Source organism: Algoriphagus winogradskyi, assembly GCF_900182815.1.
Lineage (GTDB): Bacteria > Bacteroidota > Bacteroidia > Cytophagales > Cyclobacteriaceae > Algoriphagus > Algoriphagus winogradskyi.
This window is the reverse complement of record NZ_FXUA01000003.1, coordinates 519,043-576,713: the sequence shown is the minus strand read 5'-3', so window position 1 is coordinate 576,713 and position 57,671 is coordinate 519,043. Positions and strand designations below refer to the sequence as shown.

51 protein-coding genes (1 of these 51 running past the window's edge) are annotated in these 57,671 nt (G+C 39.3%); 21 read left to right on the top strand and 30 right to left on the bottom strand.

The annotated features are described in order from the left end of the window. Positions 1-666, top strand: partial view of a type IX secretion system plug protein gene (locus QOL76_RS10895; RefSeq protein ID WP_283412990.1) — the 3' portion only. Its footprint begins 612 nt before the window's first position; 666 of the gene's 1,278 nt are visible here — the last part of the coding sequence; its start codon lies beyond the left edge, outside the window; it ends in the stop codon at positions 664-666. Between the two features lie 36 nt (positions 667-702). Here the strand turns inward: QOL76_RS10895 and cas6 are convergent, their stop codons facing one another. From cas6 to QOL76_RS10870, 5 genes are all read right to left on the bottom strand, one after another. Beyond that, positions 703-1,593: a CRISPR-associated endoribonuclease Cas6 gene (gene cas6, locus QOL76_RS10890; protein ID WP_283412989.1), complete on the bottom strand. Its 891-nt coding sequence runs from the start codon at positions 1,591-1,593 to the stop codon at positions 703-705. A 97-nt stretch (positions 1,594-1,690) separates the two neighbouring features. Further along, positions 1,691-2,788 (bottom strand): redox-regulated ATPase YchF, encoded by a 1,098-nt coding sequence (gene ychF, locus QOL76_RS10885; RefSeq protein WP_283412988.1) that lies wholly within the window; start codon positions 2,786-2,788, stop codon positions 1,691-1,693. Between the two features lie 7 nt (positions 2,789-2,795). After that, complete coding sequence (locus QOL76_RS10880; protein WP_283412987.1) at positions 2,796-3,881, bottom strand: AI-2E family transporter; 1,086 nt, start codon at positions 3,879-3,881, stop codon at positions 2,796-2,798. Positions 3,882-3,970: 89 nt separating this feature from the next. Then, entirely contained in the window at positions 3,971-4,294 is a 324-nt protein-coding gene (locus tag QOL76_RS10875) for a DUF3276 family protein (protein WP_091694169.1), read from the bottom strand. Positions 4,295-4,453: 159 nt separating this feature from the next. Further along, the gene (locus QOL76_RS10870) at positions 4,454-4,801 is read right to left on the bottom strand and encodes a 4Fe-4S binding protein (protein ID WP_283412986.1); all 348 of its coding nucleotides are present in this window, start codon (positions 4,799-4,801) and stop codon (positions 4,454-4,456) included. Between the two features lie 139 nt (positions 4,802-4,940). On the opposite strand from QOL76_RS10870, the gene QOL76_RS10865 reads away from it, so the two are divergent. Continuing rightward, the gene (locus QOL76_RS10865; RefSeq protein WP_283412985.1) at positions 4,941-5,945 is read left to right on the top strand and encodes an acyl-CoA reductase; all 1,005 of its coding nucleotides are present in this window, start codon (positions 4,941-4,943) and stop codon (positions 5,943-5,945) included. Here the strand turns inward: QOL76_RS10865 and QOL76_RS10860 are convergent. Then, on the bottom strand, positions 5,940-7,715 hold the full coding sequence (locus QOL76_RS10860) for a sensor histidine kinase (RefSeq protein WP_283412984.1): 1,776 nt from the start codon (positions 7,713-7,715) through the stop codon (positions 5,940-5,942). The two genes, QOL76_RS10865 and QOL76_RS10860, sit on opposite strands and share 6 nt — an antisense overlap. A 297-nt stretch (positions 7,716-8,012) precedes the next feature. On the opposite strand from QOL76_RS10860, the gene QOL76_RS10855 reads away from it, so the two are divergent. Together QOL76_RS10855 and QOL76_RS10850 are read left to right on the top strand one after the other, a co-directional pair. Next, on the top strand, positions 8,013-10,274 hold the full coding sequence (locus QOL76_RS10855) for an aconitate hydratase (protein ID WP_283412983.1): 2,262 nt from the start codon (positions 8,013-8,015) through the stop codon (positions 10,272-10,274). Positions 10,275-10,557: 283 nt separating this feature from the next. Further along, complete coding sequence (locus tag QOL76_RS10850; protein ID WP_283412982.1) at positions 10,558-12,798, top strand: ATP-binding protein; 2,241 nt, start codon at positions 10,558-10,560, stop codon at positions 12,796-12,798. On the opposite strand, the gene QOL76_RS10845 is transcribed toward QOL76_RS10850, so the two are convergent. The 8 genes from QOL76_RS10845 to QOL76_RS10810 form a co-directional block, all read right to left on the bottom strand. Then, positions 12,786-13,721 (bottom strand): tetratricopeptide repeat protein, encoded by a 936-nt coding sequence (locus QOL76_RS10845; protein ID WP_283412981.1) that lies wholly within the window; start codon positions 13,719-13,721, stop codon positions 12,786-12,788. The genes QOL76_RS10850 and QOL76_RS10845 overlap by 13 nt on opposite strands. Further along, positions 13,705-14,802: an AI-2E family transporter gene (locus QOL76_RS10840; protein WP_283412980.1), complete on the bottom strand. Its 1,098-nt coding sequence runs from the start codon at positions 14,800-14,802 to the stop codon at positions 13,705-13,707. The genes QOL76_RS10845 and QOL76_RS10840 overlap by 17 nt, the downstream gene beginning before the upstream one ends. 245 nt (positions 14,803-15,047) lie before the next feature. After that, on the bottom strand, positions 15,048-17,084 hold the full coding sequence (locus tag QOL76_RS10835) for a M3 family metallopeptidase (protein ID WP_283412979.1): 2,037 nt from the start codon (positions 17,082-17,084) through the stop codon (positions 15,048-15,050). A 22-nt stretch (positions 17,085-17,106) separates the two neighbouring features. Further along, complete coding sequence (locus QOL76_RS10830; protein ID WP_283412978.1) at positions 17,107-18,483, bottom strand: tetratricopeptide repeat-containing protein; 1,377 nt, start codon at positions 18,481-18,483, stop codon at positions 17,107-17,109. 116 nt (positions 18,484-18,599) lie between these two features. Beyond that, positions 18,600-21,026, bottom strand: a complete 2,427-nt coding sequence (locus tag QOL76_RS10825; RefSeq protein WP_283412977.1) for a zinc-dependent metalloprotease — start codon at positions 21,024-21,026, stop codon at positions 18,600-18,602. 65 nt (positions 21,027-21,091) lie between these two features. Beyond that, complete coding sequence (locus QOL76_RS10820; protein ID WP_283412976.1) at positions 21,092-23,194, bottom strand: ComEA family DNA-binding protein; 2,103 nt, start codon at positions 23,192-23,194, stop codon at positions 21,092-21,094. Beyond that, on the bottom strand, positions 23,194-24,012 hold the full coding sequence (locus QOL76_RS10815) for a PorV/PorQ family protein (protein ID WP_283412975.1): 819 nt from the start codon (positions 24,010-24,012) through the stop codon (positions 23,194-23,196). Before QOL76_RS10815 ends, QOL76_RS10820 begins: the two co-directional genes overlap by 1 nt. An 82-nt stretch (positions 24,013-24,094) precedes the next feature. Beyond that, complete coding sequence (locus QOL76_RS10810) at positions 24,095-25,519, bottom strand: POTRA domain-containing protein (RefSeq protein ID WP_283412974.1); 1,425 nt, start codon at positions 25,517-25,519, stop codon at positions 24,095-24,097. A gap of 102 nt (positions 25,520-25,621) precedes the next feature. Between QOL76_RS10810 and yidD the strand changes: the two genes are divergently transcribed. Beyond that, positions 25,622-25,846 carry a membrane protein insertion efficiency factor YidD gene (gene yidD / locus QOL76_RS10805; RefSeq protein WP_283412973.1) on the top strand — a complete coding sequence of 75 codons (225 nt, stop codon included), beginning with the start codon at positions 25,622-25,624 and terminating at the stop codon, positions 25,844-25,846. On the opposite strand, the gene QOL76_RS10800 is transcribed toward yidD, so the two are convergent. From QOL76_RS10800 to QOL76_RS10780, 5 genes are read right to left on the bottom strand one after another with little or no spacing between them, the layout of a single operon-like run. Beyond that, positions 25,843-26,946: a prolipoprotein diacylglyceryl transferase gene (locus QOL76_RS10800; RefSeq protein ID WP_283412972.1), complete on the bottom strand. Its 1,104-nt coding sequence runs from the start codon at positions 26,944-26,946 to the stop codon at positions 25,843-25,845. The genes yidD and QOL76_RS10800 overlap by 4 nt on opposite strands. 10 nt (positions 26,947-26,956) lie before the next feature. Next, positions 26,957-28,795 carry an NAD(+) synthase gene (nadE, locus tag QOL76_RS10795; RefSeq protein WP_283412971.1) on the bottom strand — a complete coding sequence of 613 codons (1,839 nt, stop codon included), beginning with the start codon at positions 28,793-28,795 and terminating at the stop codon, positions 26,957-26,959. A gap of 32 nt (positions 28,796-28,827) precedes the next feature. Further along, positions 28,828-29,568 (bottom strand): ribonuclease III, encoded by a 741-nt coding sequence (gene rnc / locus QOL76_RS10790; protein WP_283412970.1) that lies wholly within the window; start codon positions 29,566-29,568, stop codon positions 28,828-28,830. 8 nt (positions 29,569-29,576) lie between these two features. After that, positions 29,577-30,827 carry a beta-ketoacyl-ACP synthase II gene (gene fabF / locus QOL76_RS10785; protein WP_283412969.1) on the bottom strand — a complete coding sequence of 417 codons (1,251 nt, stop codon included), beginning with the start codon at positions 30,825-30,827 and terminating at the stop codon, positions 29,577-29,579. A gap of 19 nt (positions 30,828-30,846) precedes the next feature. Then, complete coding sequence (locus tag QOL76_RS10780; RefSeq protein ID WP_057940051.1) at positions 30,847-31,083, bottom strand: acyl carrier protein; 237 nt, start codon at positions 31,081-31,083, stop codon at positions 30,847-30,849. A gap of 152 nt (positions 31,084-31,235) precedes the next feature. Here QOL76_RS10780 and QOL76_RS10775 point away from each other — a divergent pair, with 152 nt between their 5' ends. Both QOL76_RS10775 and pyk read left to right on the top strand, forming a co-directional pair. Next, entirely contained in the window at positions 31,236-31,664 is a 429-nt protein-coding gene (locus QOL76_RS10775) for an IPExxxVDY family protein (RefSeq protein WP_283412968.1), read from the top strand. Positions 31,665-31,671: 7 nt separating this feature from the next. Then, positions 31,672-33,096 (top strand): pyruvate kinase, encoded by a 1,425-nt coding sequence (gene pyk, locus QOL76_RS10770; protein ID WP_283412967.1) that lies wholly within the window; start codon positions 31,672-31,674, stop codon positions 33,094-33,096. 167 nt (positions 33,097-33,263) lie between these two features. Here pyk and QOL76_RS10765 read toward each other — a convergent pair whose 3' ends face one another. Genes QOL76_RS10765 through QOL76_RS10745 form a run of 5 tightly spaced genes read right to left on the bottom strand, consistent with a single transcriptional unit; the run spans position 33,264 to position 37,003 of the window. Next, positions 33,264-34,844, bottom strand: coding sequence for an NFACT RNA binding domain-containing protein (locus tag QOL76_RS10765; protein WP_283412966.1), 1,581 nt, complete (start codon positions 34,842-34,844; stop codon positions 33,264-33,266). Further along, positions 34,844-35,608 carry an MBL fold metallo-hydrolase gene (locus QOL76_RS10760; protein WP_283412965.1) on the bottom strand — a complete coding sequence of 255 codons (765 nt, stop codon included), beginning with the start codon at positions 35,606-35,608 and terminating at the stop codon, positions 34,844-34,846. Before QOL76_RS10760 ends, QOL76_RS10765 begins: the two co-directional genes overlap by 1 nt. Beyond that, entirely contained in the window at positions 35,605-35,883 is a 279-nt protein-coding gene (locus QOL76_RS10755; RefSeq protein WP_283412964.1) for a hypothetical protein, read from the bottom strand. The genes QOL76_RS10760 and QOL76_RS10755 overlap by 4 nt, the downstream gene beginning before the upstream one ends. A 2-nt stretch (positions 35,884-35,885) precedes the next feature. After that, positions 35,886-36,263, bottom strand: coding sequence for a response regulator (locus QOL76_RS10750; protein WP_283412963.1), 378 nt, complete (start codon positions 36,261-36,263; stop codon positions 35,886-35,888). Continuing rightward, the gene (locus QOL76_RS10745) at positions 36,260-37,003 is read right to left on the bottom strand and encodes a response regulator (protein WP_283412962.1); all 744 of its coding nucleotides are present in this window, start codon (positions 37,001-37,003) and stop codon (positions 36,260-36,262) included. The genes QOL76_RS10750 and QOL76_RS10745 overlap by 4 nt, the downstream gene beginning before the upstream one ends. A gap of 46 nt (positions 37,004-37,049) precedes the next feature. On the opposite strand from QOL76_RS10745, the gene miaA reads away from it, so the two are divergent. Next, on the top strand, positions 37,050-37,958 hold the full coding sequence (gene miaA, locus QOL76_RS10740) for a tRNA (adenosine(37)-N6)-dimethylallyltransferase MiaA (protein WP_377919206.1): 909 nt from the start codon (positions 37,050-37,052) through the stop codon (positions 37,956-37,958). Here miaA and QOL76_RS10735 read toward each other — a convergent pair. Both QOL76_RS10735 and pfkA read right to left on the bottom strand, forming a co-directional pair. Continuing rightward, positions 37,946-38,281 carry a hypothetical protein gene (locus tag QOL76_RS10735; RefSeq protein ID WP_283412961.1) on the bottom strand — a complete coding sequence of 112 codons (336 nt, stop codon included), beginning with the start codon at positions 38,279-38,281 and terminating at the stop codon, positions 37,946-37,948. The two genes, miaA and QOL76_RS10735, sit on opposite strands and share 13 nt — an antisense overlap. 1 nt (position 38,282) lies before the next feature. Further along, positions 38,283-39,257, bottom strand: a complete 975-nt coding sequence (pfkA, locus tag QOL76_RS10730) for a 6-phosphofructokinase (protein ID WP_283412960.1) — start codon at positions 39,255-39,257, stop codon at positions 38,283-38,285. Between the two features lie 228 nt (positions 39,258-39,485). On the opposite strand from pfkA, the gene QOL76_RS10725 reads away from it, so the two are divergent. The 3 genes from QOL76_RS10725 (at position 39,486) to QOL76_RS10715 (ending at position 44,840) form a co-directional block, all read left to right on the top strand. Beyond that, complete coding sequence (locus tag QOL76_RS10725; protein WP_283412959.1) at positions 39,486-40,376, top strand: aldo/keto reductase; 891 nt, start codon at positions 39,486-39,488, stop codon at positions 40,374-40,376. A 77-nt stretch (positions 40,377-40,453) separates the two neighbouring features. Continuing rightward, positions 40,454-42,640, top strand: a complete 2,187-nt coding sequence (locus tag QOL76_RS10720) for an acylase (RefSeq protein ID WP_283412958.1) — start codon at positions 40,454-40,456, stop codon at positions 42,638-42,640. Between the two features lie 208 nt (positions 42,641-42,848). Then, on the top strand, positions 42,849-44,840 hold the full coding sequence (locus QOL76_RS10715; RefSeq protein WP_283412957.1) for a M1 family metallopeptidase: 1,992 nt from the start codon (positions 42,849-42,851) through the stop codon (positions 44,838-44,840). 867 nt (positions 44,841-45,707) lie between these two features. On the opposite strand, the gene QOL76_RS10710 is transcribed toward QOL76_RS10715, so the two are convergent. Together QOL76_RS10710 and QOL76_RS10705 are read right to left on the bottom strand one after the other, a co-directional pair. Beyond that, the gene (locus QOL76_RS10710; protein WP_283412956.1) at positions 45,708-48,017 is read right to left on the bottom strand and encodes a GH92 family glycosyl hydrolase; all 2,310 of its coding nucleotides are present in this window, start codon (positions 48,015-48,017) and stop codon (positions 45,708-45,710) included. 177 nt (positions 48,018-48,194) lie between these two features. Further along, on the bottom strand, positions 48,195-48,566 hold the full coding sequence (locus QOL76_RS10705; protein WP_283412955.1) for a single-stranded DNA-binding protein: 372 nt from the start codon (positions 48,564-48,566) through the stop codon (positions 48,195-48,197). Between the two features lie 248 nt (positions 48,567-48,814). Between QOL76_RS10705 and QOL76_RS10700 the strand changes: the two genes are divergently transcribed. The 6 genes from QOL76_RS10700 to QOL76_RS10675 all read left to right on the top strand — a co-directional run bounded on the left by QOL76_RS10700 (position 48,815) and on the right by QOL76_RS10675 (position 52,339). Next, entirely contained in the window at positions 48,815-49,768 is a 954-nt protein-coding gene (locus tag QOL76_RS10700; RefSeq protein WP_283412954.1) for a hypothetical protein, read from the top strand. A gap of 153 nt (positions 49,769-49,921) precedes the next feature. Further along, positions 49,922-50,467: a hypothetical protein gene (locus QOL76_RS10695; RefSeq protein WP_283412953.1), complete on the top strand. Its 546-nt coding sequence runs from the start codon at positions 49,922-49,924 to the stop codon at positions 50,465-50,467. A 137-nt stretch (positions 50,468-50,604) separates the two neighbouring features. Beyond that, positions 50,605-51,066: a hypothetical protein gene (locus QOL76_RS10690; protein WP_283412952.1), complete on the top strand. Its 462-nt coding sequence runs from the start codon at positions 50,605-50,607 to the stop codon at positions 51,064-51,066. A 3-nt stretch (positions 51,067-51,069) separates the two neighbouring features. Further along, positions 51,070-51,396, top strand: a complete 327-nt coding sequence (locus QOL76_RS10685; RefSeq protein WP_283412951.1) for a hypothetical protein — start codon at positions 51,070-51,072, stop codon at positions 51,394-51,396. A 166-nt stretch (positions 51,397-51,562) separates the two neighbouring features. Then, on the top strand, positions 51,563-52,024 hold the full coding sequence (locus QOL76_RS10680) for a hypothetical protein (RefSeq protein ID WP_283412950.1): 462 nt from the start codon (positions 51,563-51,565) through the stop codon (positions 52,022-52,024). A gap of 48 nt (positions 52,025-52,072) precedes the next feature. After that, positions 52,073-52,339: a hypothetical protein gene (locus tag QOL76_RS10675; protein WP_283412949.1), complete on the top strand. Its 267-nt coding sequence runs from the start codon at positions 52,073-52,075 to the stop codon at positions 52,337-52,339. Between the two features lie 154 nt (positions 52,340-52,493). Here the strand turns inward: QOL76_RS10675 and QOL76_RS10670 are convergent, their stop codons facing one another. After that, the gene (locus tag QOL76_RS10670; RefSeq protein WP_283412948.1) at positions 52,494-52,691 is read right to left on the bottom strand and encodes a single-stranded DNA-binding protein; all 198 of its coding nucleotides are present in this window, start codon (positions 52,689-52,691) and stop codon (positions 52,494-52,496) included. A 281-nt stretch (positions 52,692-52,972) separates the two neighbouring features. On the opposite strand from QOL76_RS10670, the gene QOL76_RS10665 reads away from it, so the two are divergent. Together QOL76_RS10665 and QOL76_RS10660 are read left to right on the top strand one after the other, a co-directional pair. Next, the gene (locus QOL76_RS10665) at positions 52,973-54,421 is read left to right on the top strand and encodes an MBOAT family O-acyltransferase (RefSeq protein ID WP_283412947.1); all 1,449 of its coding nucleotides are present in this window, start codon (positions 52,973-52,975) and stop codon (positions 54,419-54,421) included. Positions 54,422-54,424: 3 nt separating this feature from the next. Next, positions 54,425-55,471: an alginate O-acetyltransferase AlgX-related protein gene (locus QOL76_RS10660; protein ID WP_283412946.1), complete on the top strand. Its 1,047-nt coding sequence runs from the start codon at positions 54,425-54,427 to the stop codon at positions 55,469-55,471. A 156-nt stretch (positions 55,472-55,627) separates the two neighbouring features. Here QOL76_RS10660 and QOL76_RS10655 read toward each other — a convergent pair whose 3' ends face one another. Beyond that, positions 55,628-55,999 (bottom strand): single-stranded DNA-binding protein, encoded by a 372-nt coding sequence (locus QOL76_RS10655; RefSeq protein WP_283412945.1) that lies wholly within the window; start codon positions 55,997-55,999, stop codon positions 55,628-55,630. A gap of 261 nt (positions 56,000-56,260) precedes the next feature. On the opposite strand from QOL76_RS10655, the gene QOL76_RS10650 reads away from it, so the two are divergent. Next, on the top strand, positions 56,261-56,908 hold the full coding sequence (locus QOL76_RS10650; protein ID WP_283412944.1) for a DMP19 family protein: 648 nt from the start codon (positions 56,261-56,263) through the stop codon (positions 56,906-56,908). A gap of 210 nt (positions 56,909-57,118) precedes the next feature. Next, a complete protein-coding gene (locus tag QOL76_RS10645; protein ID WP_283412943.1) occupies positions 57,119-57,637 on the top strand; it encodes a hypothetical protein in 519 nt (172 codons plus the stop codon). Positions 57,638-57,671 lie beyond the last annotated feature (34 nt).

The following is a 57,671-nucleotide window of genomic DNA, read 5'->3' as shown; positions in this document are numbered from 1 at the left end:
ATTCGCCAAAATCAACGATGGGACAATGCGAAATTTTTGGCTAAGCCAACCTTTATGAATGAGAGTTCCAAAGTTTTGAGGTACGAGTCATTTGACGGAGGGAATACTTTTGATGCGGGTAATGAATTCCGCTTCGTTGACTTGAGATTCATCAGGGCTAATGGGGTAAACATAGCTAATATGCGAGTAGAGCCGGATGTGATTTTTGCAGACGGAAATATCAATAAGCCTCGTCCAGAAACTGCATACTCTCAGTATTTGGATCTGAATGGCCAATATATAATTGAAACGAAAGATCGACCGGGCGGAAATCCTGAAATAGAAAGTGAATACATGCTGATGACTTTTAGATTGGCTATCGCTGAAGATTCTGACCCAGTTTACTTATTAGGTTCACTGACAAATTGGGGAAAAGCGCCTGAAGCAAAAATGGAATGGGATCCAAAAATGAGTGTTTACACTACCTCCCTTTTAGTGAAACAAGGATGGTATGATTACCAATATGCCTATTTGAGAAATGGAGCATTTGACACAAAGCCCTTTGAAGGCAGTTATTTTGAAACTGAAAATGAATATGAAGTATTGGTTTATTTTAGAAACTTAGGGTCACGTTACGATCAGCTGGTGGGCTATATTTATCTACACCCAAATCGCCGCAGGCTCTAAAAGAAAAATCCCTTCCGAAATACGGAAGGGATTTTTTTATGATTCTTCAGAAGTTGATTCTTTGTCTTCATCTGCAGGTGGTGCGACATTCTCGCGAACGCGCTCACTTGGCTTGTAAGGCACAAAACCTTCTCTTTTGAATTTGTATGTTGTAGTTCTCGGACCAGCTGGATGATTAGCCAAATCTAGCATTCCAAAACCTTTGTGAGTAAACGCTCCTAGACCACATTTGAACACGAAGTCCTGAACTTCAGGAGCAGCATATAAGGTGATTGGAAGCGTGTATCCTCTCACTTCATATTTTACATCCATGTCGTAAACGGCATAGATTCTAGCAAATTTCTTCTGAGCTTCCTTAAGTTTATTCACATAAACCATATCAGGAACTACCTGGAATTTGTAGAAGGTTTCCATTTGCTCAGGAGTGTACCAGCCAGATCTTTCCATTCTGGTAAGCGTAGATTCGTAAAGTAAATCGGAGAACTCATCGCTATCCGGACTAATGAAGCGCTTACCTGCTTCCTCGTTGAAGGCAGGAGTGATCAATACCAATGGGGAAATACAAACAAACTTGTTTGATGTCTCCAAAACTGGTTCAACTTCAATTTCAGTGTACTCAGGGACCATAATTAGGTTGCCAAGTTCGATTTTTGGGGTGGCAAAAACCTGCTCTAGCAGATAGTCCATGAAGTCTTCACTTTGTGAAGATAATACTAGGGTTACTAAACTGGAATAGTAGTGCAATCCACTTCTACTTACTTTAGTCTGGCCTTTCAGACCGGAGAAATTGAAGTAGTTATAGTTGTAAAACTCTTCTCTTCCACCTTTCACAATAAGTCCTTTAAGGAATTGTGCCAGAATATACTGGTGGTGAAAAGGCAGGTAAGAACCCTTGTTTTTTAGGGAAAATATTAGTCTAACTCTCACGGTAAATTAAAAATAAAATGAGACAATAAATAAGATAAAATTGTAACGTATTGGGTGAATAAGCAATTACAAAATTATCAATTTTTTTGAGAATATGTTACACATTGAACCTAAAATGCATAATGTCACCATCTTGAACTACGTATTCTTTGCCCTCGATAGCTATTTTTCCATTTTCTCTACATGCTGCTTCAGTCTTGAATTTCTGATATTCAGGTAATTTGATCACTTCAGCTTTGATGAACCCTCTTTCAAAATCTGTATGAATTACTCCAGCTGCTGCAGGAGCTTTCCAACCTTTTTTGATGGTCCAGGCTCTGACCTCTTGTACACCAGCTGTGAAATAAGTGATCAGGTCTAATAATGAGTACGCACCACTGATTAATTTGTTTAATCCGCTTTCTTCCAAACCGTATTCACCCAAGAACATTTCCTTCTCTTCCGGGTCATCAAATTCTGCGATTTGAGCTTCTATTGCCGCACATAGGATGATTACTTCCGCATTTTCATCTTTCACTTCTTCCTTCAGCTTATCTACATACTGGTTGCCCGCCTGCAAACTTTCTTCATCTACATTCGCCACATAGATCACAGGTTTGATAGTAAGCAAATGTAAATCCCGAACTGCTTCCAAGTCCTCTTTTTCTACATCGACAGATCTAGCATTCTTGCCATTGGTAAGTGCTTGTTTGAATTGCAAAAGAGTTTCCAATTCTTTTTTTGCTTTTGCATCACCAGCTTTAGCTACTTTTTCTGTTTTCTGGATTTTCTTATCTACTGATTCCAAATCTTTCAATTGAAGCTCAGTATCAATTACTTCCTTATCAAATATCGGGTCTACTCCTCCAGCTACGTGGACGATGTTTTCATCGTCAAAGCATCTTATTACGTGAATAATAGCATCGACTTCGCGTATATTTGCAAGAAATTTGTTCCCCAGACCTTCTCCTTTGCTGGCACCTTTTACAAGCCCAGCAATATCGACGAATTCAATCACTGTAGGAAGAACTCTGTTTGGATTCACAAGTTCTTCAAGGATTTGCAGTCTTTTGTCTGGAACAGTAACAACACCCACATTCGGCTCAATCGTGCAAAAAGGGAAGTTTGCTGCCTCAGCTTTCGCACTCGAAAGCGCATTAAACAGAGTGGATTTCCCAACGTTTGGAAGTCCAACAATGCCACATTGTAATGCCATTAATTAATTATTTTATTTGAAATATTCTGTATGATTTATACCCTTTATAGAACTCTAAAATAAACACTCTAAAGATCGTATAAACCGGTATAGCAAAAATCATCCCGACTACTCCGGCGATTTTTGCCCCGGCAAAGATAACAACAAATATTTCAAGGGGATGTGCTTTTACAGATTTAGAAAATATCAATGGCTGCAGAAATATGTTGTCAGTAATCTGAACGAGGCCAAAGACTGAAAGGATCTTGATTATTAGGTAATTTAATTCGGTGTTTGTTTCAAAAGTTCCTGAAGAAATCCCCACAATAATACCGAATAACGCACCTAATAGTGGACCTGCGTAGGGAATGAGATTTGCTACAGCTGCAAATAGAGCGATAGTCAACGCATACTCCACACCCATAATGGTGAGCCCAAAACTAGCTAATGAGAAAATGGCCAGCATTTGCAATAATAGCCCTGAAAGGTAATTTGATAACAGCTTTTCTACTTTTGTGAATGTCGCTACTGAAAGTTCAAAATAAGGGTTTGGAATCAAATTCAATAGATTTCTACGCAGTAAGCCATTTTCCAGAAGAAGGAAAAAACTGATAAAGGCAATAGCCATCGTGCCAATAAAAAGACTACTTGTAGTATTTATTACGCCGCCAATAAATGAAGTGAAGTCAAATTCTTTGATCATTTCTATCATACTTGTCTTCAAGCTGCCAAATAAGTAGCCGGGTTGACCTTCCAATAATTCGTGCCTCAAAAGAAAACCTTCCACTCTACCCACCGGAAGCTGGACTTGCTCATAAATGCCGTCCAAATCTAGTTCACTGAGGATGATTATTTGGTTATTAATAAGTGGGAAAAATAGAAAGCTTAGTAATACTATTAAAAGAATTATCGCTGAGTAGGATAAGAGAATAGCTGACCATCTAGGAATATGCTGTCCTAAGAGGTGGAAATCATTTAATTGATTAGTTAATGGTCGCAGGAGTGCTGCTAGTATCAAGGAAATGATCAGGTAAAGCGTGATGTTTGAGAAATACCAACCAAACAGCAAGAATACCGCAATGGATAAAATGAGATAAATGAAAAATCGCTGCATATTCTGAAATAAGAAAAGGAGACAAATCTGCCTCCTCTAATATACCATTTCTCTATATTGAAACTATAAAACTGATGAATCCAGTCAATTTATTCCCACTTCAGTTCATCATTATATTCAGACTCTTCTTTCTCATACTGCTCGAAATCTACATCTGGAAGAAGGTCATTTTTAACGTAATCAACAGATTCATTTAGTGCTTCCACGAATTTGAAGAAATCTTCTTTATAGAGAAAGATCTTATGCTTTTCATACGTAAAATTTTCTCCGTTTACCTTTCTCTTACTTTCAGTAATAGTCAAGTAATAATCATTTGAGCGAGTAGATTTAACGTCGAAAAAATACGTTCTTTTGCCCGCTTTTACTTTTTTGGAGAAAATCTCCTCTCTGTCATAGCCTCTTTGATCGTCCACAATTCTTTATGTTATAAGTATAAGGTTGTTTAAAATTCAATCCAAGATAAAACATTTAGAACTGAGTTTTCAAGCCAGACCTTCTTTATTTTATCCAATAAGTAGGATAATTAGGTTAAAACCCTCTGAAGTTTAAAGAATATTTTGGTGTGAATCTGCTTATTCGCCGTGCATCAAGGCTTTTTTAGCCAATAAAGCCTCCTCGGTTTCGCGGTGGTCAGGGTCGTCTACGCAGCAATCTACAGGACATACCGCCGCACACTGTGGCTCTTCGTGAAAGCCATTGCACTCGGTGCATTTATCTGTAACAATGTAGTAGAATTCGTCTGAAACCGGCTCTTGTTTTTCATTTGCATCTATTACAGTACCGTCTTCTAATGTCACTTCATTTAAAGTAGTACCGCCTCCCCAAGTCCACTCTACGCCACCTTCATAGATCGCAGTGTTTGGGCATTCTGGTTCGCATGCACCACAGTTGATGCATTCGTCGGTAATCATTATAGCCATAACTTCAATTATTTAAAGTCCAAAAGTAATAACCTTAAAACTGTAAGGCAATAAAAAAGTTGTCACACTAACTAATTTAATTCAATTCTACGGTTGCTTCTTTGCAAAAAGGCTAAATTTGCCTCTTTAAATCTATATTATGAAGCCAGCTGAACGTATATCTGCATTTGTCAAACTAGGAGAAGCTATAGTCAACTTAAGCCTCGAAGAGAAGGATGAGCTGCTGTGGAGAGCTGAGAATAATAATAACTGGTTTACAAAAGAATCCATGGAGTCAGCCCTTGAGGGAATTGCTTTTATGCTCGCACCTGAAAAGTTAGACGCATGGCTTTCTATCTATGAGTTGAAGGAGATTGAAAATCCAAAATCAATTGGCTTAATGCTGGCGGGAAACATTCCTGGAGTGGGGTTTCATGACCTAATGTGTGTGATTCTTTCAGGTCATCTAGCTGTTATTAAGTTAAGTTCCTCTGATGAAATATTCATGAAATGGCTCTTGAAAAAGCTATTTGAAATTGAGGCTAGATTTGAGTTGCAAGTTCGCATAGAAGAAATGCTAAAGGGAATGGATGCTTATATCGCAACTGGCAGTGATAATTCATCTCGCTATTTCAATTACTATTTTGGGAAATATCCACATGTTATCCGTCAGAACAGAACCTCTGTAGCTGTTTTGAAAGGGAGTGAAACCACTGAGGATTACGTCAATTTAGGAAAGGATATTTTTCAATATTATGGACTAGGCTGCAGAAACGTTTCAAAAATCTATGTAAAATCTATAGATCAACTCCAAGATTTGCTTGGAGCATTGGAGATTTATGCATCGGTTGGGACGCATCACAAGTACCATAACAATTATGATTACAACAAATCTATATATCTAGTCAATCTGGAAGATCATCTTGATAATGGATTTTTGCTCCTCAAGGAAAGTGAGGATTTGGTATCTCCCATAGCAGTTCTTTTTTACGAAGTTTATTCAAATGAGGAGCAATTGGCGAAAAAATTGGATGGATTGAAAGAAAAAATTCAATGTGTAGTAGGCAATGGAAATGGTCTTGTGCCTTTTGGTGATGCGCAAACTCCTGAGCCATGGGAGTACGCTGATGAGGTAGATACAATGGCTTTTCTTTTGTCATTATAAGAGTTTATCCTCTTGACTTTTGGGGAGTTTGATGCAGAATTTGGTGCCCTTTCCTTGCTGTGAAGAAACTTCGACTGACCCATGATTTTTTTGAATATATTCCTTTACTAAAATAAGGCCGAGCCCAGTTCCAGACTCATTGTTTTCTCCTACTGTAGTAAAGGATATTCCTTCATTTATTTTCGCAAGATTTTCGGAGGAAATTCCTTTTCCGTAATCTTCAATGCAAATCTTTACTAAGCCTAATTCATCGTGAGTGGAGATTTTGATTTTTCCTCCTTTCTTGGAAAACTTAATTGAGTTACTCATTATGTTTCTGAGTGCTAATTCAATCATGTTTTTATCTGCGATGACCTTTGCGTTTGCGTTGGCTTTTATTTCAATTTCTATATGCTTTTCATTAGCTATTCGTTCCAAAATACTCTTTTGCTGCTCCAGGATTTTATGAATATCAAATTCCTGGGGCTTTACCATTTCACCTCCTTTTAGCTGAGAGCTAGACCAAGCTAAAAGATTTTCTAATAGCATTGCAACCTGTTCCATGTTTCTGGAAACTTCTGGCAGCATACTCATAAATTCATCTTGTGCGACCATTCCTGAATTAGTCAGGTGGATCAGTTCCTTGATACCGAAAATTGGTCCTTTAAGATCATGCGAAATAATACTGAAATATTTGTCCTTTAATTCATTTAGTTGCTGAAGTTCTTGCTTTTGGGTTTTTAAAGTTTGGTTGATGGATTTTTGTTCTGTAATGTCATCAAAAAGTAATACTAAGCCACTATTTACTGTTTTCTTGTCTAAAAGTGGAATGGCTTCTATTTTGAAGACTTTCATATTTTTATTGGATCCGGTCGTGGTCTCGATGATATTGGCCTCCCCTTCGTTGATCAATTTGAGGATATCGAGACTATTTTCGAAAATCTCCTCCGCTTTTAGGGCAATTTTCGCCTTGCTTCCTATTTCAGGAAAGGTTAAGAAAGCTGGGTTGAAATCTACAATTTGGGTTTGGGAATCTAAGACCAAAACACCTTTTGTAATGGCCTCAATCACTTTGGTACGAGCAATCGGTTTCAAGCTGAAAAGTTGGTGTTTTAGGATAGCAAATCCCAAAACTAAGTAGGTGACCAAAAATGCATAAGGAGTTAAATCTATAACTTCAAATGGTCTGAATAGGTGGGTTTGGTAAACAAGATTAAATATCAGCGGAAAAATTCCTGCTAATAACATGAGTCTAGTTTGAGTTTTGAAAAGCTGATCAGAAAATCGGAATCTTCTCCAGATTATCAAGCTTCCAAGTAAATATACAATGTAAGTATAAATTAAATTGACAATGTACCATGGCCCTATTTCGATGTTGGCTATCGAGAGCGCGCCAGATTCAATAATCGTAATTGATTTATAGAAGAGGCGATGCGACTCATTGGTCAGTACCATGACATAAGTCAGGATAGGAATCAACAGGATTAAGACTAGCAAAATGCGATAATATTTTGTCCTAAAACTGGTGTAAATCAAGCTAAAAATTAGCCAAAAGGCACCTAAAAATGAGATTCCTAAGTATTCAAGTTTAATAAAAATCAATATGGCTTCCCGAGTAGACACGCTAAGTTCGAGACCATAGAAAAAACCCCAAATAGACGCGCAAAGCATGGTAAGTGCAATCCACCTCGTAGATCCTTCTACCTTGACGGAGATATAAATTGACAGTGCTCCTACAAGTAATCCGGAAATAATAAGCGTTACTGAAAATGGATTGAGAATAAACTCCATTCAAATATTTAGTTGTTGACGCAAAGTAAATATTATCTGACTATAATTATAGCTGAGATTTATTTCCTTTTCGAAATCTATCCTTCTGTTTTTCGAAATTTCATCCTTCTATTTACTATTTGACTTAAAATTAAGCAATACTATTAAAGTACTATGATTTAAAGCAAAGCTAAAATGGTTTTAAATAAGGAAAAGGATACTTTACACTGGGTAAATGGTTACAGATTATTGGGCTAACTTCCTATATTTGCAGTCGTTAAAATCGAAACTTTTACCAAACAAAAAAATCCCTATACAATGGCTTTTGATATTGAAATGATCAAAAAGGTGTATGCCAGATACCCTGAGCGTATCGAAGCAGCTCGTAAGGCTGTGGGGCGTCCACTTACTTTGACTGAAAAGATTCTTTATGCACACCTAAGCGAAGGTGCCGCTTCACAGGCATATGACCGTGGTGTTTCTTATGTTGATTTTCAACCAGATAGGGTTGCAATGCAAGATGCTACAGCACAGATGGCTTTGCTGCAGTTTATGCAAGCTGGCAAAAGTCAAGTAGCAGTGCCTTCTACTGTACACTGTGATCACTTGATCCAGGCTGAAGTAGGTGCAGTTCAGGATTTGACCAAAGCAAAAGACAAAAACAAGGAAGTTTATGATTTCTTGGCTTCTGTTTCTAATAAATATGGTCTTGGTTTCTGGAAACCAGGAGCAGGTATTATTCACCAGGTAGTTTTAGAAAATTATGCATTTCCCGGTGGAATGATGATAGGTACGGATTCTCATACGCCTAATGCTGGTGGTCTAGGAATGGTAGCTATCGGTGTCGGGGGAGCAGATGCATGTGATGTAATGGCAGGACTTCCTTGGGAACTGAAATTCCCTAAGTTGATCGGAGTAAAACTTACCGGTAAACTTTCTGGCTGGACTTCGGCCAAAGATGTGATTTTGAAAGTAGCTGGAATTCTAACTGTAAAAGGTGGAACCGGAGCAATCGTTGAATATTTTGGGGATGGCGCTAAGTCACTTTCTGCTACTGGAAAAGGCACTATCTGTAACATGGGGGCTGAGATCGGGGCAACTACTTCAATCTTTGGATACGATGAAAAGTCAGCTGCTTACTTAGCATCAACAGAAAGAGCTGATGTCGCTGAATTGGCAAATGGAATCGCTGAACACCTTACTGGTGATGACGAGGTTTATGCTAATCCTGCTACTTACTTCGACGAAGTAATCGAGATCAACCTTTCTGAATTGGAGCCTCATGTGAATGGACCATTCACTCCTGATTTGGCTTGGCCTATTTCTAAATTTGCTGCTGCTGTGAAAGAAAACGGCTGGCCAGCAAAATTGGAAGTTGGTTTGATCGGCTCGTGTACGAACTCTTCTTACGAGGATATTTCAAGAGCTGCATCACTTGCTCAGCAAGCAGTAGATAAAAAGCTTGTTGCTAAATCTGAATATACAATCACTCCAGGGTCTGAGCAGGTGAGATTCACCGTTGATAGAGATGGTTTCTTGGATACTTTCGGTCAAATGGGCGGAGTAGTTCTTGCAAATGCTTGTGGACCTTGTATCGGACAGTGGGCTCGTCATGGAGCTGAGAAACAAGAGAAAAATTCTATTATCACATCCTTCAACAGAAACTTTGCAAAGCGTGCGGATGGAAATCCAAACACTCACTCTTTCGTAGCGTCTCCTGAGATCGTGACCGCATTGGCAATCGCGGGAGATTTGACATTCAATCCTATGACAGATAGTCTAGTGAATGAAGAGGGGGTGTCTGTGATGTTGGATGAGCCAAGCGGACTTGAGCTACCTACTAAAGGTTTTGCAGTGGAAGATGCTGGTTACCAGCAGCCAGCAGAAGATGGATCTAATGTCACGGTTGTTGTGAGTCCAACTTCAGATCGTCTTCAATTGCTTGATTCCTTTAAGCCATGGGAAGGTACAGATCTGAAAGGTCTAAAACTCCTCATCAAAGCAAAAGGAAAGTGTACAACAGATCATATTTCTATGGCTGGACCATGGTTGAGATACAGAGGTCACTTAGATAATATCTCCAATAACATGCTTATTGGGGCTGTTAATGCTTACACTGATGCTACTAACTCCGTGAAGAATCAGTTGACTGGAGTATATGGTGAAGTTCCAGCAACGCAGAGAGATTATAAAGCAAATGGAATCGGTTCTATCGTTGTAGGTGACGAAAACTATGGAGAAGGTTCTTCTAGAGAGCATGCGGCAATGGAACCTAGATTCCTTGGTGTACGAGCTATCTTGGTGAAATCTTTCGCGAGAATTCACGAAACTAACTTGAAGAAGCAAGGTATGTTAGGATTGACGTTTGCTAATCCAGCTGACTATGACTTGGTTCAGGAAAATGATTCTATAGATATTCTTGGCCTGACTACTTTTGCTCCAGGTAAGCAATTGCAAGTAGTGCTAAACCATTCAGATGGGTCTTCTGATACTATCCAAGTAAATCATACTTACAATGAAGGACAGATAGAATGGTTTAAAGCCGGATCAGCACTAAACCTGATCAAAGCCAAAGCCTAATAATATTCGCTAATAATTTCAAAGCCGTAACAGAATTGTTACGGCTTTTTTTTGTCTAACTAATTCTAGTAAATCTAATTTTTGGATTAAACTAAGCAGTACTTGTAAAGAGTAGTGATTTATCTAGTTGGCCGATCCTTAAAATAATGTCAAATAAATGTATTTATAAATCAAATAGTTTGCTACGAAATACAAATTGCTGTATGTTTACGTCATAATTAGTCATCCCAACGAATTATGGTTTTATCAAGATCATAGCTCAAGCTAAGTAAGCACCATTTCAATGCAGGAAAGAGGAATTAACAGTACATTCAAGAAACTTATTTACGAGTCATCCGAGATGGTGTTTCTTGCCGATGATACCTTCCCTTATCCTATTTTTTATACCAATAAAGCTTTTGAAGATCAAATTGGGGCAAATTTGACAGATAGGAGTCTCGTTGGGTTGGGGTTGGACATTAGTAGTTTTATTTTCAAAGAAACCTTAGAACTAAGTCATGATGGAAATGAGTATAATTTCCAGATTGAACTTCCCCAGGATAGCTCAACAAACTATTTTCTTTTTTATAAAGGCGAACAAGTTAGGAAACAAGGCTTACCCACTACTCAAGAATTTCAACAGTTTTTACTAGAATCTCCAGATCCTCAATTAGTGCTTAAGCCAAGTGGAGAGGTATTTCTTTCAAATACCGAAGCGATGAGCCTTTTTGGATATTCTGGTGAAAAAAAAATACATCATTTAAGTGAGGTGCAAGGGTTGTTTGATGATCCTCTTCAATGGGGGAATTGGTTGAGTAGTGCAGTATCTGACCATAAAATTCATCGTTTTTATACCATCCTTACTATTTCCTCCGGTTCTCCACTGAACCTTGAAATTGCCTCAAAGCAGCTTAAAGTGGACGGGATTCAGTATGTTTTGCTATCATTTAAAAATATTTCTGAAAAAGTTCTATTGGAGAAGAATCTGGAGGACAGTAGCAATTTCTTGATTAACCTAACTGAACAAGTTCCAGGTGGATTGTATCAATTGGTGATGGATTCAGACGGGAAAATGAATTTTTCATTTTTATCCAAAGGGATAGCACAGGTATTAGGCTTAAAAGCAGAGGAGCTTGAGAATTTTTCAGATATTTCTATGGCAATTTCTCGTGTTCATCCAGTTGACCTGCCTCAGGTCATCATGAGTTCAATTGCTTCAGCTAAAAAAGTTGAACCATGGCAATGTCAATTCAGAGTAAAGGCTGATCCTAAATCTGAAGATTATCGCTGGATTCTGGGAGCTGCCAGACCACAAGTTCTCGAGAATGGAGATATGGTTTGGTATGGATATTTGACAGATATCAGTAGTCAGAAGGAGTTTGAATCAACCTTGGACGAATCAAGGAAGGCAGCCGAAAAGGCTAATCAGATCAAATCTGATTTCCTTTCCATGATTAGTCATGAACTTCGTACGCCATTGAATGCAATTTCAGGTTCTACATATTCCTTAATTCATGATCATCCGCAAGTCCATCAAAAATCCGAGTTAGATACGATCAATTTTGCAGTGGATAATCTGATCATTATGATCAATGATCTGCTGGATTTTCAGAAAATAGAAGCAGGTAAACTAACAATAGAAAAAGCACCTTTCCATCTCAGTTCCTTTGTCAATCAAATAATCAAAGGCTTGACATTTCATGCTAGAGACAGTAAAAATAAATTGGAAGTCAAGCTTTCCGAAGGGTTGGATATCACGGTGTCTGGAGATAAAACCCGGCTTTCTCAAATCTTAAATAATCTTATTACTAATGCCCTCAAATTCACAAATGAAGGAGAAGTAAAGGTTAATGTTAGTTTGACCGAAAGAAGAAATGGTAAAGCAAGAGTATACTTTGAAGTTAGTGATAACGGGATAGGTATAGCGCCTGAACATCAGGATAAAATATTTGATGATTTCGATCAAGTAAGGCCAACCTTTAGTACAAAATATGGCGGAACTGGCCTAGGGCTTTCTATCACAAGGAAGCTATTGAATCTGATGGGAGGAGAAATTGGGCTTGATTCTGTAATAAACGAAGGAAGTAAATTCTACTTTGAATTAGAATTCGAGATTTCGGAAATGCAGCTGGAGAAACCTACACTTACTAAGGGATATGGCTACCAAAATTCATCCCTTCATTTATTAATGGCTGAGGATAATGATGTGAATGCATTAGTTCTTGGTAAAATTATTAATAAGTGGGGCTTCACCTACGAGCGAGTAACAAATGGCTTAGAAGCGGTTAATGCTGTAAAGCATACCAATTTTGATTGCATTTTGATGGATATTCAAATGCCTGAAATGGACGGTTTTGATGCAACCTTAGCGATCAAAAAAATCTCCGAAGCACCAGTCATAGCACTTACTGCGGCTGCTAAGCTTGAAATAAAAGACAGAATAAAAGAGTGTGATTTTGACGGTTTTGTAGCTAAGCCTATTGATGCTTCAGAGCTGCAGAAAATTATTCAAGAAGTTATTTTTGAGCGAAATCAGAGCGCCTGAGCCTTCTCTAAATATTCTTCCACCAAGTCCATATCTGGATAATTTTGGCTCAATTCCACTAAATACTGCAAGGCAGAAACTTTGTCTCCTTCCATTACATAGTAGATCCCTTTATTTCTGAAAGCAAAAGGATTGGTTGGATCCATTTGTATACTTTGGTTAATCAGGTTCAAACCTTCTTCTTTTTGATCTAGAAACAGGAGATATAGCCCTTTGTTATTGTAGAAATAAGGTTGACTCTTATCGAGAGAAATCGCTTTTTCCACAGCATCCAATGCTCCTGCATAATTTTGTTCATCAAAAAGGATCATTGATTGCAAATTATGAAGATTGGGTTCTAAGGGATTGACCGTTGTGGCTTTGCTTAAAATCTTTTTGGCAGCTTCAAAATCTTTCTGGTAATATAGGATTGTTGCCTGGTTTACGAGCAAGTCCGAGTTTTCGGGATTGAGTTTCGATGCCTCTCCAAATGCCGCTAGTGCCTCCGGGAAATTGGTTAGTTTTTCTTCAACTAAGCCAGTTAAAAAGTAGCTTCTCCAATTTTTATTGTCAAGAGAGATTAGCTGCTTGGCATCTTCTCTAGCGTTATAAAACTCGCCATTGTCGAGGTAGCTTAAGCCTCTTTGGAAAATAGCATCATAATATCCAGGTTTAAATTTGATTGCTAAACTGAGATCCTGAATACTTGCTGTCAATTGATTTAGCTGAATATGGGCAAGTGCCTTATTGTAATAAGCTTCAGCATAAGTAGAATCCATTTCAAGCGCTTCTGCATAGAATTCCATGGCTCCTTTAGGGTCATTTTCTTCCATTTTCTCATTCCCTTTTAGCAGAAATCTACCTTTTTTGCTCTCGTCTGAATCACAGGAAAGTGTTGTTCCTATCGTAATAAGAAGCAAAAGTGTTTTAAGCGTTGTTTTCATCTTCTATCTCTTCTATTTTTTCTTCATCCTTTTCCTCACCAAGTAAAAGTGCAAATGGCCGTGTGGACTCACTTAAATCAAATATTTCACGTAATATGGCCATTGCTGGAATAACCAAAATCATTCCTGCCACTCCCCAAATTGTACCACCGATTATCAGCCCAAGAAAAGTGATGAATGCATTTAAGTTGACATTCCCTCCCACAATTTTTGGTGTCAGAAAATTACCTTCTATCATCTGAATTATTTGATAACTGACAAGAACACCTGCAGGGTAAAACAAACTGTCTTTAGTAAGAAAGGAATAAATCATCGGTAGCATGGCACCGAAGAAAGGCCCTACATAGGGGATAATATTCAATATAGCACCTAGTGTACCGAAGAACACAGCGTGCTTAATTCCGAGTAAAGAAAATGCGGTGATATTAAGTATGGCCAGAATTCCCATCACTTTGACCACGCCTACTATGTAATTTAAAATCACTTTCCGTAAGCTGACAATGCGCATTTTAACCAATTCAGGATCTTTATCTCGATAGATGTGAATGATCACGTTGGTCAGATGATTCCGGTATAGTAGAAAGAAGAACATGAAAACAGGGATCAAAACCAGTCCGGTAAGTGATCCGACAGCGTTCATGGCAAAGTCCCCTATGCTAGAACTGTTTTTGGTCAGCACGTTTTTTAGGTAATCAGTATTTGCTTTTTCGCTCAATTCTGGATCTACGGAAAATGTTTCTACGGACCATTGATCTATATCCTCAGCATAATCCGTGAGTCGTCCAGAGACATCATCAAAATCCTTGGTGAAACTCGCCACATTCCCGATAATAAAGGTCAGTAGACCACCGACTATGGCAATCATTACTAATAGTGATGTGATGCATGAGAGCGTCCTAGGGACTTTTTTAGACTCAAGCCACATAGAAAGTGGTGTAAACAAAATCGCAAAGAACCCGCCCATGAATAAAGGGACTAGCAAGCTTTTTCCTACAATCAAAAAGAAAACTAATACAATAATGAAAATCATTACTGATAGCGCCCGAAGGTATGTAGGTAGTTTTTTACTTGAAATTTCCATCAAGGGTTGGATTTTGAAATTAATATATAGGTATATCCGCTTTTCTACCACTCAGGCGGCAAAAGCAATGTAAGATATGTTAAACTTAATAATTGAGGCTACTTCGGTCTTCGGTCACTTGTGCTGAGCGTTGCCAAAGGTTCGATCTCCCTATCTATTAAGCAAAGAATCTAATGTGACGCGCATCATTGCGGATAATCATATTAAAATATCTTTACAACATATGTTGAAGTAAAGAAAGCAAATTATTCTGAAATCAATCCTGCCCTTTTCAACAAGGCATCTTGTTTTGGTTCTCTTCCACGGAATCTCTTGTAGAGAACAGACGGATGCTCACTACCTCCGGCAGACAATATGTTTTTTACAAAAGAATCTGCCGTAGCCTTGTCAAATACACCTTTCTCCTGAAACAATTCAAACGCATCTGCATCAAGTACTTCTGCCCATTTGTAGCTATAATACCCAGAAGAATATCCGCCTTGGAAAATGTGAGAAAATGATGTGCTCATCAAAGTTCCTGGCACCTTAGGAAGTAAGTCGGTAGGCTTCATCACTTGTTCCTCAAAGTCTCGAATGCTTGTGATCTCACTCGGATCCTTACTATGATAGGCCATGTCTAGAAGTCCAAAGCTAATTTGCCTTAACGTCTGATAGCCCTGCTGGAAGTTTGAAGCCTTTTTGATTTTCTCAATTAGATCTTCTGGGATCTTTTCTCCAGTTTCATAATGCTTCGCAAATTGGTCCAAACATTCTTTTTCATAACACCAGTTTTCGAAAATCTGAGAAGGTAATTCTACAAAGTCCCAAAATACACTCGTACCGGAAAGCGATTCATAGCTTCCTTTGGCCATCATGCCGTGAAGCGCATGTCCAAATTCATGGAAAAGGGTAGTCACTTCATTGAATGTCAATAAACTAGGTTTTGACTTAGTTGGTTTGGTAAAGTTGCAGACAATAGAAACATGTGGACGAATATCCTGACCCTCCTTTATACTTTGTCCCTTATAGCTAGTCATCCAAGCGCCGTTTCTTTTACCTGGACGTGGGAAGAAGTCTGCATAAAAGACCGAAAGGTATTTTCCTTCCTTGTCTGTCACTTCATAAGCTGTAACGTCTTTATGGTAAACTGGTATGTCGGTTCTCGGGGTGAACGTTATTCCAAAAAGTTTCTCGGCAGTTTGAAATACCCCTTCAATTACTTTCTCTAATTGGAAATATGGTCTTAAAAGCTCATCATCAAGTGAGTATTTTTCTTTTTTCAAAAGCTCGGAATAATAGGCGAAATCCCATTTCTTCAACTCTTCAAGGCCATCAAGTTCCTTGGCAAAAGCTTCCAACTCTTTAATTTCTGCTTTGCCTTTAGGTTTGGCTTTTTCCAATAATGAATCCAAAAATGAAATGACTTGACTTGGGCTTTTTGCCATTCGCTCCTCTAGTACGAAATCAGCATGGCTTTTATAACCTAAAAGTACAGCTCTATCATGTCGAAGCTTCAAGATTTTCTTTATGATTTCCTGATTATCCAGTTCATCGCCTTTGGCACATTTCGTCCCATTTGCCATAAAGAGCGTTTCTCGTAAAGCTCTGTTTTTTGCATAGGTCATTGCAGGGATATAGCTTGGATAGTCCAGCGTAAATGCCCATTTGCCAGCCTCGCCTTTTTCTTCAGCTATTTGTGCAGCAGCCTCCTTGATTCCTTCTGGCAGACCTTCCAGATCAGATTCCAGATCTACTATATGAACATATTTGTTTGTCTCAGCCAGTACGTTTTCACCAAACTTCAAGGAGTTTTGAGCTAATTCCTGATCAATTTTTCTTAATTGATCAGCTTTTTCTCCCTTTAGCTTAGCACCATTTCTCACGAAGGATTTATAAGTTTTATCTAGCAAAGTCACTTGCTCAGGAGATAATTTCAACCCGTCCTTTTGCTCAAAAACCTGTGCTACGCGCTGAAAAAGTGCTTGATCAAGTAAAATATCGTTACCATGTTCGGTTAGAAGTGGAGAGATTTCCCGAGCTAAGGATTGAATTTCTTCATTGGTTTCAGCAGAATTTAGGTTGAAAAATATACCAGCAATAATACCCAGACGCTTACCGGAGCCATCAAGAGCTTCAATCGTATTTTCAAAGGTTGGTAATGCTTCCGCTTTAATCTTTGAAATATCTTCTTTTGCTTCAGCGATTGCTGATTTTATAGCTGGGAGAAAGTGTTTTGGAGTGATTTGATCAAAAGGAGCGGTATCAAATGGGGTGGCAAAAGTTGCCAATAAAGGGTTATTCATAAATCTAAAATAGTTTGGCTATCTAAACAGGGGCTTTCCAAGAAGGTTCCATAAAATGACCTGCTTTGGTCAATCCTACAGCTAATTTACCTATTTGCTCGGTAAAGCTTTCCCACATCCAAGTAGGATGAGGGATATTTTTTGCAAGCTCTTTGTTTTTCTGATAGTTTTCAAATTGGCCTAGTCCAAAATAGGCCTCGGCCCGGTTTACAGATATCCAGAATTTTTGAGTATTGTAGTAATCTTGTAATTCTTGGGATTCTTTGGTGTTTGCATTCAAATTTACCGCATCATTTTGTTCTTTTGCTAATACTATTGGCCAATCGCGATCACATAGATAGAGAATTCTAGACCAGGTTCTTTTCGCCATCACCAAGTCAGTGATTTTTTCATTTTTGCTTGTAGCAAGTCCAGAATTTGCTCTGTAGACATAAGTAAGAGCTAGATTTATTCCATTGTATCTATTATTTAAAGTGTAATAACTCCTCAAAAAGTATAGGAGAGCCTCATCTAAGTGGTTTTCGCCTTCTCCATTTTCATATAATTTCTTTTCAATTGCACCAGCCAAGGATACGGTTTCTGGGTCGTTAGTATGAGCTAAATTGATTGATTGAAGAAGCCTCATTGATTCATATAGGGAACTGATTAAGTCAGGTTTGGCGGCCTTATAAGTTGTAAATGCCAATCTATGTGTCAAATACGTGTCTGGCTGTGAATTATTCATGTTGGCCAGGACTATTGCAGTTTGAAAGAGGAGTTTTGCTTTATCAAAATCTTTTTGCTCGATCAAATCTTCCGCATCTTGGATAATCTTGGATAATGCCTTTCCTGTTTCATTAGGTTGAATATCAGGGTTTTTTACCTTTTCAACAGTTTCATCCAATGCTTCTTTTATTTTAGGAGGAATCAAAGAATTTAAATAGGTGTAAACGGGACTATCGGACTCTTCTTTGTTGATTACAGCATCTATTTGCTTTCCCAGTCCTTCTTTAAACCGTTCCGCCTCTTCAATATCAATGGCATCACCGAGATGGTTGTAGCTGTTAATTAGGATGTGATTTAAATCAAAAGGATAAGCAAGTTTATCTTCAGCAACGACAATTGTGGTATATGGACGCAAAGCATGCCTGATCCCGAGTTCATAGATTGCATTACTGTTGGCGGTAGAAAGATCAGCAATGACTAAGTCTGCCATTAAGAGCTCCTTGTACATTTGCACATCTATGGAGCCGGAGTGTAAAATTTCATCTGCCCTCACACATTCAATCCCTTTGGATTCAACTACAGGTTTGATAAGGTATTTATAGGACTTATTTAGATCTAGCTTTCTCCCACTTACATAATCGGTTTTGGTACCAAAACCCATCACAACAAAACACCTCTTTTTAGATTCTCCCATAAAAATATCAGTTTTAAAATTCCAATATAATCTTTATCTATCTCGTGTTCAATGCCTTATTGCAATAAAAGCCGACATGATGTCGGCTTTTATAGGAAATTTGTTTCATGGGAAAATTAGTATTCAAAATCACAACTCATTTCTGACATACCAATAGGAGAGCCATCTGGAGCTTTCAAGGTTTGTTGAGTAATAAGTTCTTCCGGTAGGTCTAGAAATGCAGTTATTTTTTCGGCTAAGTAAGCTTGGTGCTGGGCTCTAGGATTTGCCCCTAATAATAGCCGACCATTAGCAGTAAGCTCCCTTAACCTCCCTCTGGCGATTGCTCTGATGGTATTGGAGACATCCGCATTTTTAGCTAATACAATCAAATGATCTACATATTTTGCTTGAGTCATTAGGATTATCTCAAGGTTAATGTCTTCGGCTGTGTAGTTATTGAAAACCTGCTTCTCAATACTTGTCAACATATCGTTAAGCCCAAAAAGATTACTTTGCTGTAAATGTTGTAGATAAACGCGGTTTACTCTAGCTCCATCTAGCAAGAAAGAAAATGTCAAATCAACGATGGTTTCTGCTGGAGCAATAGGATCGAAGATTGGGCTCACTCGTGAAACGAACGTCTCTCTATTTCTTCCATAACCAAACGGTCTAGGAGGGATTAATTTCAAAATATGATCCGGCACCCGAAGCTGCTCTGGGGAAATATTGACTAGTAGAGCTTCCAGAGCCTCTTTTTGCTGCGCAGAATTTACCCAACCATGAGTTGGCTGGTTGTCGCCTTTCACCTTGTATCGATAGTCCACACCACCCAGAAGCTTACTTGTGGCTTCAATCTGGAATCTGTGCATCAAATAAAGAGGCACGAATACTTCCTCCAAAAGTGCTGTAGGCTGACCTTCAGGAATGGCATTTAAGCCAAAGCTTTTCATACGATTTTCTCTCAATTTCAGCATTCTCATTAATTCGTCAGAAGCAGATGAACCGTTGTCCCAAAGGTGCGAGGTTGGGTGTGCTCCACTTGGATTCCGGGAGTCGGAATCTGTGATGAATTGATGCCCAGCCTCATAGGTGTCTTCTAATGTTTTCTTAAGAAATGTAGCTTCATCCTGACCTGCAGGAGTGACAGCATACCCATATTTAATAGCCCACTTATCCCAATCGCCGATTTTGTCATCATAAGCATTGCTCAGATCCAGCTCTCCATTTGCTGTCTCAGTAATCAATGGATAAGGATAATCCATTACGGAAGAGCGATTGTCAGCGGAAGTAGCATAGCTGTGTGCCAAACCGATTGTGTGGCCGATCTCATGAGCAGACAGCTGCTTTAATCTGGCAACGGCAAGCTCTAGCATTTCAGGATTGGCTGGAGCCCCATCTTCAAATGGCTGCAAAAGTCCTTGTGCAATCAAATAATCCTGTCTCACTCGCAGTGAACCAAGTGAAACATGACCCTTTAAAATCTCTCCAGTACGTGGGTCACGTACACTGGCTCCGTAGGACCAGCCCCGCGTGGATCGGTGAACCCACTGAATTACATTGTATCGAACATCCATTAAGTCCATGCCTTCCGGTGCTAGTTCCACTCGAAATGCATCGATAAACCCTGCTGCCTCGAAGGCTTGATTCCACCAGTTTCCTCCTTCTATCAATGCTGACGCTACCGGCTCAGGAGTGCCGCGATCAAGGTAATAGACAATTGGCTCTACAGCCTCAGACTTTGCAGCAGTTGGGTCCTTCTTTTCCAGCCGGTGCCTTGCTATGAATTTTTTCATAATAGGCTCGGAGATCGGTGTAGTGAAATCCATGTAAGAAATGCTTCCAAAGCCAGCTCTAGGGTCAAATTCACGCGGCTGATAGTTATCATCAGGAAGCTCAATAAATGAGTGTCGCTGCCGCACTGTTACTGCATCAGGACTCGGAGTCACAGACCTTAGGTTGCTACCAGTGGCTTGTCCAGTTAGTGTAATTGTCATTTCCACCTCGGTATTTTGAGGGAAATTTTTTGTCATTGGATAGTACAACCCAGATCTGCTAGCATCTGGACGGAAAGAGCCCTGGCGACTTCTGCTCAAGGTTTCTGCTACCCCATGCGTGTCTTGCAGGTAGAAATTTGTAGCATCGACGATCAGCTTGTCTCCATCTTTCTGAGCGATCTCAAATCCCCATATTATAGATTCTGCAAAGGCATCTCTAATGGATTGCACCTCGGCAGGGTTGTCAGAATAAGCTCTGAAATCATAGTTCTTGTGAACCATAAAAAGTTTATTTCCAGACTTTCTGAATTCGACAATCCTAGTGTCTCCTAGTTGACCACGATCCAGCCCGATATCGTTAGAGCCAATACCGGCTGTCAGGGAGTTTACATATAGGAATTCCCATTCAAGTTTGTCAATTTCAAGATAGATTTTACCTTTTTCTTCATCTATATAAAAAGGAATGAATCCGTCTTTTTTTGTCATTTTGCTCAAATCTAGGCTCTGAGCAAAACCAAGATTCAATGAAAAGACGGTAATTAGAATAAATAGTAGATGTTTTTTCATACAGGTGGTAGTTTGTGTTCAAATTATTAAAAATGCAGATTCTTCTTAATACCATTGATGGAAATTTAGCGATGGAGCATGTGGCGAATCAGTAATGTGGTTTCAGTTTGTCTTGATCCATCGATTTCCTGAAGCCCCGAACTGATCGTCTCCCGGTCAGTATATGCTGTTCTGGAGATTCTAAAATAGGCTGTAATCTGCGAGTTGATTTGATATTGAGCTACTAAATAAGTGCGCATACCTTGACCGGAAAAAGCTGGGATTGAGAAAGTCCACAATACATTGTTTTCAAAGGCATAAAGTCTGGTGTCATAGTCATCAGTATCGAATAAAGCTACTCTTCCAGTCAGTCTGAATTTGTTAAAGCTGTATTGAGCATCTTGAAGAATCATAAACCCAGAGGATTTTTGACCATTAAAATTCACCCGGCTAAAAAGGATTCTTGATCGAAAAAAGAAGGCTTTGCTGACTTGATATTCCAAGCTGAGAAGGCCATTTATTTTATTTAATGGTCGGATCTGGTAGGGGAGCGAAGGTTCCCCAGAATCTGACAAATTTCGATCTTTTTGTTCTTCTCTGATTTGGAAGAAAGCTGTGAGGTTGCGGTTCGGTTGGAAACTAATTCTTGCGAGCCATTCGTAGCCTTTGGAAGGAGCATATACACGATATCTCAACCACGGGAATCTGAAGTAGTCGTAATAGGCATTGATTTTCCATTTGGAAATTGGCTTGATTTGGATTCCTAAGTAAACTCCTTGCTCATTGACTGGTCGGGTACTTTCAGCAAATGCATTTGCATAAAAACTATGGAAATTTGAGTCGTATTTTCTCCATAATATTGAGAAGTCCACCTGCTTACTTAAGCTGGAAATAAATCCAATTACGTTTCCTCTTCCACCGGATTGAGAAACTGCAGATTCACCAAAAAGAAAAAAGTTTTTCCAGTTATAGCTCAGGTAGAGACTACCAACGCTATTGCTCCTTCCCGCAAAATCAAATTGATTATATAGCGTAGGTTCTTTAATCCAAGGGTGGTTGAACCGTGTAAATAGGTAGTTTGAGCCAAGCTGCAACTTTCCAGTGGTGGATGTATATTGAATGTTGCCACCAAGGCTTAATTCCCGAAATTGATTTTTGGTACTGAGCTCGCTGGATGTCCGGTGCAGACCACTTTGGTTGAAAGAATTGATGGTTAAATCCTCGGAACTGAGCGTATCTAGAGAGCTTGCTGCTCGGCCATCCCGTGGAGCATAGGACGAGATCAGGCTACTTTGCCAGTTTTTGTGTTGGTAGGTTAATCCAGCACCTCGAAAGAATCCAAATTCTAATGCTGCGGTATAAGGTAAGATCCCCACGCTACTCCTGCGTACTGTCGGTACAGTTTCTGCACCTTTTCCCAATGAGTAGCCGGCTCCAAAAACTAGGCCTTGACCAAATTGAGCTTGAAAATCCCCCAATGCGATAGTTTTCCATTTGCCTACATAATATTTGGTGAAGTGAAAAGAGAAAAAATTAAAGCCAATTCGCGCTGTTTTGGTATCCCAAGTGAATGATTCTCCGGGATCTTTGTCCAATGTAAAACCCAAGCTAAAATCTCGTGTGTGCTGAATCCTAAATCTCAGATATAATTCATTGGGATCCCCCAAATATCGGGATGAAATCTTTCCAGTAGAGCTGGTATCTGCCGGAGTAAATCCTTTGCGGGTTTCCCAAGTCCTACGATGCCGTACTAAGAAATAGGATTGCTCTTCATTCAAAACTCGTTTCCAAAAGCCTTGAGTCTGATTTGAAGTTCCTGTTGCCATAGTTAAGAATGGAAGAATTTGCTCTATTGTTTTTAGATCGAATCCCTGAATTGCTTGAAGTTCATAGAGTGATACCAATGGCCCGAATTTGTCTCTATAGGCAATCAAATTGCTGATTTGGTTGGGGTCAAGTAAATAGCTAGAGGCTAAGACTTCAGCGTTCGCACGGTTGATATCCATCGGGTTCAAATAAAGCTGCAATAGCACGTCATATATAGATTCGTAGTCTAGGTCTTCATCTTGAACCGGGAATAGTCGCTCTATAAATGACTCCAAATCTATCTCTTTGTGCGGTGGCTGCTGAGCTTTTGCTTCAAAGAAAAGTAAACTTGTGATACCTAAGAATAGAATGGCGGCCTTCATTAGTTTTTAAAAGCAAAAGCCAAACTCAAATGATTTGTACTTCCCAAAGCCTGGTTTTGACCAAAAGCATAATCCAATTTCATCCTGTTGGATTTCAGGCCCAAACCAAAAAATAGTCTGCTTGGATGGCTGTTGATCCCAGTTCTGAGAAATATCCAATCTCTGATTCCATATTCAATGCCGGCTTTTAGGATTGGCTTGATCTGAATATCTTTTTCTATTTCCAGTTGAATTTGAAGTTGTGAGATAGGGGTGTAGGATATTCCTAAACTCACGCCAGTTGGAAGCCTTGTTTCCGAGTCTTTTGAGAGTTTGGATCGGCTGAGATTTGAAATGCTCGCCCCAACAGAAAAGTTAGGACTTAGGTCAGCCATACCACCCAAACTAAAAATTAAGCTGCTACCCGATCCAAATCCTTCAATTTGAGTTTGAAACCATTCTAATTTTCCTCCCACACTTACAATTCCTAATTGATTTGCAAAAGCTAAACCAAGAGATTGTTGATTGAATAGCTTTCCACCATATCTGGAAAGCCCAAACCCTAAAGTTCCAGATTTGATTTTCCAAGCACCAACGAGATCTACGGAGCTGAGTTCTTTCAAACCAAATCTGCTATCGTATCCAGCTGAAACTACTGAAGTTTCCAATTTTGCCAGTCCTCCAGGGTTATTGAAATAGCTCCATGTATCCATTCCATGTACACGAAGGTTACCCATGCCCTGGCTTCTAGCACCATGCACTTGTGTGAGCGGGTCTGTTTGCGCTTTTGCAAAAAAAGTCAGACAAAACAGGAAGCAGAAAAAAATCCTTTGCTTCATAAATAGATTGAAAAAAGCCTTAACTAATTTAGTTAAAAACTTGATAATCAATTCATGTCCTTAGTTTTTTTTTACGCTGGAACTAGAAGGGGGTAGAAAAGTTAAAAAAGAAGTTGCCTTCTCCGCTATTGTTCAGAGAGTATTCAAACCGAAATACAGAATCGTAAAAGCCAATAAGATCAATTCCTGTCCCATACCCCATGAGGTATTTATTCGCCAGTCTAGCGTTTTCAGGAATATTGTTTCTATCCTTCACAAAGCCATGATCAAAATTCGCACTAAGGTAGAGTCGGATAGGGATGGTATTGAATTGCTCCAATGGTATCATATTCGAAATGTCAATTTCCCAATCAATGAATTTCCATCGAAAGCTGTTTTTGTGGACATACAGCTGTTGTCCTTCGATTACATTTAGTTCATATCCCCTAACGAAGTTTGGGTTATATCCTATCCCTCTCACTAAAGTATAGGGTTGGTTTGTACTTAGAAACCAATCAGCTGTCAATCCAGTATTAAAATGAAACTTGTCCGAAATTTTGAAATACTTATTGGCTGTTAGGTTTACTTCCACTTCGTCAAGCTCCTCGGTGTATATTATGCCGTATTTGGTAATGGATAGCTCCAGTAATTCCCCGTCTGTAGCATAAGAAACATTATCTCTTCGATCATGTCGAAAGGTATAGGTAGCAAATAAATAGCGTAGTTTATTGTCAGCAGACTGGAAATAGTTTGGGTTTTCTATCAAAACATCATCGCTGACCCAGGTGCCGCTATACCCCAAAGTAAGGAAGTGGTAGTTGTAATAACTTCTTCTATAGGTATACCTTAGTGCTGCGGCGAAGCTTTTTTTAATAATGTCTTCGTTTTCATTGCTATAGAAAACTTGCTTATTGAAGGCAGACCTAATTGGGATGGTTTTATTCTCCTTAAATGTAAGCTGAGCAGCAAGTCCATGCTTTTGATTCTTATCTATATAGGGTTTGCTGTATTGCAGATCTAAGGCTTTGGTAAAGCCAAGTTGACCCGCAAATTTCATTTTTTCATTTCTCCCACCCACATTGCTATGACTTAGTCTAAGGCCATAATTTACCCTTGAGAAATCCCGGTTTTGATTAGTCCACCATTCGGAAAAGTTTCTGTCCGCAAGTTGAAAAATAACTTGAGGAAGTATATACCAACGTTCTTTGACCGTAATGAGGATTTCAGCCTCGTCATCTCCTGTCAAGAGTGGAGTGATTTCTACTGAGGTGAAAAGTCTGAGGTTATATATTTTCTTTTGATCGGCAATGAGGATTTCCAAAAAAGTATTCCAATCATAATAGAAGTCTGTAATAAAATCTAACTCTCTGAGGATTACACTTTTCTTCGTTTTTTCATTTCCTACTATGAAAATGTTATTCACTCTGACGCTATCTGGAGTTCCTGTACTTTTGGGTGCAAAAGTGGTATCAACCTGCTCTGCATAGCAACTATTGGCTTTAAACTCTAGAAAAAGAGCTAAAAACAAAATTGAGAAATAAAGGATATTTGTTTTCTTGAGGATCAAGAGGGAATTCTAAAATGTTGATATTGGTTAATTACGTAGCGACCACAATTATAGGACTAATCCATGGCAAAATCCATACTTCGAAAGATAGCTATATTTCCAGTCTTGGTGTATCAATACACCATTTCTCCCTTATTTCCTTCTAGCTGTAGATATACACCTACGTGCAGCCATTATATGAAAGAAGCTATCATGAAGCATGGAGTCTTCAGCGGAGGCTGGATGGGTCTGAAGAGAATTGCCCGTTGCCATCCCTGGGGAGGACACGGGCATGATCCAGTTCCTTAATTATTTATAGGTTTTAAGCCATTTTTCATCGCTCGAATCACGAGAATTATTCCAGCAATTACGAGAGGGACACTCAATAGCTGTCCCATATTGAAAGCCATTCCATCTTCAAATGCGACCTGGCTTTCTTTGAAGAATTCCCAGATAAATCGCATACCGAATACTGAAATCAAGAATAATCCAAGTAGAATTCCTTCAGGCAATCTTTCCTTGTATTTGTTCCAAAGACCAAATAGCACCAAGAAAATCACAAAATAGGATAGGGACTCATAGATTTGTGTTGGGTGTTTGGTCCTGCCAAATGTAAGAACAGTCACTAAATAATAGTCTCCTTTATCTGAGATGCTCATGTTAAGCGGACTTTCGACAGGTTCAGCTAAATAATCTTGACTAGAACTGAATTGTGTCAGTGCATATTTAATATCCCGTCTCAAGGTCGTTTCCAGTTCTTCAAGACTATAGGATCCTTTATTAATTTCCAGATCAATATTCAATGGGACTATTCCATTGCCTACCAATTCACTCTCGCGATCTGTAGGTTTGTAAGGATCTATAGACTCCACAGGAACTTTCAATGTGGAAAGTAACTCCTCAGTGTCCCAAGCGTAAACTATTCCATAATCTGATCCCGTATCTTTTCCGCCGATTTCGGAATTCATCAAGTTACCAAAGCGGATCAACGCTCCAGTCAGTGCCGTGACGATTACTATTCGATCCACAACCCAGAGGTAACTTTGTCCGGGAGTTCTTTTTGCGTATAACCAGAGCGCAAATAAGATAGCAATAGCAGCTCCATGACTTGCTAATCCACCTTCCCAAACTTTTAAAATCTCAATGGGATTGCTTAAGTATTTTGCAGGCTCATAAAATAATACGTGTCCTAGCCTAGCTCCAACTATGGTGGCAATGACCATGTAAATCGTCAGTTTATCAACTAATTCTGGGTTTTGCCCCTCTTTTTTGAAGAAGTGAACCATGAATTGCTGCGAAATGACAAAGCCTGCCGCAAATAAAATACTATACCAAGGTGGTCTTTCCCAGCCAGGAATCACAGATGGGCTAGGATCCCAGACGATATAGTTCATGATTAATTCAAGCATATTTATTGATTTATAGTTGATCTAATTGTGCAAGTTCTTCAGCAAATCCTCCCGACAAAATAGGGAATCTATACCAAGTTTTGGGATCTACGTTAAATTCGTCCAGATGAAATGAGGGGGCAAGGCGCTCACGTTTCCATTGATTTCGGGACCAAAGTTGGAAGAATTTTTTGATATAGCCTTTCAAAGTGTAAGGTTCCAATTTTAGTTCTTCAGAAAGAATATGATAAATATCCATTGGTGAACGTCGGTCCCGAATTGCAAGTTTTTCAATTTCTACAATAACTGAGTAAGGCATTAAATCCTTTTCGTCCGTTTGGGTTCTTTCCAATGGACGAAGTTCTGCCGTTGGTTGCAGCGAGTTTACCTTTGACAAGCCTGGATGATCCAAGTTTTTCTCTGCCCAGCTTAGCCAATTTAGGATGAAATATTTATCTACAGCCGCAATCGGAGAGATACTTCCAGAGGTATCCCCATCCATAGTGGCATATCCAACATCGCCTTCACTTCGATTGGAAGTAGAGAGTAAAAGTGCATTATTGATATTCGCTAGCATCCAGATTATAGGCGAGCGAGTACGTGCTTGGATATTTTGAAGCGTGATATCATCTTGCTCCCAAGTCAATTTTCTCCCTATTGCTTTTTCTATCTTAGAAGTGTAGGAATTCACTTCTTCGTCAATCTCCCAGTGGTAGAATGTGGCACCTATACTTTCCGCAAGAGTTTTAGCTGAAGAAAACGTGTCATCTGAAGAGTTTTTGGTTCCTTGATATGCAGTTGTCAGAATCTGCTTCAGCAATTCTTTTTCCGGGGTTTGAGAAGTAGGAGTATTTTTTATTCCAGCTTTATCACAAAATTTCAGCAGACCCAATTCATCAATTCCGCGCTTCACCATTTCTGCAACTAAAATTGCAATGGAAGAAGAATCGGCTCCACCTGAAAGAGAGAGTACAAAACCAGCGCTCCGACTTTTTCTCATGTAATCAAAAAGTGCCAAAGCCGTAGCTTGGACAAATTCCTCATTTTTTGAGTTGATAGGAGCGATGTCCTGAGTTTTTGGTTCTAGATAAAAGGATTTTACCTGAAAGTCTTCGTAAGAAAGAAGTCTGTTTCTAGAGAGTAATTCTCCTGATTTTGCCAATAGAATTTCCCCATCGAAAATCATTCTTCCAGCCTCGTTCCCCAGCAAATTTGCATAGCAATAATAGCAGTCGAAAGCCGCTGAGCTTTCCACAACTAGTTCTTTACGAAGCTGAGTTTTTCCCATAGCAAAGTGACTAGCGCTGGGATTGAAAATCAAATTTACATTACGCTCACAGAGCCTGTAGCCAGGTCTAGCCTTTCCTCTCCAGGCATCTTCACAGATTTCAAAACCGAAATGAATGTCTTTATGATAAAAAGTTAAGTCTCCAAATGGAACTTGCTGATCTTGAAATTCTACCTGAATTACTTCATTAGCTATCCAAGGGGTAAACCAACGAAATTCGTAATGTACCCCATCAATAGCCATGAACTGCTTTGCTACAAAACCTTTTACAATTCCATTTTCAATGACAGCAACGCAATTATAAACTTTGTCCTGAATTCGTATCGGCAAACCGACTGCCACTGTAATTCCTAAGCAATGAGGTAAAATCAGTTCTAATTGAGCAAGTGCTTTCTTAGGATACCAATAACTTAAAAATAAATCTTCAGATCCATACCCTGTGATAGCTAGTTCAGGCAAGCAGAGAATTTCGACATCTTGATTTTTAGCTTCCTCTATAGCCTGAAAGATCCTGTTCAAATTGCCTGACCAATCTAGTGGTGTTTGATTGACGGTTGCTCCTGCTATTTTTATTGAAGACATAAATAGATGTGATTGAGCCTAAAATTACGCAGCTATGTGGCAATTCTTAGTGTTTCGCAGGCATTTTTGGAAGCTTCCTGCTCAGCTTTCTTTTTCGTGCTTCCTTTTCCTTGTGCTACTTCTTCTCCTTCTACCTGCAAAGCAACCTTAAATTCTTTGAACCTTTGGTTACCAGTTACGCTGAGCACTGAAAATTCTACTTGTTTATTTTCCTTTTGAGACCACTCGATAATTTTACTTTTGTAATTCGTTGTAGTGGCGATCATACTTTCTACATCAAAGTGAAGTAGGATTCTATGGGTGATGAAATGCTTGGTGAAATGGTAGCCTTTGTCCAGGTAAATAGCTCCAAGAAAAGCCTCTAACATATCACCATATAGGGATTTGTTTCCGGTGAAACTACGCTCCCCAATCTCCATGTCCAATGCTTTCCGTAATCCAATTTTGATTCCGGTATCGTTCAATGTTTCCCTATTGACAAGCTTTGAACGTGTTTCTGTGAGAAACCCTTCATCGCGAAATGGGAATTTTTGAAATAAAAACTCAGCTATCACCGCACCTAAAATTGCATCGCCTAGGAATTCTAATCGCTCGTTTGAAAGTCGGAATCCCTGGGATGTTTCTTCTCCTAAGCTGGAAGGGGTGAGTGCAAGCTTGTATAGTGATAAATTAAAAGGCCTGCTCCCCGTCATCAATCTGATGGAGGCAGCAAGCCTTTTGTCTTTTTTACTAAAGAAGAGATTAGAAAATCCGAGCCTTTGAATTAATTTCAAAATCCAGATTAATTATATTTTTTGAAAATTACTGAACAGTTATGTCCACCAAATCCAAAGGTATTACTCAACGCATAATTAATCTCTCTCTCCTGAGCTTTGTTGAAAGTCAAATTTAATCTAGGATCAAATGCCTCATCGTCTTCGAAATGATTGATCGTAGGAGGTACAATACCCTTATTGATAGCGAAAATACAAGCGATGGCTTCGATAGCTCCTGCTGCACCAAGTAAATGGCCAGTCATTGATTTGGTGCTACTGATGTTAAGCTTGTAAGCATGTTCACCAAAAACTTGCTGAATAGCTTTAGTCTCACCTACGTCACCTAATGGGGTGGACGTACCATGAACATTGATGTAATCTATGTCTTCAGGTTTAAGGTTTGCATCATCTAAAGCGATTTTCATTACGCTACTAGCTCCTAATCCTTCCGGGTGAGGAGCAGTAATATGATGTGCGTCAGCAGTCATGCCACCACCTACAAGTTCTGCATAGATTTTGGCTCCACGTGCTTTAGCGTGTTCGTATTCTTCTAGAATCAATGCTCCAGCACCTTCACCTAATACGAAACCATCCCTGTCTTTATCAAACGGCCTTGAGGCTGTTTCTGGAGATTCATTTCGTTGAGAAAGGGCTTTCATCGCATTGAATCCACCTACACCTGCTTCAGTAACTGCTGCTTCTGAACCACCACTGATAAAAATATCAGCTTTACCCATTCTGATGTAAGTAAATGCATCAATAAGGGCGTTGGTGCCTGAAGCGCAGGCAGAAACTGTTACAAAGTTTGGACCGCGAAAACCATATTTAATTGATAGAAAGCCTGCGCTGATATCAGCGATCATTTTGGGAATAAAGAAAGGATTGAAGCGGGGTGTTCCATCGCCAGTAGCGAAAGAAGTTACTTCATCTTGAAAAGTTCTTAACCCTCCAATTCCAGATCCCCAGATTACTCCGGCTCTTGATTTATCGATTTTTTCAAGATCCAATCCTGAATCGTTCATGGCTTCTTCAACAGAAATCATGGCAAATTGTGTGAATGGATCCATCTTTCGAGCTTCTTTCCTATCCATAAATTGCTCTACATCTAGGTTTTTAACCTCGCAGGCAAATTGGGTTTTGAAAAGGGAAGCGTCGAATTTGGTAATCGGCGCAGCACCGCTCACACCATTAGACAGACCCTGCCAGAATTCTTCTGCGGTATTGCCTATTGGTGTGAGGGCACCTATACCTGTTACAACAACTCTTTTTAAATTCATAGAATGAATTTAGGAATTATTATTTTACGTTAGCTTCCAAGTAGGTAACTGCTTGTCCAACAGTACCGATTTGCTCAGCCTGATCATCAGGAATAGAGATGTTGAATTCTTTTTCGAATTCCATAATCAATTCTACAGTATCAAGAGAATCAGCACCAAGATCATTGGTAAAGCTCGCCTCCAAAGTTACTTCAGACTCTTCTACGCCAAGTTTGTCAACGATGATGGCTTTTACTTTTTGTGCAATTTCAGACATTTTGTGATCAGTTTAGTTAATAACACTTCGCAAAGAAATATATTAAATGCCTAATTGGCAAAGAAAAGATTCAAGTAAATTTTTATACAAATAGCTGCACCTTGAAGTTGAATTATATTTTCTAACTTTGTTTTCATTGATTTTTTCACTGAATGAAGAAGGCCAAGTTACTAATTGAACATACCTATGATTTCGAGCTTTTGGGGCTTGTATCGCCTGTTAAGGACTATAAAATGGCCTGGCTAATTAACAGGGATTTAGACTTGAACCTTATTAAATCTGATGATCTTTTATTGGAATTTATGACCCTTCCAAGCCTAAAAATCTCTCAATATTTCCTTTCTTTACCACATGGATTTGTTCAACTTTTAAGAAATAAAGCACTCAACTCCACAAATCAAGTGTCTTATCTGATACCAGAATTGAAATCAATGGATTATTTCCTTTTGGTCCAAGACGAGACCTTTCAAATAAGTATTAATACATTTGCGAACCAGCTGGCGAAAAATCGCTACATACAAAATGTCATGAAGCTGGATGTGAGCAAACTTAAATCAAAAGAAAACCTATTAACTTATTAATCCCCTAATGAGCCAATTCAATAAGACAAAGATTCTAGCAACTATAGGCCCTGCTTCAAATAATTACGAAACAATCAAAAGCCTGGCAGCTGCCGGCGCGAATGTATTTCGTTTGAATTTTTCACATGGTACGCACGATATCCATGCTGAAGTAGCAGGTATTATTAGACAAATTAATAAAGATGAAGGATTAAATCTCGGAATCCTTCAGGATCTGCAAGGTCCCAAAATCCGTGTTGGCGAAGTTGAAAACAACGGAGTGGAGATCAAACCAGGTGAATTGATCACCATTACTAATGACCCGGTAATTGGAACAAGCCATCTAGTTAGTACAGTTTACCAAAATCTTCCAAATGATGTAGTTACAGGAGATAGAATCTTGATCGATGATGGTAATCTGGAAGTAAGAGTAAATGATACGGACGGGAAAAATGTCAATTGTACTGTAATCCACGGTGGTATCCTTAAGTCTAGAAAAGGGATCAACCTTCCTAATACTAAAGTAAGTGCACCTTCCCTTACGGAGAAGGACATTGAAGATTTGGCTTTCGGACTTGAGCAGGAAGTGGATTGGATCGCACTTTCATTTGTGAGATCAGCCGAAGATATTATTGATTTGAGAGAGCGGATTGAAGCGAAAGGCAAAGTTTGTAAGATCGTTGCTAAGATTGAAAAGCCTGAAGCGCTTGATAACATCGATGCAATTATCGAAGCTACTGATGCAATCATGGTTGCCCGGGGTGATTTGGGAGTAGAAGTTCCAATGGAAATTGTTCCTCTTTGGCAAAAAAGAATTGTTGAAAAATGTAAGCTTGCCTGTAAGCCTGTGATTATTGCTACCCAAATGATGGAGAGCATGATTACTAATCCTCGTCCTACCCGTGCAGAAACTAATGATGTTGCAAATGCTGTGTTGGACGGTGCAGATGCTGTGATGCTTTCTGCTGAAACTGCCTCAGGAAAATATCCTGTAAATGCAGTAAAAGCCATGAGTAGCATTATTAGCTATTTGGAGGAAAATGCAGATATCTATCACAATCTGTACAAAATCCCTGAGGACGATGATACCTTCTTGAGCAATAACTTGATCTTGATGGCTTCGAGACTTTCTAGAAATGTAAAGGCAAAGGCTATTGTAGGGATTACCTCTTCTGGCTTTACTGGATTTAGAATTGCTTCTCACAGACCATCTGCCAGCATTTTTGTGTTTACAAGGAATAAGCCATTAATTACTCAGATGAGCTTAGTTTGGGGTGTGCGTGCGTATTTTTACGAAAATCAAGTGTCTACTGATGCCACGTTTACAGATATAGAAAATACATTGAAGTCAGATGATCACGTGAATTCTGGCGATATCATAGTAAATACGGGTAGCATGCCGCTAAAAGCAAACGGCAGAACTAACATGCTGAAAGTGCATATTGTAGAATAAGTAGATTCTAAAAATAAATACAAGAGTCCCGAAGATGTTTCGGGGCTCTTTTTTTTTGCTTTTTACATTTCTAAAAAAATAATGAAGTGATTAGAATTATAAATCTTCGAGGCTTACAAAACCTCCAAGGTCAATACTGCGAATAGCATCTGATAACTGTAAACTGATTAATTTCCTTTTCCGAAAATCTCTTCCGGACCTTTAGGTATCACCATCAGTACTTTTTCTTTTTCTACGACCACCGAGCCAGCCGGAGAGCCTTTTACTTTTCTCACGTATTTTGCTTCAGTATGGATCACAGGAGCTAGAGTTTCATTCTTGTTTTTTGAATAAAACGCAGCCAAGGAAGCTGCAGTCTCAATTACAGCCAAGGGGATGCTTTTAAGCCCTGAAGTCTTAATGAGTACATGAGAACCCGGAACCATACGTGCGTGCAGCCATAGGTCATCTTTCTTAGTGTAGCCACGAAGCATTTCATCATTTGCCTGTGCGGATTTGCCTACCCAGATAGGAAAGCCCTCAAATTCAAAAGTTTTGAACGGTAAAATGACTTCATCTTTTTGTAAAGCCTTGTCCTCACCATGAGATTTCTTATAGCTTTTTAAGGAACGGAAATCATCAATTGCATTCAATTCCGAGATTTTGGATTCTAATATTTCAGCTTGGTTAACCTTCGCCGCAATTGTTTTTTCCAATTGCTCCCATTCTAGCTTTCGGTTTTTACTCTTTCGGTAAAGTGATGCAGCGTGATCCTGAGGCTTTTGATTTGGCTTGAGTTTAACATGGATGTTTTCTCCCGTATAGAAGTCCATTAATTCAGCTTCAAGTTTTCCATCTTGAAAAACATGCAAATTAGCCATGATCACATCGGCTAGATTGGAAGGGGGCGGGGAATTGCGAAGCTCATCCAGTTTTAGCCTGGACTTTTGAATATATGATTTGGTACGTTTAAGCTGCTCTTGGTATTTTTTGAGCAAGGAGTTTTTGTCTTTTTCAAAGTTCCCTCGGACCAATGCCAAATAAAACAACTCATTGATCGCGTGGATAGGATTGGAAAAGCTTTTGACAGAATTGTCATTTGGCAGAAGGCTTAGCTGAATATCTCCGTGTTGGTCTATTAAGGAAAATAGTGGCGTTTCCAGCATATCTAGCAATTCCAGCATAAGACCCCATTTAGTCTGTAGATCTGCATTTGGATATCCTCTTTCCTTAAGCCAGCTTCTCGGGATTGATCCTAAAGTAGGTAAAAACTGAGAGGCATTTCCTTCCAGTTTTTCAAAGCTTTCCCAGCTTAAATCATAATCTTTGTTTAGCGTGCTCCAGTCCAATTCCCGGTCTTCTGCTATACCATTTCGGAACAACTTACTCGGTACGGCTCTATCCTCCTCATAGAGCAAGATGTTACTTCGGTTGGCATGCAATTTAAAAAGGAGGGTTTTTTCCGAACTGAGAATGAAATAAAATGCACGTTCAAAACTCAATACTTGACAGCCTAGGATCTTTTCTCCGATTAGCTCTTTAAAAAGGTTGATGCTGTTTCTCTTGGCACGCTGAAAATTTGTTGGAAATGAAAGGTAGATCTGAGGCGGTAAAAAATGAGCTCGGATGAATCGCGACTCTTCGTCATCTTCAGTTTCTATAATTAGCTCGCCTTTATTTTGTGAAAAACAAGCCACTATTTTTTTGCCCAAAAATGCTTTTTCCAGCTCAGGACAGAGGTATTTCAGGAAGTGATAATTAAGATGCATTAGTCCAAAGTTAGCTGAAGCCCATCATAGGCCAAGGCTATTCCCTCAGGTAATTCCTTATCTACTGCACTATGCAGGCCAAGTTTATGCGAAATATGTGTAAAGTAGGTTTCCGTAGCTCCGATTTTCTGAGCCATTTCTACAGCTTCATCCAATGTGAAATGTGAGATGTGGGATTCTTTTTGGAGGGCGTTGAGGACAAGGATCTCGGTGCCTTCTATCAATTGCAGGGATTCCTCGGGAATATAATTAGCGTCAGTGATGTAGGTGAAGTCACCAATTCGAAACCCCAAAATTGGAAGCTTGTAATGCATCACTGGAATAGGAGTGATGGTGATTCCTTCAATACTGAATGGGCTTTCACTGATTTCTATGGTTTGTACTTGCGGCACACCAGGATATCTTTTCCCACTGAAAATATAGGCAAACTCACGCTTGATTTGTTCTAAAACCTGAGGCTTTCCAAACACTGGCATGTCTTTTTGCTGTTTGAAATTAAATGGGCGAATATCGTCTAAACCGGCAGTGTGATCCTTGTGCTCGTGCGTGAAAATCACTGCGTCAAGGTCTGTGATACCCGCTCGGAGAACTTGTGTGCGGAAATCAGGTCCAGTGTCGATTACTAAGCTCAACTTACCCACCTGTAGATGGACGGATGATCTGAATCGCCTGTCTCTAAAATCTAATGAACGACACACTTCGCATGTACAGCCTATCACTGGAACTCCCTGAGAAGTACCAGTTCCTAAAAAGGTTACTTTCAAAATTTTAATTGTGTTTGCCTCAATTCTGTGAGGAAGTCATGATTTGCTTTATCCTTAAAATCGGATGGATCAAGATTTAGTTCGATCAGAATGTCAACCAGAGCGTTGATTTTCCCTTCTAAGGGAAAATATTTATTGACAATTACGATCTTAGCTTCATTCAATACACAATAGCCGGATTTGAAATTCCCTTTTTCATACCGCAGCATGTAATCTGATGAGGCGAATAGATTTTCGAGTTTATCTAAAAAGTGCTTGGTGTATTTTATAGCCATAGTTATACTAGAAATTTCTTGACTGTAGCTAATAGCCTGTCGTAATCGAGAGGTTTTTGAATAAAATCATCAAACCCCATCTTTCTGAATTCATCCATAGTGTAATTGTTCATGTTTCCAGTAATCGCAATTATTGGAAGTTTAGATTTGGTTTCATCATTAAGTTCCCGGATCATTTTAGTACAAGTAGCTCCATCAAGGACAGGCATATTTAAATCCATCAGAATAAGATCAAAATCCTCTTTTTCCAGTATATCCAGCACTTGCTTGCCATTTTTAGCGGCTTTCATTTGATATTTTTCAAACGAAAGAATGCTCCTAGTCAAGTTTAAAATGACTGAACTATCCTCTCCAACGAGGATTTTTTTTGAATTATTCATGGGTTAAAAATAGTTTCTTCTTCAAGATATTTTTTAAATATGACACGTTCATTTATCAGGTTTTTTAATGCTGTTCCCAAAGCGTCCCAGTTCTCAGCTCTAGCTAACAGATCAGCTTCACTGGAAAAAGTAAAAATAGCATTGACCCCTAAAGTGCCTGAATTGCCTTTTATGGTATGAAGATGTTTGATGAGGGTCTGCTTATCCTTTTCTTGGAAAGCCTTATCTATCAGATGTATTAGCCCATCAAATTCTTCAATAAATTCAATATACAAAGACCTTAGGTTAATTACTGAATTAAATTTGGATAGTTGTTGAAATACCTTTTCATCAATTATTTCAGGAGGTTTACTAAAGGAGATTTTTTCGTCTTCAGTGCAGGAAAGAATGTCTGACACAGCTTCAAGAAAATCCTTTGGACGAATTGGTTTTGAAATCAATGCGGTAAAGCCCATTTCCAATAGGCATTTTTTCGAATGAGCTTCGGAATAGCTTGAAACAGCTATTATTGGGCAATTGTATGGAGACTTTCTCCATATAGTCTGGGCTGTGGTTATCCCATCCATTACTGGCATTTGAAGGTCCATCAGTATTAGATCAAATGCTACTTGAGATGCTTTTTCTACAGCTTCTAATCCGCTTTTCACCGATTCATATCCACATAAGTGCTCAATCAAGTTTTCAATTAACCGTCGATTCATATCATTAGCATCAACAATCAATACCTTTTTGGTTTTCATTACAATACTTTGGATTTTTGGCCTTCGACTACCTAACTAATTCACTTTGATAAATCAATCCTATTTAATCTTAGTAGTGGGACCCACTGCAGTTGGGAAGACAGATTTATGTCTAAATCTAGCTAAAAAATTCAAGACTGAAATCGTCTCTTGCGATAGCCGACAATTTTATAAGGAAATGATTTTGGGAACGGCAAAGCCCAATTCTGAGGAGTTGAAGCAAGTTCCACATCATTTTATAAATAATTTGTCCATCGAGGATGAATATGATGTTAGGAGATTTGAGCGGGAAGCATTGGTTTTGCTGCAAGCTTTATTTGCACAGCATAAGCTAGTCATTATGACGGGTGGCTCCGGGCTTTTTGCAGATGCTGTTGTAAATGGATTGGATGAAATGCCAGAGCTGGATCCGAAGATCCGCAAGGAGATAATTCAGGAATATGAGCAAAAAGGGTTAGAATTTTTGCAGGAAGAAATTGCTAAAAATGACCCTGAGTATTTTGAAAAAGTTGATCAAAAGAACCCTCAGCGACTAATGCGAGCCTTGGAGATTTGGCGAGGTACTGGGAAAAAATTTAGTTCATTTAGGGTAAAATCAAAAAAGCATCGACCATTCAAAGTCATCAAAATTGGTTTGGAAAGAGATCGGGAGGAATTGTACTCCAGAATTGACCAAAGGATGGATCAAATGATCGAAGCTGGCTTATTTGATGAGGCAGACGCACTCTTCGGTAAGCGTCACCTGAATGCATTGCAGACTGTCGGTTACTCAGAGATCTTCGGGTTTTTAGAAGGGAAGTATGATAAGGAAGAAGCCATCCGATTGCTCAAAAGAAATTCAAGACGTTATGCTAAGCGTCAGATGACTTGGTTCAAAAAGGATGAATCAATTCATTGGTTTTCTCCTGATAAGCAAGATGAAATTTTAAAGTTTGTAGCAGATCAAATTGCTTGAAACCGAGCGATTTTTCCAACCCAATTATAAGGAGCTTTTTTTAGTAAGGCATTGTATTGAATACGGTTGACCTTTAGATCGCGTATGATTTTCAATGCTTTTTCTGTAATGCCTTTTTCAGTTTGCTTTTCCTTAAGCGCAGCAATAAGCAAGTCTGGATCGGATGAATCATCTACCAGAATTCCCAATGCTGGGTTCAAGGAGTTTAATTTGAAAAGCAGCTCTTTCTGCTGATTGAGTTTTCGCTGCAGCTCATTTTTCACAGTAAGGAAAAAAAGGAGAGCACCGCCTCCCAGCATAATAAATAGTGGTATGAACCCCATCTTAAATACTTAAGATTTTCATTAATTTAAGGTGATCTTCGATCAGCGGCTTGGTCTTACCTATACAATCTGCAAATGGTGTAAATACCACTTCTTGATTTACTACTCCAGCCATGTGAAATTGATGACCTGCAATTAATCCTTCGACTGCAGACATCCCGCATCTACTAGCTAAAACCCGATCACGGGCGGTAGGGTTTCCACCTCGCTGAATGTGTCCAAGAGTAGTTACTTTGAAATCCTTACTTGGGTCATTGACCTTGTTTTTGACAATTTCCATTACCGTTTGAGCATTACCTGCTTCATCACCTTCAGCTACAACAACAATACTGGAGAATCTGTTTTTTCTGTTGTTTTTTAATGACTTTACCACATCATCCAAGTTGGTTTTTGTTTCTGGCACCATCACAAATTCCGCTCCTCCACCGATACCAGATTCAATTGCAATAAATCCGGCATCTCTTCCCATTACTTCAATGAAGAAAATACGATCGTGTGCTGCGGCTGTATCACGGATTTTATCAATTGCTTCCAAAGCTGTATTTACGGCAGTGTCAAATCCAATGGTATAGTCAGTGCCATACAAGTCGTTATCAATCGTCCCTGGACAGCCAATGGTAGGGATTCCAAATTCTTCGAAAAACACCTTTGCACCTGTAAAAGTACCGTCTCCGCCGATTGCGACCAGGCCTTCTATGCCATGTGCTTTGAGATTGTCGTAGGCTTGCTTTCTTCCTTCTGGAGTTTTGAATTCCATAGACCTGGCAGACTTAAGGATTGTCCCTCCTCGCTGTACAATATTACTTACAGAGTGAGATTGCAAGCGTTTAATGTCACCATCGATCATGCCTTCATACCCACGGTATATCCCGTAAACTTCTAATCCTTTGAAAATGGCTGTACGTACGACCGCTCTCACGCAAGCGTTCATGCCAGGACTATCTCCTCCAGAAGTAAAAACTGCTATTTTCTTCATATGCTAATATTGTTTTTCAATGGTCATATGGAATCTCGCAACTTGAAAAAAAATCGTCCCTAATAGTGACTTCTGAGTTATGCTCGATTTCATTGTTCATAGGTTTAAGATCCCAAAAATAGGGATAAATGAAAGAATGCTTCCAGTTTCTCAAATTATTAAACCTTTAATAAAAGCTAAATAGTTAAGCGGTTTGAATTCCAGTATTAATAATGTGAATTTGGGAGTATGGAAAAGAGAAAACTACCTGCCTTGTCATTTGAAGTAAGTCCACTTGCACTTGGATGTATGTCTTTGAAAGGCAGTTTAAAAGAAGATCAACAAATCATTGACGCAGCAGTTTCTGGTGGAATTAATTTCTTTGATACAGCAGATTTGTATCAAAAAGGCCTCAATGAAGAAATTGTAGGCGCTACACTTAAAAATAGACGTAAAGACATTGTTTTAGCCACCAAGGTAGGCAACCAACTTCGACCAGATGGCAGTGGCTGGGATTGGAATCCTAGAAAATCCTACATCCTACAAGCTGTGGAGGCAAGTTTGAAAAGATTACAAACGGATTACATTGATGTTTACCAATTGCACGGAGGCACGCTGGAAGACCCTTGGGAGGAAACCTTGGAAGCTTTTGAAATTCTTAAAAGTCAAGGCAAAATCCGGGCTTTTGGGATTTCTTCCATTCGCCCAAATGTGATCCGAAAAGTACTAGCAATGAGTAGTCCTGCTACCATTATGATGCAATACAATCCACTGGATCGTCGACCGGAAGAAGAAGCATTTCCATTAATTTCTGAGTCTGACACAAGAGTTTTAGTCCGTGGAGCTTATGCAAAAGGACTTTTAATCAATAAGTCTGCTGAGCCATTTCTCGATTATTCTGCTGCCGAAGTTAAAGACATACGTGAGTTGATTAGGGATTCTGGTGTACTTCCAGAAGCTTTTCTAATTCATTTTGGTCTAATACAGCCAGCGGTGGGTGCTTTAGTGATTGGAGCAAGTTCGGTTCAACAGGTCGAAAAAATGATTTTTGCTTATCAGCAGCATGAAATGTTTTCGGAGCAATTAATGCAAACGATCACTGCCAAAATACCGCTAAACCAATACACCCAGCATAGATAAAATTCCCATTGCCTAGAGACCACAAAAAGTCTATTTTGGAAGGATATATATTATTCCTCCTTTTAAATCACCCAACTATGAAAGTTAGACTGTTACTTTTTCTATTACCAGTGGTAATCTGGTCTTGCGAACCAAAAGAGCTTACCGAGACCGAACGTTGGGAGGATACCGCTAGTCGGGTTGAAATAATTAGAGATGATTTTGGGATTCCTCACATTTATGGGAAAAGCGATGCAGATGCGGTTTTCGGATTACTCTATGCGCAGTGTGAGGATGATTTCAGGAGAGTAGAACGAAATTACATTTGGGCGACAGGCCGTTTGGCTGAGTTGGAAGGTCCGGAAGCTATTTACAGTGATTTGAGAGCAAATCTCTACATGACTGAAGCAGAAGCCAAAGCTGCTTATGAAACAGCACCTGATTGGTTGAAGGAACTTTGTGTTGCTTTTGCCGACGGCATAAACTATTACTTGGCTACACATCCGGAAGTGACACCTCAAGTGATTACGCATTACGAACCTTGGATGCCCATGTTCTTCAGTGAAGGGTCTATCGGTGGAGATATTGAGCAGATTCCAACTCGCAGAATTCAGGCTTTTTATGCTGAAAAAGAGCCAGACGTAATGGCTTTATATGAAGAAGAAATTACCAGAGAGGCTTTATTAGAAGAACCAAAAGGTTCCAATGGTATCGCGCTGAATGGTAAGATGACAGCTTCAGGTAATGCGATGCTACTCATCAATCCACACACCTCCTTTTACTTCAGGCCTGAAGTTCACGTGGTTAGCGAAGAAGGTTTAAATGCTTATGGTGCAGTGACCTGGGGACAGTTCTTTGTTTACCAAGGTTTCAATGAGAAAACAGGCTGGATGCATACTTCTACTCAAGTGGATTTTATTGATGAGTTTGTGGAAGAGGTGACAGAGAAAGATGGGAAATATGAATACCAATATGGAGATGAGAGTCGTGCAGTCGAGGAGTTTCAAGTTTCATTGAAATATAAGTCAGGAACAGAATTAAAGGAGAAACCTTTCACGTTTTACCGAACTCACCATGGCCCGATTACACATAAGATTGGAGAAAAGTGGGTGGCGACTAAGATCAATTGGGATCCTGTCAATGCCTTGATCCAAAGCTTTACTAGGACAAAATTGAGCAATCACGAGGAGTTTAAACAAATGATGGACATCCGTACCAATTCCTCCAATAATACGGTTTTTGCGGATGCTGATGGAAATATTGCGTATTTCCATGGCAACTTCATCCCAAAAAGAAATGAAGGTTTTGACTTCTCCGAACCTGTGGATGGTTCAGATCCAAACTCGGATTGGCAAGGTTTGCATACGGTGGATGAAAGTATTATGGTCTTAAATCCAGGCACAGGCTGGATTCAAAACTGTAATTCCACTCCCTTTACTGCGGCAGGAGAGTTTAGCCCTAAACAGGAGGATTATCCTTTTTATATGGCTCCAGATCGCGAAAACTATCGTGGAATTCATGCGATGAAAGTGTTGAATGATACTACAGGTTTGACTTTGGATGGATTGATAGATTTGGCATATGATCCTTATTTACCAGCATTTGAGGAACTGATTCCTATGCTGCTCAAAGCACATGAAAAGCGTGGTGTGGCAGATCCTCAATTCATGGAGCCAATAAAAATCTTGGAGGCTTGGGATTACCGCACTTCCAAAGAATCTGTTGCAATGTCATTGGCTCATTTTTTTGGAATGAATTTTATGAGAAATCATGGCAACATCAATAATTTGATCCCATTTAATATTGATGAAAACACGAATGTTCCTAATCCTTCCCCTACAGCATTGCTAGCAACTTTCGCGCAAACTTTGGATCAGATGAATGCCGATTTCGGAACATGGAATACGCCTTGGTCAGAGATCAATAGATTTCAGCGAATGACAGGAGAAATCGATCTGCCTTTTGATGATGAAAAGGAGTATAGCCCGGTTGGTTTGGCTTCTGGAACCTGGGGTGCTTTGGCAGCTTTCGGGGCGAGGACCTTTCCTGGGACGAAGAGATTGTATGGTTACAGAGGAAATAGTTTTGTAGCTGTAGTGGAATTTGGAGAGAAAGTAAAAGCCAAATCCATTCTTGCCGGTGGCCAGAGCTCAGATCCAAATTCTCCCCATTTCTACGATCAAACTCAGGACTATATCGACGGGAATTTCAAAGATGTTGCTTTTTACCGGGAAGATGTGGAGGCTAGAATGGAGGAGCGATATGTGCCAGGGAAGAGGGAGTAGGCAGTGACCAGTTGCAGTATTCAGTTTGTTGACCTTTGAGGTTTCTAAAACCTCGAAGGTTTTATGTTTATAGTATAAATTGTACCAGTAAAAATTAAAATAAATTTATAGTCAGCTTATCAATTCAATGCTTCGTTTATTCCCATTGTTTGCCGGAGGAAAGGATTTTTTGCTGAGTTATCCATCTTGAACAAACCCACCTTTACTTATGAGAAAAATACTTTTTTTGATGCTCCTGAGCAGTTCAGTTGCTTTTGCGCAGCAAGAAACTAAACCACTGCGATCATCAATAGAAACGGATACCCGCGCTATCAGACAGGACGTCCCGATGACGAATTCTATTCGAAAAGCTTTCGAGGAAGGCTCAAGAAACTTTACAGGAAAACCAGGTCCAAACTACTGGCAACTTGAGACTGATTTTACGATCAAGGCTAGCTTGGATCCAAGTACACAGACCATCAAAGGTTCCGAAAAGATTTTGATACATAACAATAGCAAAGAGGATATGACTTCCATTGTGCTGCGGTTGGATCATAATATATTTAGGGGAGATGTTCCTCGTGGGTCGTCAGTTCCAGCAGAAAATACAGAGGGGATGGTAGTGACTTCAATCAAAGTAGGAGGGGAAGCTGTGGACTTGAATGCTCCGCCTATTCAGAGAAGAAGAAATGAGCCAGCCCAAACGCCAAAACTTAGCGTTAGAGGGTTGCATACCACTGTAGCTACGATCACCTTGGCTGACCCAATCAAAGCTGGTACCACGGCTGAACTGGAAATTGACTGGCATACGAAATTGCCGGGTGGAGATAATGGCCGAGGTCATAGAATGACGCAACGTTTTGACAGCACCTTATTTCAGCCAACTCAATGGTTCCCCAGATTGGCGAAGTTTGACGATCTAAGAGGATGGGAAACCAGCCTTTACCTAGGTCCTGCTGAGTTTCATAACAATTTTGGGAAATTCGATGTGTCGATCACTGTTCCAGCTGGCTGGATAGTAAGTGGTACTGGCGTATTGCAAAATCCAACGGAGGTTTTGACTCCGACTGTTGCGGAGAGATTTGCAAATGTTCTTAAATCTGACGGTGAAGTTACCCTGGTTAGTGAAGATGAAAAAGGTCCTGGAAAAGCGACTAAAGCAGGAGATAAATTGACATGGCACTTTGTGGCAGATAAAGTCAATGATTTTGCTTGGGCGACTTCAGATAGATTTATCTGGAAAGCAACCAAAGCTGATATTCCGGGTAAAGGTCCAATTCCAATTTACATGGTTTTCATTCCAGAAAGAGCCAGACTTTTTGAAAAGGCCGGTGACTATACCAAGCATGCTTTGGAGTTTTATTCCAAGCTTTGGGCGCCTTATCCTTTCCCTCAGCTTACGCTTCAAGACGGTCCGAGTGATGGTATGGAATACCCGATGGTAATCAATTCAAATGAGCGAGCAGCAGATCATGAGGCAGCACACCAGTGGTGGCCTATGATGGTAGGGACGAATGAAACCCGCTACGGCTGGATGGATGAAGGTTTTAATCAATACATGAATATACTCTCCGGTGCAGATAGCCGAGGAGTGGATTATAATTTGGATGGATTGGGACAAAGCTACGGGCGTGTAAGTGGACTTGAGGATGAAGCGCCTATGATGTGGAGCGCGAATGACGCAGGAAATATGTATGGCTTTCAGACCTATTCGAAGACGCCATTGATGTTATCCATGCTTGGTGGTATAGTGGGTGATGAAGCGGTGATCAATGCTATGAAAAAGTATACAGCGACATGGGCTTATAAGCATCCATCTCCTTGGGATTACATATTTTTCATGAATAATGAATTGGGGCAAAATCTGGAGTGGTTCTGGTATTATTGGTTGTTTACCACAGAATCTGTGGAAGGATCTATCCAAAATGTGACTACTTCAAATGGTGAAACAACCGTGACGGTACATCAGGCAGGGCAAATGCCTTCTCCAGTTGTGCTTCAAGTTGAGTTTGAAGCGCCGGCGGATGTACAGATGCCACATGCTAAAAAGATCAATGATACTACTTTTGAAATGACCTGGCCAGTTTCGGTGTGGTTTGATGGAAGTAAAACTTTTGAGGCTGTGATGGATTTCGGAGATTCGAAAATCAAGAAAATTACGTTAGACCCTCATGGGCGATTCCCGGATAAAGATAAGGCTGACAATGTTTGGCCAAGATGATTGAAATTAAAATGAGGCTTGAAAGAGCCTCGTTTTTTTTTCGTTTTTTACCGCTGTGGGCGCGAAGGATTACGTAGAGGTCGCAATTTAAAGTTGTCCAGCTTCTCCAGAAGCTGGACTTTGTAGATCTATCTGCGAATTTCAAGGTTTTTATTTAACCGCAGTGGACACAGAGGGTCACGCAGAGGGCGCAATTTAGAGTTGTCCTGCTTTTTCAGAAGCAAGACTTGATGTTATATCAGAAAAGGGCTGAAAGTCCTAAATAACTAAGCCCAGCTCGATAGGGCTGGGCAAGAGAAGTTGAAATAGAAATAAAGCTCTGAAAGAGCGAAATAGAAGGTAGATGATCCAAAGAGATCGCGAATGGAGTTGAAACTCTGTTTAGATTATGGTTTTTAACTCTAAGTTATCCAGCTTCTCCAGAAGCTGGATTTGGTATAAAGTTTTTATTTCCGTTCGGGAGACAAGAATCGTGCTGTGATTTTTTGCCGCGGAGGTCACGGAGGATAGCGCAGAGGTTGCACTTTAAAGTTGTCCTGCATGTTCAGAAACTGCACTTTAGCATCAAATCTTATTAATACCGTTCGTGAACCACGAACGATGACGGGAGAAGTTAAATCAGAAAAAGGGCTGAAAGTCCTAAATAACTAAGCCCAGCTCGATAGGGCTGGGCAAGAGAAGTTGAAATAGAAATAAAGCTCTGCAAGAGCGAAATAGAAGGTAGATGACCCAAAGAGATCGTGAATAGAGTTGAAACTCTGTTTAGATTATGGTTTTTCACTCTAGGTTATCCAGCTTTTCCAGAAGGTGGACTTGGTATCAAGTTTTTATTTCCGTTCGTGTGACACGAACGGTGGCTTAGTACTTTTACTTTTTGGGAGTTTCACTCATTTCTAATTTCAACTCTCCACCAGAGGTAATCTGGCTATGGGAAAGTTCAAGATGACCAAAGGTTTGATTCTTCCAATTCGCAGAGTTTACGTAGACACTAGAAGGGCTATTCCCTTCAGTTTTGATGATAAATTCCTTCCCTGAGTAATAGTCTGGATTAAGTGCTATGGTGATTTTATCAAAAATTGGACTGCCAATTTGATAAACTGGATTTGCTTCCGTTCCTCCGTTCATTTGAAACAATCCAATCTTCATTAATACCGCTAGACTTCCCATCAATCCTTGGTCTTCATCTCCATTATAACCGTTTTCAGGGCTGAGGTCAGAATAAATTCTCCTCACAATCGCCCTTGACCAATACTGAGTCAAATCAGGTCTTCCCAATTTGTGGAAAATGAATGCCGTCTGAATCGAAGGCTGATTTCCGTAATTGATTGGAATTCTTCGATATTCTGGATGTGTTTCCTGTGAGTGCGAAGTGCCTGAGGTGAAACCAAGTTTTTCAGATTCTACGAAGGAAGTATTCAATCGTTCGATGGCTTTTTCTTTCCCTCCCATTAATTCGGCAAGTCCATCCAGATCATGTGGAACAAACCAAGTTCCCTGACTTCCATTTGCCTCATTGAAACCTGCATTGTATTCGTAAGGATCGAAAGGAGTTTTCCAGCTTCCATCTACATTCCTTGGACGCATCCAGCTTGTTTCAGCATCAAAGGTGTTTTTGTAGTTTTCTGATCTTTTCAAAAATTCCTGTTCACCAGCTTTGTCTCCCAATGCTTTTGCCAATTGAGCCAATGTCCAATCCTGATAAGCATATTCCAATGTCAGACTTGGTCCATCCTGATGGTAACCGAAGTTTCCCTCAGGAATTGGCCACGGCACATAGCCGTTCTTTAAGTAATAAGAAAAGCCGCCGCCCAAGGAAGTTTTATGCTCATACCCGGCTTTTTCCATGATTCCTCCAGGACGGTGATTTTTCTTTAGTCCCTCATAAGCCAGCTCAATATCAAACCCTCGAATCCCTTTTTGGTAGGCGCTGACGATAAATGGAGTGCTCGAAGCACCCGTCATTACGTAAGTGTAATTACCTCCAGAAGGCCCTCGTGGAATAAGGCCTCCGTCTTGATAGTATCGCAGCATGGAATTAACAAATTCCTCCGTGATCTCAGGATAAACTAAGTGCCAAAGGGTATTGATAGTCCACTGAGCTCCCCAAAATGAATCTGAATTGAAGTGTCGGAATTTGGGTTTTCCAGCTTCGTCCAGCGGAATTTGCTTGGTCAAATGCGTTCCGCTGGTCAGGTCAGCATATTTGCCATTTACATCCGAAATCGTTCTTCTGCCTTGTAGCGCATGGAAAAGATCAGTATAGAACCTTCTTCTGTCTTTTTCTGTAGCACCTTCTACTTTGATTCTTCCCAAATAGCTATTCCATTCTGCAAATGATTCATCCCGTATTCGGTTAAAATCCCAATGCGCTAATTCAGTATCCAGATTCAACATTGCCTGCTCCACACTGACGTAGGATATCCCTACTTTCATGAGTAGTTCCTCCGTAGATTTATCAAAAGTCAGTAGCGCGCCAGAATCTTTTCCTTTGATTTCAGACAGGGTAGAGGTGACTCCATTTTCTGACCAACCGCTAATCTCAGCGATATTTCTATTGAGTTTGATAGCAAAGAAGATAGGAGTGTCATTCGGTCTTCTCACCGTTGGACCGTTAATCAAATGACCAGTTAAAGTGGTCTTGTTTACCTGGGTGAGTTCTCCGTCGATGATGTCCGAGGGGCCTAGCATGCCACCAAGTCTGATCACTACTTGCTGCTTTGCTTCTTTAGGGAAAGTATATTTGTGAAATCCGGTACGTAAGGTGGAAGTAAGTTCCACTCTGATCCCATAGCGATCAAGTGTAAGTTGATGATAACCTGGCTGCACTATCTCAGTTTCATGGGAAAAGGGAGAAGCAAAATTTCTTTTTCCCTCCAAACTCACCTCAGAAACCGGTAGTACCGAAAGTCCCGAAAGTTGCCATGCATGCACATGGCTAAGCCCTTTGATGGAATCACTTTCATATCGATATCCTGATCCCCAAGCTCCGCCTGTATCCGTATCAGGACTGAGATTGACCATCCCGAAAGGTCTAGTGGCAGTATTGAAAAAGAACCAGCGGGAATTTTTACTATCTACATAAGGATTTACCAAATCTGCGGGGGACTCGTTTGATTGGGAAAAAGCGAAAGCGGAAATTTGAAAAAACAGGATGGCAAGGCAATATCTTAGGTTCATCTTTTGCGTCAATTGAATTAGGAGCTTAAGTAAGGTGCAAAAGTCCGTAAATCAAACTCCGTGATCAGGGATATTACGGAAAGGATTTCAGAATCTTCTCTCCCATAGGTATAAAAAGAAAAAGGCTGGAAGTTTAATACTCCCAGCCTTTCAATAAGAGTGATTTCAGGATTTATCTTAGAAAGGAAGATCCGCTTCTTCAGACACGTTTGCTTTTCTTTCACCCATCAGTAGGATGCTTTGTACCACTACCTCAGAAATGTAGCGCTTGACACCTTCTTTGTCTTCGTAGGAGCGATTGCTGAGTTTGCCTTCTATGGCGATTTCCGAACCTTTGTCAGTGTACTTGTCAAGTAATTCGGCTTGCTTGCCCCAAGCCACGATGTTGTGCCAGGTAGTTTCTTCTACGCGTTCACCTTTTTGGTTTTTATAATATTCGTTAGTAGCGAGAGATACTTTACCTAAGGTCTTGCCACCTTCCAGATTTTTGATTTCTACTTTGGATCCTAGACGTCCGATTAGCTGTACTTTGTTTCTTAGCGTGCTCATAATGTTTGTTGTTTTGGTTAGAAAATTTGTTTGTCGTTTTCGCCAGAGGAAAAACTTATGATCCAAAGTTGGGGGATCGGTCAGAGCTAAGTCGGTAGCTAGTCGTTTGTATTCGATAGTATCCATTTGTTGTCGGATAAAGTCTGTTTATTGGGCTTAAGAGGTGGTTGGGGTTTTATAAAAGTTTAGTAGGTTTAGAGAGGGGAAAGCGGAGGTGCGTATATACAAGTGTTACCACCTATTAAAAAATGACGAAACTTAAACAGAAATACGGACTTTTAATTATCGGAGTTTTACTTGGTATCGCTTACGGACTTGTGACAAGATTGGTATTCGGACAAAAGGCAACTTTGGCTTCTGTGACATATTTGTTTATCATTCCGACCATTTTGGGAATTATTCCCTTAATGTTTGCCGACAATGACAAACTCAAATCTTACAGAAACATAATTTTCATTCCTTGGCTTACAGTTACGACTTTCTTTTTGACCATGTTCTTATTCGGTATTGAGGACTTTATTTGTTTGTTGGTTCTTGCTGCTCCGTTTTTCATTTTAGGGACAATTGGAGCATTGATTTATAGAATTGTTCAGGTTAACAGACAAAAGAGTAAAGGAAAACTTCTTACGTTAGTTTTGTTGCCTTTTCTATTTGCACCTATCGAAGAATACATAAAAAGCCCTTCTGACACTTTCAATTTGAAAAGTGAAGTTATCATTGATTCAACTCCTGAAACAATTTGGAGCAACATTGTTGAAGTTCAGACAATAGACCCGAAAGAATATAATTCCGGTTTTTTCAATTCAATTGGTATTCCTCGACCAATAAGTGCAACTGTTGACAAAAAAGAACTTGGCGGACAAAGAATCGGAAATTTTGAAGGTGGTTTAATGTTCATTGAAACAATCACGGAATATGAAGAGAACAAGAAAGTTTCTTTTGATATAAAAATTGACCCTTCAACTGTTCGACAAAAAGTTTTTGACCAACACGTTTTGAATGGTAACTATTTCAACTTTGTTGACGCAACATACAAACTTACCGACCTAAAAAACGGACAAGTAAAATTGACACTTTCTTCAAGTTATCAGTTGACTTCAACAATCAATTTTTATGGTAAATTTTGGGGCGACATAATCCTGACAGACTTTCAAGACAGACTATTAAACGTCATTGAAAACAGATGCGAGAAGAAAAAATAACAGGTGGTAACAATGTATATAAAAAATAGGCGAAATAGCAGTAAATTCAAGGCTTTTAGCTCGTATCAAACTTTGTGCTTAGTGGACATTGAATCGCTCCGAAAACGCCTACTTTTCATATACTAAACGTTACAAGCAAGCTTAAAATCCGACATGACTGAAAATCTAGAGCAAATATTTGAATTAGAAAGCGCTGAAAAGTATAATGAGGCTTATCATTTATACAAAAAACAGATTTCTGAAATTAATTCGGATTTTCAGACATGGAAATATTATTTCTTCTTTTTATGGTCAATGCTTGAAGACGTCAATGGTATGTTCACAGAGGAGATTGATTTAAGAACTGAACTAGAAAAGGAGTTGAAAAATGGAATGGAAAAATATGCTGAATTAGCTGATTTTAATTTTATTGCTGGGTATGCTATTTCAATTTTTCCCTACGAATTTGGAGATTATGTAGACATGGAAATGAAAGGGAATGAAATGATTGAAAAAGCTTATAAAGCAGAACCAGCGAACCCAATTTACGAAATGGTCTATTTAGGTTCAAGTATTAAAGACAACAATGACCAAACTCTTTATAAAAAAGCTTGTGCTAAATCACAACTTTTATTAAAAAAAGAGTTTACGGGAAAAGGATTATTAAATGAATACTTTAATCAAGTGTTTAATCGCGACGAGAAAAAAGCCAGCTGGTAACAACGGGTTTAAAAAATTGCGGGCGACGTGGTTTTACTTCCTTCATCTGTTTTTATGAAGTTTTTACGGGCAGACGAATTTCTTGCAAGTAATACCGCAATATTCTTAAACCCGTACAACGTTGTGGGTAATGCAAGATGAGACAGCAAACTAAGGACATATTAATAAGATTTGATGAGTTTGGTAGTTACGAAACTCCGACTGATTTTAATTCTAAAGAGATAAAATCAAACGTATCTAAATTGACCAATAACTTGATTGATAAGTTTGGAGTTGATTTTATTGTAGATGACCAGATTCAAGATGCAAGTTTTTTTTGTGATATTAAATTACCGCATGATTTGGTCATTAATCCTAAACCTCAAATTGGTTACTCGATTAGGATCAGCAATTTTGGGCAATTGGCAACGATTAACTTTGAGACTGAATACTCCAAAGAGACTGTGCAGGCTATTATCAATATTCTTGACCAAAATGGATTTGTATATGTAAGTGCTGATGAATTAGACGAAGACTATGATGGGAGTTTTACAGATTTTTACAATCTTCTTGGAGGAGAAACTCCATCATGGGGAATTAGATATTTTGATTATTTATGATTTATGGAAAAATCAGATTTAATAATTGTGAAAGCTCATTTTAAACTATATCCAACGGAAGAAGGTGGACGCAAGACTCCAATAATTTCAGGATATAGACCAAATCATGTTTTTGAATATAAAGACAATTCGAATGAATTGGTTGCGACTTATATCGGGGATATAAATTTTGAAGGACAAGAATTCTTATCACCTGGAGAATCAATAATAGCAACAGTTCGATTCTTAAGACATGGCGATATTGATAGGTTCATTCAAACTGGACGGATTTGGTGGATTCATGAGGCATTAAATAAGATTGGAGAAGCAGAAATAATGGAAATACAATAATGCACATACCCACAACACATAATATAAAACAGTTGGGGTTCAAGGGTTTGCGAGCATTTGTTTTTCAAACCAACTTTTCCAACGGTGGATACGAACGCACTCCGAAAACCCAACCGTTTCATATTGTAAAACGTTATAGGGCATTTTAAAGACCGGCACATAGACAATGAAATTTAAGAATTATAAATCAGCTATTCACAACTTTGTAGACTCATTTCAGAGTTTGGACTACTCCAAAAGTGGGAAGTTGGCTTTTAATGTTCTAATTCATTTGAACAACCTTAAACTTAAACCTTCTGTAACATTTGACTTCATTCACAAGACAATTCAACCAGAAGAAGCAATTTCAAAAGAAAGTAAACAGTTGCTAAACGATTATCATGACTGGTTGCCGACACATTTTAAAAATCACAATTGCGACCTTGATAAACTTGAAAAATTAACTATAGACATTTCAGCAGACTTTGACCAAGCCTTTTATCCTTCAGGTATGAATAAAGCCAAGCAAATATCCATAAAGACAAATACCAATTGGAAAGCTAACAACAGAGACGAAGAAACAATAGAAATTATCTTGAATGAAATAGTTGATGATTACTATCTAAAAACAGGAATTCCTGAAATGTGATTTACAAATGAGAGCCTATCTATACATAGACAATGATAAATTGGAGAAGTGAACTTTTTAGTTACAGACGAAAGTATGGGCGGAATTGGCGGAGACCTAATCGCAAACGACAATTACAAAAAATATCAGCCGACTATTCAACAACATTTTGAGAAGCAAGGAATTACTAACATAGACAATTTTAATTTCCGAATTCTTCTTGAAGACAACATAGAATTAAAACCAGAGGGCGGTATTGGTGTATCAGACTCCGCAGACTTTGACGAAATTTACGTTGAATCTGCTGGGTTGGACCTATCAAAACTTCAAGAATGACAATGGACAAAAAAACGCTCTATAACAGCACCTACCCAAAAGGCAGGGTTTTGTGTTCCAAAAACAGTTTGGTGGTTAAAGTCACGCCCTTCGGGTTTCCGCGAAACGTTAAAGCCAATTCATAAAATGGTCAAACTAATTCCCACGATAATACTTAGCCTTTTTTGGATAAATGCAAGTATTGCACAGATTTACTCAGATGTATTAGAAAGAGTTCACCTTTTTGGTTTTTAAAATACTCGCTAGTAGCGAGGCATACTTTACCTAAGATCTTGCCGCCTTCCAGATTTTTGATTTCTACTTTGGATCCTAGACGTCCGATTAGGTATACTTTGTTTCTTTGCGTGCTCATAATGATTGTTGTTTTGGTTAGAAAATTTGTTTGTCGTTGTCGCCGGAGGAAAAACTATGATCCAAAGTTGGGGATGGGTCAGGGCTAAGTCGGTAGCTAGTCGTTTGTATTCGATAGTATCTGTTCCTTGTTGGATAAAGTGGATTTTTTGACTTTTGAAGGTGGTTGAAGTTTTAGAAAAGTTTAGTAGGTTTATGCCAACCAAGATTGCAAGGGGAATACTGCTCATCGTGTAGGTTCACTGTGACCTCCCAAAAATTATCTTATCGATTAAAAAATAGATGCTTTTTAATTCCATAGACTTTGCAGTATTCTTACCGATAGTATTTACGATTTATTGGTTTTTGGTAAACAGAAACCTCAGGCAGCAAAATTTTTTAATAGTCGTAGCAAGTTTGGTTTTTTATGGCTGGTGGGACTGGCGATTTCTATCTCTAATACTTTTTTCTGCGGTGGTTGATTTTCAGATAGGCAGAAGACTCAGCAACGAGGAAAGTCAACCTAAGCGGAAGATTCTTCTGTGGATAAGTATTTTAGTGAACCTAGGCTTTCTTGGTTTTTTTAAATATTACAATTTCTTCCTTGATAACTTTATTGGTGCTTTTTCATTTTTTGGGAATGAAATTCAAGCGAATTCTCTAAATATCATCTTGCCAGTGGGTATTAGCTTTTATACATTTCAAACGTTGAGCTACACTATAGATGTATATCGAAAAAAGTTAACCCCTACGAATGATTTTGTGGCATTTTTAGCTTTTGTGAGTTTTTTTCCGCAATTGGTGGCCGGGCCTATCGAAAGGGCAACGAATCTCTTACCTCAGTTTTTTGAAAAACGTAGATTCGACTATTCCAAGGCCGTTGACGGCATGCGTCAGATACTGTGGGGATTATTCAAAAAGATAGTTATTGCTGACAACTGCGCTGAGTTTGCCAATTTGATTTTCAACAATTCAGAAAACTACTCTGGAAGTACCTTAGCCTTTGGTGCACTATTTTTCACTTTCCAAATTTATGGAGACTTTTCGGGCTACTCTGATATAGCAATAGGGACTTCTCGTTTATTTGGTTTTGAGCTAAAACAGAACTTTGCTTTCCCATATTTCTCAAGAGATATGGCAGAATTCTGGCGCCGTTGGCATATTTCCTTGTCCACCTGGTTTAGAGATTACTTGTATATCCCACTCGGCGGCAGTAGAGGTGGAACTTGGATGAAAGTGCGCAATACTTTTATCATCTTCATTGTAAGCGGTTTTTGGCATGGAGCTAACTGGACCTTTATCGTGTGGGGAGTGTTAAATGCGATTTACTTTTTGCCTCTTTTGCTGACTGAGAATAACAGGAATAACCTAAATGTGGTAGCCAAAGAGAAATACCTGCCTAGTTTCAGGGAATTTTCTTCGATGGTCTTAACTTTTGGCTTAACAGTGTTTGCATGGATATTTTTCCGAGCCAACTCTATGGGGCATGCAGCCACTTATATCGCTGAAATTTTTTCTCCTAGTTTATTTACGGTGCCAGATTTTGAAGGGATAGGCAGGGCTTTCAGGTTATTCTTACTGGTGATTACTTTCATGTTAGTAGAATGGAGAGGACGAGGAGATCAGTATGCCTTAGAGAAATTGGGTTTGAAATGGAAACGACCTGTACGTCGAGCACTCTACTTTGGGATCATTATTTTACTCTTTTGGTTCGGACAAAACGAGCAGCAGTTTATCTATTTTCAATTCTAAGGCATGAGAAAATTCATCTTAAATACGCTCGTTTTTGTAGTTCCTTTTTTTGGATTGTATGTGTTCAATTTGTTCAATTATAGCCAAAGAGGAGCAGAAGGTGATCTAGCGCGTATGGGGTATTTTTATGCTAATCCTTCTCCAAGAAGTGTCATTGACAGCCAGCATGTTATACCTAAAGAATATTTACTTCTTTCTGAGGTTGGGTTTGCATCAAATCAGAAATTTGATGTGATGACGATAGGTGATTCTTTTACAGAGCAGGACAACTTGGGGTATAAAAATTACCTTGCTGCAACGGGAGCTTCCGTCTTGCATGTAGATAGATTTATATCAGGAAGTAATCCAATTCAGACTTTGGTGTCATTGATGAATTCAGGTTTTTTTGACCTGATCCAGCCAGAGTTTGTTGTGTTGCAGTCCATAGAGCGGGATTTGAATGATAGAACGCAGACTATTAACTTTGATGAGAGATTGGATTTAGAGATCCTTTCCAATGAGGTCAAGCAGCACAAAAGAGCAACTCCCAATTACGATCTTCAGTTTTTCTCAGACGCAACGCTGAAAATGCCCTTGAACAACTTTCAGTTTTCCTACACAGACAAGCCCATCTTCTCCAATACACATCAGGTGAAAACCAACAGAACTGATTTGTTTTCAAATTCCCCAGATAAGTTGCTTTTCTATAAATCTGACCTTAGAAAAATGGGAGCAAAAAATGATTCTTTGAAAACTCTAAACAGCGTCAAAGTATTAGGTGAATTGAGCGCATTGCTCTCCAATATCAATATTGAATTGATCGTGTTAATCAGCCCCGATAAATATGATCTGTATTATCCTTACATAGCGGACAAATCGAGTTTTGTTACCCCTACTTTTTTCGCCACGTATGACAAAGCTCCTAAGGCTTACTATAACGTAGATGCCTATAGAGTTTTCTCTGAGAAAATGGGAGTGGAAAAAGATATCTACTACTATGACGACACGCATTGGTCGCCTGTAGGAGGGAAGATCGTCGTGGATGAGATTTTGGAAATAATGAAGAAGTAATTCTCAAACCCAATCCAGGTGCTTATCAGTCAAGAATAAACCTGGCTTTGCAAGTGATGGAGTGTAGCATTGAGTAGCCCCCAAAAAGTATAATACATCTTGAGGGCTAGGAGGTAAATTTATTTATGTTGTGAATTAGAGGGGGAATCCTTTTTCCTAAAAAGGAAGATCCGCTTCTTCAGACACGTTTGCTTTTCTTTCACCCATCAGTAGGATGTTTTGTACCACTACCTCAGAAATGTATCGCTTGACACCTTCTTTGTCTTCGTAGGAGCGGTTGCTGAGTTTGCCTTCTATGGCGATTTCAGAACCTTTGTCAGTGTACTTGTCAAGTAATTCGGCTTGCTTGCCCCAGGCCACGATGTTGTGCCAGGTAGTTTCTTCTACGCGTTCACCTTTTTGGTTTTTGTAATACTCGTTAGTAGCGAGAGATACTTTACCTAAGGTCTTGCCGCCTTCCAGATTTTTGATTTCTACTTTGGATCCTAGACGTCCGATTAGCTGTACTTTGTTTCTTAGCGTGCTCATAATGATTGTTGTTTTGGTTAGAAAATTTGTTTGTCGTTTTCGCCAGAGGAAAAACTTATGATCCAAAGTTGAGGGATCGGTCAGGGCTAAGTCGGTTGCTAGTCGTTTGTATTCGATAGTATCCGTTTGTTGTCGGATAAAGTGGGTTTATTGGGCTTAAAAGGTGGTTGGGGTTTTAGAAAAGTTTAGTAGGTTTAGAAAGAAAAAAGCGCAGTTGCGTATATACAAGTGTTAGCGGTCAGGCTAAAAGACGAAACGACAATGACAAGAACATTAATAATAATGGGAATAATAACGACAATTCTAAACTTGTTTGGCTGTTCAGGACAGACAAAGAAATACGATAGCGGGCTTTCCAAAGAAATGGAAGAACAACTTGCTAATTCAGTTGAAGTATTTAAAAACAGACCAATTCATAAAGAACTGACTGAACAAATTATTGACACAACTGCGGACGAAAATTTATTACAAGTGGTTTTTGACAACCTTTCTGAAAAACAACCAGCCGATTACGAAAAGGAATATGAAACGGTAATGTCTTGGAACAAATCAAGACAAGCGATTTATATGATTTGGGCATTAGAAGCAGAAGTGAATAATGGCGGTTACAACCAATTTTATTTCAATTCAAGCGGACAGTTTTATAAACATTTACCTGACGCTTTAAAACTTGTAGGAGCACCAAAGTTTGCTGACTTGACCAAACGAGCCAACGACACATTTGAAAAGGAGAACCCGAAAATAACTCAGCACCAAGACGGAACAATTGAAGGATTTAGCAAATCATATGACGACAATCCATTAAACGACTTTGACACAGAATTTTACGAACTTTACAAAAATGAAAACTTGCAACAAATTCAAGTTGACTTCATAAGGAAAAACAAAAAGGAATTTATAGACAAATGAAATGAAAAAAAGAAGCCCGAACCGCTAACACGGGTTTTGCGTCAGACGGGGTGAAGTTGAAACTTGGAGCTTTCTACTTCTATTCAAGTTAAGTGCAGGTTGACAGTTTTGTGCTCCGAAACCCGCCCGAGCGCCAAGCCCGAAACCGTAGGCGTGCATGCAAACCAACAAATGACCGATTGACCAATGGGATTTGGATTTAACCTTGGAATGATTTTAATAGTTCTGCCTCTAACAGGACTTCTTCTCCTAATTTGGTTGATTAGCAGAAAGAAAATATTCGGAATTTTTCTTGCAATGATATGGGGTGGGATTCTTGGACTTGTTCTTCTGTCAGCAGCCCTACGACCCTTCTTTGAAAAAATCAAACTCGATAAAAACGACTATTACGGTGAATACATTATCGACAGAACCTACTTTCTTGGAGAACAAGCGGATTGGCAATACAATCACTTCAGATTTGAAGTTACAGAAGACGATTCAATTTTTTTCCATGTGACCGAAGGAGAGAAGATTATCAAAACCTACAAAGGGACAATTTCAAGTCGACAACCATACAGTTCCACTAGACTGGCAATAACCATGAATCAACCGACCCACCATGTTGTTTCAGGTAACCCGACAACCTACCGCGACATTTGGGATTTTCACCTTGTATTTTATTCTCCTAAGTTTAACAACATGTATTTTAGACAGGGAGAATGGGAACCAATTGAAGAAAAAAATTAAAAAAAGCACGACACGCCAACAACAAATAAAGCTA

Excerpts from the sequence above, each read along its gene's own strand:
- QOL76_RS10670 (WP_283412948.1), bottom strand. The coding sequence starts at position 52,691 with ATGAGCACGCAAAGAAACAAAGTATACCTAATCGGACGTCTAGGATCC.
- QOL76_RS10750 (WP_283412963.1), bottom strand. The coding sequence starts at position 36,263 with ATGAATAATTCAAAAAAAATCCTCGTTGGAGAGGATAGTTCAGTCATT.
- QOL76_RS10715 (WP_283412957.1), top strand. The coding sequence starts at position 42,849 with ATGAGAAAAATACTTTTTTTGATGCTCCTGAGCAGTTCAGTTGCTTTT.
- QOL76_RS10690 (WP_283412952.1), top strand. The coding sequence starts at position 50,605 with ATGAGACAGCAAACTAAGGACATATTAATAAGATTTGATGAGTTTGGT.
- QOL76_RS10665 (WP_283412947.1), top strand. The coding sequence starts at position 52,973 with ATGCTTTTTAATTCCATAGACTTTGCAGTATTCTTACCGATAGTATTT.
- QOL76_RS10800 (WP_283412972.1), bottom strand. The coding sequence starts at position 26,946 with ATGCTTGAATTAATCATGAACTATATCGTCTGGGATCCTAGCCCATCT.
- QOL76_RS10655 (WP_283412945.1), bottom strand. The coding sequence starts at position 55,999 with ATGAGCACGCTAAGAAACAAAGTACAGCTAATCGGACGTCTAGGATCC.
- QOL76_RS10660 (WP_283412946.1), top strand. The coding sequence starts at position 54,425 with ATGAGAAAATTCATCTTAAATACGCTCGTTTTTGTAGTTCCTTTTTTT.
- QOL76_RS10865 (WP_283412985.1), top strand. The coding sequence starts at position 4,941 with ATGAAGCCAGCTGAACGTATATCTGCATTTGTCAAACTAGGAGAAGCT.
- QOL76_RS10870 (WP_283412986.1), bottom strand. The coding sequence starts at position 4,801 with ATGGCTATAATGATTACCGACGAATGCATCAACTGTGGTGCATGCGAA.
- pyk (WP_283412967.1), top strand. The coding sequence starts at position 31,672 with ATGAGCCAATTCAATAAGACAAAGATTCTAGCAACTATAGGCCCTGCT.
- QOL76_RS10860 (WP_283412984.1), bottom strand. The coding sequence starts at position 7,715 with ATGGAGTTTATTCTCAATCCATTTTCAGTAACGCTTATTATTTCCGGA.
- QOL76_RS10685 (WP_283412951.1), top strand. The coding sequence starts at position 51,070 with ATGGAAAAATCAGATTTAATAATTGTGAAAGCTCATTTTAAACTATAT.
- QOL76_RS10780 (WP_057940051.1), bottom strand. The coding sequence starts at position 31,083 with ATGTCTGAAATTGCACAAAAAGTAAAAGCCATCATCGTTGACAAACTT.
- QOL76_RS10695 (WP_283412953.1), top strand. The coding sequence starts at position 49,922 with ATGACTGAAAATCTAGAGCAAATATTTGAATTAGAAAGCGCTGAAAAG.
- QOL76_RS10845 (WP_283412981.1), bottom strand. The coding sequence starts at position 13,721 with ATGAAAACAACGCTTAAAACACTTTTGCTTCTTATTACGATAGGAACA.
- QOL76_RS10710 (WP_283412956.1), bottom strand. The coding sequence starts at position 48,017 with ATGAACCTAAGATATTGCCTTGCCATCCTGTTTTTTCAAATTTCCGCT.
- QOL76_RS10650 (WP_283412944.1), top strand. The coding sequence starts at position 56,261 with ATGACAAGAACATTAATAATAATGGGAATAATAACGACAATTCTAAAC.
- QOL76_RS10830 (WP_283412978.1), bottom strand. The coding sequence starts at position 18,483 with ATGGGAGAATCTAAAAAGAGGTGTTTTGTTGTGATGGGTTTTGGTACC.
- QOL76_RS10745 (WP_283412962.1), bottom strand. The coding sequence starts at position 37,003 with ATGAAAACCAAAAAGGTATTGATTGTTGATGCTAATGATATGAATCGA.
- QOL76_RS10680 (WP_283412950.1), top strand. The coding sequence starts at position 51,563 with ATGAAATTTAAGAATTATAAATCAGCTATTCACAACTTTGTAGACTCA.
- QOL76_RS10835 (WP_283412979.1), bottom strand. The coding sequence starts at position 17,084 with ATGAATAACCCTTTATTGGCAACTTTTGCCACCCCATTTGATACCGCT.
- QOL76_RS10705 (WP_283412955.1), bottom strand. The coding sequence starts at position 48,566 with ATGAGCACGCTAAGAAACAAAGTACAGCTAATCGGACGTCTAGGATCC.
- QOL76_RS10765 (WP_283412966.1), bottom strand. The coding sequence starts at position 34,844 with ATGCATCTTAATTATCACTTCCTGAAATACCTCTGTCCTGAGCTGGAA.
- nadE (WP_283412971.1), bottom strand. The coding sequence starts at position 28,795 with ATGTCTTCAATAAAAATAGCAGGAGCAACCGTCAATCAAACACCACTA.
- QOL76_RS10815 (WP_283412975.1), bottom strand. The coding sequence starts at position 24,012 with ATGAAGCAAAGGATTTTTTTCTGCTTCCTGTTTTGTCTGACTTTTTTT.
- QOL76_RS10840 (WP_283412980.1), bottom strand. The coding sequence starts at position 14,802 with ATGGAAATTTCAAGTAAAAAACTACCTACATACCTTCGGGCGCTATCA.
- pfkA (WP_283412960.1), bottom strand. The coding sequence starts at position 39,257 with ATGAAGAAAATAGCAGTTTTTACTTCTGGAGGAGATAGTCCTGGCATG.
- QOL76_RS10700 (WP_283412954.1), top strand. The coding sequence starts at position 48,815 with ATGACGAAACTTAAACAGAAATACGGACTTTTAATTATCGGAGTTTTA.
- QOL76_RS10735 (WP_283412961.1), bottom strand. The coding sequence starts at position 38,281 with ATGGGGTTCATACCACTATTTATTATGCTGGGAGGCGGTGCTCTCCTT.
- fabF (WP_283412969.1), bottom strand. The coding sequence starts at position 30,827 with ATGAATTTAAAAAGAGTTGTTGTAACAGGTATAGGTGCCCTCACACCA.
- QOL76_RS10720 (WP_283412958.1), top strand. The coding sequence starts at position 40,454 with ATGAAAGTTAGACTGTTACTTTTTCTATTACCAGTGGTAATCTGGTCT.
- QOL76_RS10725 (WP_283412959.1), top strand. The coding sequence starts at position 39,486 with ATGGAAAAGAGAAAACTACCTGCCTTGTCATTTGAAGTAAGTCCACTT.
- ychF (WP_283412988.1), bottom strand. The coding sequence starts at position 2,788 with ATGGCATTACAATGTGGCATTGTTGGACTTCCAAACGTTGGGAAATCC.
- QOL76_RS10820 (WP_283412976.1), bottom strand. The coding sequence starts at position 23,194 with ATGAAGGCCGCCATTCTATTCTTAGGTATCACAAGTTTACTTTTCTTT.
- QOL76_RS10855 (WP_283412983.1), top strand. The coding sequence starts at position 8,013 with ATGGCTTTTGATATTGAAATGATCAAAAAGGTGTATGCCAGATACCCT.
- QOL76_RS10850 (WP_283412982.1), top strand. The coding sequence starts at position 10,558 with ATGCAGGAAAGAGGAATTAACAGTACATTCAAGAAACTTATTTACGAG.
- QOL76_RS10775 (WP_283412968.1), top strand. The coding sequence starts at position 31,236 with ATGAAGAAGGCCAAGTTACTAATTGAACATACCTATGATTTCGAGCTT.
- QOL76_RS10645 (WP_283412943.1), top strand. The coding sequence starts at position 57,119 with ATGATTTTAATAGTTCTGCCTCTAACAGGACTTCTTCTCCTAATTTGG.
- QOL76_RS10825 (WP_283412977.1), bottom strand. The coding sequence starts at position 21,026 with ATGAAAAAACATCTACTATTTATTCTAATTACCGTCTTTTCATTGAAT.
- QOL76_RS10755 (WP_283412964.1), bottom strand. The coding sequence starts at position 35,883 with ATGGCTATAAAATACACCAAGCACTTTTTAGATAAACTCGAAAATCTA.
- QOL76_RS10880 (WP_283412987.1), bottom strand. The coding sequence starts at position 3,881 with ATGCAGCGATTTTTCATTTATCTCATTTTATCCATTGCGGTATTCTTG.
- yidD (WP_283412973.1), top strand. The coding sequence starts at position 25,622 with ATGGCAAAATCCATACTTCGAAAGATAGCTATATTTCCAGTCTTGGTG.